A 57671-nucleotide genomic window follows, 5' to 3' on the forward strand; every position below is an offset into this window, starting at 1 on the left:
TTCGACGAGGAGATGCAGCTGATGGGCGACGTGTCCTACTACAACCTGCACAGGCCGTACCTGGTGTCCGGGTAGAACTCGGTGTGGGTCAGCGCATCAAAACGAGCCGGCCCGCAAATCTCCCACCCCGACCACGATCTTGTCGACGGCGGGTTTGGCTAGTCGTCGCTGTCGCGGTCGGCGTCGGATGTATCCCTTGTGGGCTGTGCGGCGGGTTCGTCACCGGATTCCCCGGTGGGGTTGCGGGGTTTGTCGTTGCCGGAGGAGACCTCGGGTTGGCCGTAGGCGAAGTCGGCCTCAGGCTGCTCGTTGCCGGAGGCGACCTCGTGTTGGTCGTCGTCGGCGGCCGTGTCGTCGGCCTCGTCGACATCCTCGAAGTCGTGGCTGCCGTGGACGCTATCGTCGTCCGAACCATCGTGCCGCGGGTCGGCCTGCCGCCGAGGCGAAGAGGTCGCCTCGCCAGGTCCGATCTCGTCGCCACTGGGCTCGTCGGTCACTGCCGCTTTAATGGTCTCGACGGGTGCGGGGTCCGAGCCAACCATATCGGCTGACAACGCTTCCAGGACTTCGTGGATCGCCCCGGGAACCTTGGACACCGTCGTCGCGATCTCGCCGGGCGACGGCATCAGTCGTGCCGGCCGGTACTGGCTCGGGTCGGACGGGATCGGGTTGCCGCCGTAGTAGGCGGATTCCACGACCAGCTTCAAGATCGGTTCGGAGACATCGGCGATCACCCCGCCGAACGGGACGACGTCGCGGATCAACCGCGCCAACGGAAGTTCCTCGACGGTGTAGGTGACGTAGGTGGTGTTGCCCCGTCTGGTCACATAGGCGACCACCCGATCGCCCTCGGGGACCTCGCAGCGTGCGTCGTCGCAGGGCAGGGCGGCGGCTCCGTTGGCGAGGACCGCGCAGGTGTTCGCGCCGCCGCAGGTCACCGTCGGATTGCCGTCGACGTCAACCGGCAGATCGATCTGGTCCTGGTCCCGGTACACGTACAGGTAGGCGACCAGCGCATTGACATGGGCGACGATGTTGAGCAGGTCGGCAGGGGCATTGGAGTTGTAGTTGTACTGGTAGGCGATGTCGACGACGTTTTTGGCAGCGGTGTCCGTCGGCGACGGGAACGGGTTCACCCCGATCAGCGCGAACAGCGGATATCGAGTGCCGAACCCGCCGTCGGGTCGCGAGACGTTGTTGTCGAGGATGAAAAGCGTCTTGGGTAGCGCCGGGTCGCTGTTCCTGTCCATTCGGCTCAGGACCAGGCTGCTGTTCGCGGCCCCCCAGCCGGATGACAGCACCGCGTTGTCCTCACCCGAATGTGCCTGCAGCGCGGCGTCGATGCCGGTGGTCCACGCCCAGAAGTTGACGCCCACCAGGTCAGGGCCCGGTTGACCGGTCGGGTTGTAGGGCGCCTGATTGAACTTGCCGCCGAAGAAGTTCTCGTTGCCCGAGCCGTCGGGATGGGTGGAGCTGCCGACGACGATCAGCGCCGTCAGGTCGACCAGCGAGCCGGTTATCGCCGCAGGCTGCGTCGCTGCGACGCCGCCCACGGTTGCCGCCAGGCCCAGAGCCGCCGCGCCCACGGCCGATCTGCGTGCCCGCTTATGGCGATGACGAGCTTTGCCCATGCCGACGATCTCCCCCTGGTAGGTGGGATTGCACAGTATCCGGCAGGGCCCATTTTGGCGAGTCTCAGGCGATGGGTGGGATGCGGATTCGCCGTTGGATGCAATGACGGGAGACCGGTTCAGCGATCTGCAGCGCCGTCGGCTAACATTTGCTGTGCTCGACGCCGTGGGCCGGATCGGCGGCCCACGGCGGCATGGCGCTGCGGCAGGAGATTTGGTTGCTGGTCTCCGTGTCTGCGCATCCCGCCCCGGATGTCAGGAGCGGTTGTGATGCTGGTCGGTCAGAGCCTCACCGAGTGGGTCGACCGGTTCGGCCACGGTCAGCTCGCCGGTCAGCTCGTGGACCTTCACGGTGTCGACATCGACGTGGTGGACGGCCACCAGGCCGACCAGCGTCGAAGATATCTCGCTGAATCCCTGCTCGCCGTCCGTCGTGGTCGCCGCTCTGTACTCGGCCGGCGAGGACACCTTCAGGAACTGCGGCGTGGTCGCCAGGTCGTATCGGAACGCCCGGATCATCGCCACGCACGCCGCGACCATCACCAGCGAGAACGGCGCCGCCGTCGCGATCGACGCGGTCTGCAGCGCGGTGAGCGAGCCGGCTCCGCCGACCACCAGCAGCACCGCGGCGGCCAGGCCCTCGAGCAGACACCAGTACACCCGGCTGGCCTTGGGCGGATCCAGCTCGCCACCCGCGGAGAGGATGTCGACCACCAGCGACCCGGAGTCAGACGACGTGACGAAGAAGAACACGATCACAAAGATGGCGATGACGCTTGTGATCACCCCGATCGGCAGCCCCCCGAGCAACCGGAACAGCGAGGTGCTCGCGTCCACGGCGCCCTCGACCAGCATGTCGCCCTGATCGCGCTGACGCAGGATGGCCGAGTCGCCGAAGATGGTGAACCACAGCGTGCCGATGACCGTCGGCGCCAAGAGCACACCGCCGACGAACTGCCTGATCGTGCGGCCACGGGAGATTCGCGCGATGAACATCCCGACGAACGGCGCCCAGCTGACCCACCAGCCCCAGTAGAAGATCGTCCAGCTGCCGAGCCACGCACCGTCGGTGAATGGGCCGGTGCGCAGCATCAACTGCGGCATGAAGGTGACGTAGTTGCCGAGGTTCTGAACCCAGGCCTGCAGAAGGAACAACGTCGGCCCGAGCAGCAGCACGAATGCGGTCAGGCCGGCGGCCAGCGCCATGTTGATGTTCGACAGCCACTTGATGCCGCGGTCGACCCCGAGGACCACCGACGCGGTGGCGATCATCGTGATCACCGTGATCATCCCGATGATCCACCAGTTGTTGACGGTGATCCAGCCCAGAAACTGCAACCCCGCCGCGATCTGGGTGATCCCGAACCCGAGAGAGGTGGCCACGCCGAAGAGCGTTCCGACGATCGCCACCACGTCGACGGTGTGCCCGATCCAGCCTTCGACACGTTGGCGGCCGATCAGCGGTTCGAGCAGCCAGCGCACCGACAACGGCCGACCGCGGCGATACGTCATGTACGCCATGCCCAAACCGACGACGACGTAGATCGCCCAGGCGTGCAGCCCCCAGTGGAAGAAGGTGATGGACAGGGCCTCGTTCGCGGCGTCGTCGGTGGAGCCCTCGATGCCCAGGCCCGGGGGCGGGTTGACGTAGTGGGTGAGGGGTTCGGCCACGCCGTAGAACACCAGGCCGATGCCCATCCCGGCGCTGAACAGCATCGCCAGCCAGGCCCAGAAGCCGAACTCGGGCTTCTCCAGGTCCCGGCCGAGCCGGATGGACCCGATGCGGGAGAACCCGCAGTACAGCGCGAAGACCACGAAACCGGTGATGACCAGCACGTACCACCAGCCGATGCCGCTGGTGATCACGCTGTTGAGGTTGCTGAAGGCATTCTTCGCGGTGGAGGAGAAGACCACCGAGAAGATGATCAGGGCGAAGATGACCAGCGAGGCAGGTATGAACACCGGCGCCTTCATGGCGCGCCATGCCGCTTTCAGCGGGCCCGGCCGGTCTTCGACACCGGGCTCTTTGTGGGTCGCCACGGTGGCCTCCCTGTCATGGCATCGCATCGCGCGTGCCAGTGGTCATTGGTCAAGTTCCGTGCAGGGTCGTATCGGCCGACCTTACTCGCTCTGTCGCTGGTCAGCGACGCGTACGACGATGACGGGATCGAATGCGCGTCAGCTGCTCATCGTGTCTTCGTCGCCAGCAACTGGAGTGCTGCGGCACGGCGATCTTCGATGATGCGACCGAAATCCTCTAGCAGCAAGGGGTTCTCATCCACGAGTCGCTCGATGTATGCACGGTTGACGTGGACGACGGTGAGTTCATCGACGGCCCGGGCACATCCCGTCACCGGCTGTCGGGTCAAGGTGTTCTGTCCGACGAACGACCCTTCCGTCACCATGCCTACCGGCAGATCGGCGCCGGTGCCGTCGGTCACGGTGAGCTGGACCTGGCCCGACACGATGAACGTCATTCGCTCGGGCACCTCGCCGGCGCGCAGGACGAGTTCACCGGCGCCGTACCGCTCCAGCCGGCAGTGCTCCATCAGCGCCGCCTGGCCGTCGGGGGTGAGCTGAAGTGTCGGTGCGATGACCTGTTGCACCGCATCGGCCAGTTCCTCGGGGAGCGGGAGGATGTCCTCCGCTTCGTCGAGGTGCAGGCCGTCGCGCCGCGAGGCGTACCAGATCCACCGCAGGAAGGTGGATCTGGCCACCGAGTAGTCGGCCGCGGTGCGGAGTCTGATGCTGGTCCGGTACTCCAGGCCGCCCAGCGGAATCGCATACGGTGTGGAATTCGGATCGCGTTGCGGCAGATCGGCGGCGACCCTGGACAACATCTCACAGACCTGATCTGGCCGGTCGTCGATGGTGAAGACGCTGGTCATTCTGAGCCTGTGCTTGCCCTGTGGGCGGCTCAGATTGGTGAACGAGGACTCTGCCAGGACGGAGTTGGGGGTGATCTGCAGTCCGTCGGCCGTCTCCAGGTGAACGGAGCGCCAGTTGACCTCGACGACCGCACCGCGCGCGGTCGGGGTCTCCAGCCAGTCGCCGATCTCGAACGGCTGCTCGAACAGCACCAGGAGGCCGGATATCACCTGCCCGACCGAATTCTGCAGCATCAGGCCGATGACGATCGACGTCACGCCCAGCGCGGTGAACAGGCCCTGGATGTCCGCGCCCCAGATGTTGGAGAAGACGAACGCCAGGCCGATGGCGATCAGTACCAATCGTGCGACGTCGACGAAGATCGCGGGGACGCGTCTGCGCCACGTGCCCTGGGGTGCGTTCTGGAACAGGGTGGCGTTGACTCCGGAGAGCAGCAGCACCAACACCACGAAGGCCAGCAGGGTTCCGATGAGCTTCGTCGGTGTGGCCTCTGCCGGGATCTCGCCGACCTGCACCATCAGCAACGCGATCGCGCCGATCGGCAGCACCCAGTTCCGCAGCAGCGTCACCGGACGGGCCAGGGAGCTTCCTTTGCGGCGGAGCGCCTGCTGCCATTCGGTGAGGATGATCAACCCCACCGGCAGACCGATCGCGATGCCGACCGCCCAGTAGAACCACGGCGATGCGAAGACGCTCATCGGCCGCGTCCCGCAAGTTGCCAAACGGGTTGTTCTTCGCCGTCGACCGTGATCGAACCAGCCGCGGTGAAAGCCCCGGTGTCGTTGAGGCTCTTGCGGACCCGATCGGTGACGAAGATGCCGGGCTGTCCGGACTGCGGGGTTTCGCCCTTCACCTGATGGGCGATGTTGACCGCAGATCCCCAGAGGTCGTAGACGACTGTGGAGCGGCCGACCAGCCCGCTGCTGACCGGTCCGGCGTCGATGCCGGCCCGCACGCTCAGGGAGTTGCCGGTTTCTCTGCTGAACCGGTCGACGATGCGCTCGCACTCGAGGGCGAAGTCGACGGTGCGGCGGGCATTGTCCAGCCGTGGGACGGTGAGGCCACAGCTGGCCAGGTAGCCGTTGCGCACGGTGTGCACCCGCTCCATACCGAAATCTTCGGCGGCGGCATCGATCTGGCGAACCAGCTCATTGATCAGGGACAGGGACTCCTCGGCCGGCAGCTCGGCCTGCAGGCGGTCGAGTCCGATGATGTCGGCGAAGATCACGGATACGTTCTGGCGCTGCTGGGTGATGGTCTGCTCACCCTGCTGGAACCTCTCGGCGACGTTCTCGGGCATCAGCGAGTTCAAGAGCTTCTCGTAGGCGCTGCGTTGCGCGTCGAGCAGTTGCTCTTTGATGGTCAGGCTGCGGCTCATCTCGTTGAAGGCCTCCGTCAGGTCGCCGACCTCGTCGCGGGTGTCGACCGGAATGACGACGTCGTAGTCGCCGGCACTGATGCGGCGTGCCCCGGCCTCCAGCCGCCGGATCGGCCGGACGAAGAACGGCGCGAGGAAGATCGACAACAAGCACGCGACCACCACGATGCCCGTCGTCGACACGACCATCGTCCTGGTGAACGACGCCTCACCTTCGAAGGCCTCCGCGGTGTCGATCTCGGCCACCAGCGACCAGTGCAGCCCCGCACCCTTCACCGATACCGGCGTGTAGGCCTGCAGTGCTTCCTGGCCGAGGTAGTCGGTGGTGATCATCGTCCCCGACTGCCCCTTCTGGGCAGCCCGGTTCGCCTCCTCGCCGGCGGGCTGCACGAGGGTTGTGCCGCCCAGACGGACGGCGGCCTCGGCCACGTCGGGTGGGGTGCCCGCCTCGGTCACAGCCGCCACGTATCGCTGCGGATCCTCCACGAACAGGCGGGAATCCGAGCGCATCAGCCCGTCAGGACCCACGAGAATGGTTTCGCCGGTCTCGCCCAGCCCCGCCTGTGCCCACTGCTCGTCGAAGGTCATCAGCCGATTGATCTTCGAGATCGGGAACTGCAGGGCGAGCACTCCGACCGTTCGCCCCCCGGGCGCGACGGGGGAGACCATCCAGGCGGTGGGACGGTTCCCGGCCGGTTGGTAGAGCTCGAAGTCGGTGAACGTGACGTTGTCGGCGGAGTTCGACGACAGGGCCTTCTCGTAGGCGCCGCGCAGATTGGACCCGCGGAACGGGCCGGTCAGGATGTTGGTGCCGAGGTCGACGTTCTTGTCGGCGCAGTACACGACGTTGCCGCGGGTGTCCAACAGCAGCGCGTCCTCGAACTCGAACCGGTTGACGATCTCGGCGAAGAACCCCTGATAGCGCACGTTGGCCGCCGACCATGCGCTGCCGTCGCCGGCGTCGGCCATGATGAGTGCGGAGTCCCCGTCCTTGTGCCGGCTGGTGTAGTTCGCCTGCAGGTACCGCTGGGCGTTCGACGTCGGCAGCAGGGCGTCGGCGTCCACCGGCATCCCGGAATTCTGCTCGGTCGCCGCGGAGAACCGTTCGTAGTAGTCGACGATCGACCGCGACTGGGCCGGGTCGATCGCCGAGTCGGCAAGCTCGTCGAACCCCGCGGTGAACTCGTCGACCGCACCGGCGAGGTTCGCGCCGTGGGTGTAGATGATCAGGGAGTTCTTCAGGTCGGTGAGCTGGCGTTCCAGTGCCTGGGACTGCGACTCGCGAATCTCGGTGAGCCGGTCGAACACTGACGACCGGATGGAAGTGCGGCCGGCCTGGAAGGCGACGACTCCGACGACCACTGCCGCCACGATGGTGTACAGCACCAGAACCACGATCAGCTTGGACTGGATGCTGACCAGCCCGCCCGGGCCGCGCCGTCGAAAACGGCTGAGGCGACTAGGCTTTTCCGGTTGCGGTGCGGGCGCTGGCTCCGATGGGTCCGGTTCGGACACGTCGGTCATCGGCACCCCTCCGCCGTCAGCGCTGCAGGGCAGGCAGCGCCGCCGCATGATAACACTGGCTGTGACGATTGGGGTTTGTGTGCCAGATGACCACTCCGCGCGATTTCGGGTCTCGGGACGTCGCCGTTGCGCCCCCGGCAGGGATCGAACCTGCGACCAACCGCTTAGAAGGCGGTTGCTCTATCCGCTGAGCTACGGGGGCAGTGCCGAGCAGTGTATCCCGCAGGCCGGACGTGACCGGTTCGTGAACGGCGACCAAAGCTGCTCCGCCGGCAGGGGTGACGACTAGCGTAGTCGCCATGAGTAACGTGCCGGAACTGGACGCGGCCGGGCTGCCGGAGGAACTCAACGCACTCGACCAGATCCTGCATCGTGGCGAAGCCAATCCTCGCACCCGCTCGGGCATCATGACGATCGAGATTCTCGACACCACCCCGGACTGGGACCGGTTCCGCACCTGCTTCGACCACGCCTCCCGCAAGGTGCTGCGGCTGCGCCAGAAGGTGGTCACCCCGACGCTGCCCACGGCGGCCCCGCGCTGGGTCGTCGACCCGGACTTCAACCTGGACTTCCATCTGCGCCGCGTTCGCGTGCCGGAGCCGGGCACCTTCCGCCAGGTGATGGACATCGCCGAGGTGGCGGCGCAGTCACCGCTCGACATCTCCCGCCCGCTGTGGACGGCAACCCTCATCGAGGGTATGGAGAACGGGCGGGCGGCGCTGATGGTGCATCTCAGCCACGCCGTGACCGACGGTGTCGGCAGCGTGGAGATGTTCGCCAACCTCTACGACCTCGAGCGCAACCCACCGGCGCAGCAGGCCCCGCCGCTGCCGATCCCGTCGGACCTGTCGCCCAACGACTTGATGCGCCGCGGGTTCAACCGTCTGCCCGGCACCGTGGTAGGTGGGGTGCGTGACGCGCTGTTCGGCGCCGCCCAGGCGGTCGGGCATGTGGTGCGCGACCCGGTGTCGAGGTTGGGCAGTGTCGTCGAATATGCGATGTCGGGCGCGCGGGTGATGGGCCCGGTGGCCGAACCGTCACCGCTGTTGCGTCGGCGCAGCCTGTCGTCGCGCAGCGAGGCGATCGACATCGAGTTCGGCGACCTGCACCGTGCGGCCAAGGCGGCGGGCGGCTCGATCAACGACGCCTACCTGGCCGGCGTGTGTGGGGCACTGCGGCTCTACCACCGGGCCAAGGGGGTGCCCATCGATGCACTGCCGATGGCGGTGCCGGTCAACCTGCGCTCGGAGGCGGATCCGGCCGGTGGCAACCGATTCGTCGGGGTGAACCTCGCCGCGCCCATCGGCCTGGCCGACCCGGAAGTCCGGATCAAGGACATCCGCTCCCAGATGACCCGCAAGCGTGACGAGCGTGCGCTGGACATGGTCGGTGCGATCGCGCCGATGGTCGGCCTGCTGCCCGACACCATGCTCGAGATCATCGCCGGTTCCATCGTCAATTCCGACGTGCAGGCCTCCAACGTGCCGGTGTATGCCGGCGATACGTTCATCGCCGGTGCAAAAGTGTTGCGGCAGTACGGAATCGGGCCTCTCCCTGGGGTGGCGATGATGGTTGTTCTGATCTCGCGCTCGGGGTTCTGCACGATCACCGCCCGCTACGACCGGGCCTCGATCACCGACCCGGACCTGTTCGCGCAGTGCCTGGCGGCCGGGTTCGACGAGGTTTTGGCCCTGGGCGGGGACGGCCGCGTGCAGCCCGCGACGTTCGTCGCGCAGTCCCAGTCGCTCCCACTGAACGGAAGTGTCTCGCGATGACGCCGTCGAATGGTCAGATGCGGCTGCCCGGCTCGGTCGCCGAGGTAGAGGCCAGCCCGCCGGGTGCCGAGGTCGGCGCGTTCTTCGATCTGGACGGCACGCTGGTCGCCGGGTTCACCGGCGTGGTGATGACGCAGGACCGGCTGCGGCGTGGGCAGATGTCGGTGGGCGAGTTCATCGGCATGGTGCAGGCCGGCTTGAACCATCAGCTGGGGCGCTCTGAGTTCGAGGACCTGATCGGCAAGGGCGCGCGGATGTTGCGGGGCAACTCCCTCGCCGACATCGACGAGCTGGCCGAGCGGCTGTTCGTGCAGAAGATCGTCGGCCGGATCTATCCGGAGATGCGCGAGATCGTGCGCGCGCACATGGCGCGCGGCCACACCGTGGTCCTGAGCTCGTCAGCGCTGACGGTGCAGGTCGATCCGGTTGCCCGATTCCTGGGAATCGAGAACGTGCTCAGCAACAAGTTCGAGACGGACGAGGACGGGCTGATCACCGGCGAGGTCCAGCGACCGATCATCTGGGGGCCGGGCAAGGCCAGGGCGGTGCAGGAGTTCGCCGCCGCCAATGCGGTTGACCTGGCGAAGAGCTACTTCTATGCCGACGGCGACGAGGACGTCGCGCTGATGTATCTCGTCGGCAATCCACGCCCGACCAACCCGGCGGGCAAGATGGCGACGGTGGCCGCCAAGCGGGGCTGGCCGGTGCTGCGGTTCAGCAGCCGCAGCGGCTCCAATCCGGTGTCTCAGCTGCGCACCGTGGCCGGGGTGGCATCGATGGTGCCGATTGCTGCCGGAGCCCTGGGCATCGGTCTGGTCACCCGCAACAAGCGCACCGGCGTCAATTTCTTCACGTCGATGTACGGCAGGACCCTGCTCAACACCATCGGCATCAACCTGAACGTGCTCGGCCGCGAGAATCTGACTGTGCAGCGCCCGGCGGTGTTCATCTTCAACCACCGCAACCAGGCCGACCCGTTGATCGCCGGCCGCCTGGTCAGCGACAACTTCACGTCGGTGGGCAAGAAGGAACTCGAGAGCGACCCCATCGTCGGCACGATGGGCAAGATCATGGACGCCGCCTTCATCGACCGCGACGACCCGGCCAAGGCGGTCGAGGGCCTGAAGAAGGTCGAGGAACTCGCCCGCAAGGGTCTGTCGATCCTGATCGCGCCCGAGGGCACCAGGCTGGACACCACCGAGGTCGGCCCGTTCAAGAAGGGCCCGTTCCGGATGGCGATGTCGGTGGGCATCCCGATCGTGCCGATCGTGATCCGCAACGCGGAGGTGATCGCCGCCCGCGACTCCAGCACCTTCAACCCCGGAACCGTCGATGTGGTTGTCTATCCGCCGATTCCGGTCGACGACTGGACGCACGACAACCTGCCCGAGCGGATCGCCGAGGTGCGCCGGCTCTATCTGGACACGTTGGCGGACTGGCCGCACGACGAGCTGCCCGTCCCGGATCTGTACCGTCGCGCCGTCAAGAGGGCACCGGCGAAGAAGGCCGCCAAGAAGGCGCCCGCCAAGAAGGCCGCGGCCAAGACCCCGCCGGTCAAGCGGACCGGCTCGAAGGGGCGGCCGTGAAGGTCCGCGCCGACGACATCACCGCCTACACCGCAGTCGGCGATGCCCTGGTGCTGGCCTCGGTGTCCTCCGAGGCGGAGGAGGAGTTGCTCACGGGCTGGTTGCAGCATCAGCGCCGGGAACACCCCGACTCGGCCATCGAGGTGCTCAAGCTGCCGGCCGACGACGACCCCCCGCCGGGCACACTGGCCCGACTGGTCGAGTTGCTGGACGCCGACGAGGACCGGTCCGTGGTGCCGGTGCGGGTGTTCTGGGTGCCGGGCGGTCTGCCGACCCGGTCCAAGGTGGCCGCGCTGGTCTCGGGCCGAGATGCCTACTGCCCGCCCAAGCTGCTGCAGCGCCGCATCCTCAAGCGTGACCCGTCGCGGGCCCGTGTGGTGGCCGGCGAGCCCGCGAAGGTCTCCGAGCTGCACCAGCAGTGGAGCGAGCACACCGTCGCCGAGAACCCCAGGGAATTCGCGCGATTCGTCATCCGGCGGGCCATCCTGGCGATCGAGCGGGTCGAGTTGCGGTTGCTCGGCCCCGAGTACAAGTCGCCGCGGCTGATCAAGCCGGAGGTGCTGGCCTCCGCCAGGTTCCGCGAAGGACTGGAGAAGATCCCCGGCGCCACCGTCGAGAAGGCGGGCGAGATGCTCGACGAACTCGGCACCGGATGGAGTCGGTTCTCCGTCGACCTGATCCCGGCGCTGGGCCGGGCGATCTTCAGCCGCGGTTTCGATCCCAACATCGACTACGACCGCGCCGAGGTCGAGGCGATGCGGCACGGACTGGAGGCACATCCGGCGGTGCTGCTGTTCTCGCACCGGTCCTACCTGGACGGCGTCATCGTGCCGGTCGCCATGCAGGAGAACCGGCTTCCGCCGGTGCACACGTTCGCGGGCATCAACCTGTCGTTCGGTGCGATGGGGCCCCTGATGCGCCGCTCCGGCGTCATCTTCATCCGGCGCAAGCTCGACGACCCGCTGTACAAGTTCGTCCTTCGCCAGTTCGTCGGATACATCGTCGAGAAGCGCTTCAATCTGAGCTGGTCGATCGAGGGTACCCGGTCGCGCACCGGAAAAATGTTGCCGCCCAAGCTCGGTCTGCTGGCCTATGTCGCCGACGCCTACCTGGACGGGCGTAGCGACGACATCCTGCTGCAGCCGGTGTCGATCAGTTTCGACCAGCTACACGAGACCGCCGAGTACGCGGCCTACGCGCGTGGCGGTGAGAAGACGCCCGAGGGGTTGTCGTGGCTGTACAACTACATCAAGGCGCAGGGCGAACGCAACTACGGGAAGATCTACGTGCGCTTCCCCGAGGCCGTCTCGATGCGTCAGTACCTGGGGGACCCGCACGGCCCGATGGCCACCGATCCCGACGCGAAACGTCTTGCGCTGCAGAAGATGGCCTTCGAGGTGGCCTGGCGCATCCTGCAGATCACCCCGGTCAACGCGACCGCGCTGGTGTCGGCGCTGCTGCTGAGCACCCGGGGGATCGCGCTGACCCTCGACCAACTGCACCACACGCTGCAGGACACGCTTGACTACCTGGAGCGCAAGCAGACCCCGATGACCAACAGCGCGCTGCGGTTGCGCGCCCCCGACGGCGTGCGTGCCGCGGTGGACGCGCTGTCCAACGGGCACCCGGTGACCCGCATCGACGGCGGCCGTGAACCGGTTTGGTACATCGCGCCGCAGGACGAGCTGGAGGCGGCGTTCTACCGCAACACGATGATCGACGCGTTCCTGGAGACCTCGCTGGTGGAGCTGGCTCTGGCCCATGCCGCCAACGCGGACGGGGACCGCCTCGACGTGTTCTGGGCGCAGGTGATGCGGTTGCGTGACCTGTTGAAGTTCGAGTTCTACTTCGCCGACTCGGCTGCCTTCCGCGAGCACGTCGCCGAGGAGATGTCCTGGCTTCCCCGCACGCGAGGAGGACGGGAGGATTCAGACTGGGAGCAAGACGTCGAGGCCGGTGGCGAACGGATCGACAGGGTGCTGCGCGAAAAGCGGCCGGCGATCGCCGGTCCGCTGCTGCGGCCGTTCTTCGAGGCGTACTGGATCGTCGCCGACGTCCTGATCGATGCGCCCGCCGACATCTCCGAAAAGGACCTGACCGCAAGGGCGTTGGCCGTGGGGCAGCAGTACGTCGCCCAGACCGTGGTGCGCAGCACCGAGTCGGTGTCGGCCCTGTTGTTCGCCACGGCCCGTCAGGTCGCAGCCGACCAGCATCTGCTCGAGGCGGCCGCCGACCTGACCGAACGGCGCATGGCGTTCCGCGACGAACTGCGCACGATCCTGACGGACATGGTCAAGGTGGAAGGTTTCGCCAGGGAGCACTTCATCGCCCGCGAGCGTGCCCACCGTGGGCTGCGGAATCCGGCCGTCTGACCGCTGCACCTGGGTCAGGCCATAGGCTTCTGACATGTCATCCGCCGGCCCCGCGGCGGCCACGCCGGCCCGCAGGGCGCCGGTGTGGCCGTTGCTCTACGGCATCGGTCTGCTCGCCGGCGCCACCGCCGCCGGCCTGGCCTCGCTGTCGTTGGCGGATGCGCTGACCGCCACCGGCCTACCGGATCCGGGACCGGTCACCACCCACGGTCTGCCCTTCGTGCGCGCGGCGGGAGAGATCGCCGCCGTCATCGCTGTCGGGTCGTTCATGTTCGCCGCATTCCTGGTACCGCCCCAGCGCAATCGGGTGCTCGACGCGGGCGGATACCGCGCCCTGCGGGTCGGGACCTTCGCGTCGGGCGTCTGGGCAGTGTGCGCGCTGCTGATGGTGGCGCTCACCGTCTCCGATGTCAGTGGCCAACCCCTGTCCACCCGGCTGCGGCCGTCGGACATCTGGTCGGTGGCCAGCCTGGTCGAGGTGGCGGGGGCGTGGCGCTGGACCGCGTTGTTCGCGGCCGTCGTCGCACTGGTCAGTATTCCGGTGCTGCGCTGGTCGTGGACCCCGATGCTGTTCGCCGGGTCGCTGGTGACGCTGCTGCCGTTGGCTCTGACCGGCCATTCGTCGGCGGGCGGGGCGCACGACATCGCGACGAACAGCCTGCTGGTGCACCTCGTCGCGGGCGCGCTGTGGGCGGGCGGGTTGCTGGCCCTGCTGGTGCACGCGCTGCGCGGCGGCGAGTACGCCGATCTGGCGGCGCGCCGGTTCTCGGCGGTTGCGCTGTGGTGTTTCGTCGCGATGGCGTACAGCGGGGTGCTCAACGCGCTGGTCCGGGTCGCCCCCGGCGATCTCGTCGGCAGCGACTACGGCCGGCTGGTGCTGGCCAAGGCCGCCGCGCTGGGCGTGTTGGGGGTGCTCGGCTGGCGGCAGCGCCGCGGTGGAGTGGCCGTTCTGCGTGCCGACCCGGGCGCGCGCGGCGCATTGATCCGGCTTGCGCTGGTCGAGGCGATCGTGTTCGGGCTGACGTTCGGGGTGGCCGTCGCACTGGGCCGCACGCCCCCTCCGCCGCCACGCCAGGCCAACCCGTCCATCCCGATGGTGGAGATCGGCTACGACCTGGCCGGCCCACCCACGCCGGCGCGGGTGCTGTTCGACTGGCGCTTCGACGTGCTGTTCGGCACCGCTGCGATCGTGTGCGCGATCGTGTACCTGGCCGGGGTGCGCCGGTTGCGGCGGCGCGGGGACGCCTGGCCGGCGGGGCGGGTGGCGGCCTGGCTGCTGGGCTGCCTGGCACTGCTGCTGGCGACGTCGTCGGGGATCGGCCGGTACATGCCCGCGATGTTCAGCATGCACATGGCGGCCCACATGTTGTTGTCGATGCTGGTGCCGATCCTGCTGGTGCTCGGCGCGCCGGTCACCCTGGCGTTACGGGCGTTGCCGGCCGCGGGGCGCGACCAGCCGCCGGGGCCACGGGAATGGCTGCTCGCCGCGCTGCACTCGCGGGTGTCTCGGATCCTGACCAATCCGTTCGTCGCGACGGCGCTGTTCGTCGTGGGGTTCTACGGCCTGTACTTCGGCGGGATCTTCGACGCGGTGGTGGGCAGTCACGCCGGGCACCTGGCCATGAACCTGCACTTTCTGCTCAGCGGTTACCTCTTCTACTGGGTGGTGATCGGGGTGGATCCGACACCGCGGCCGTTGCCGCCGATCGGCAAGCTCGGCATGGTGTTCGCCTCGCTGCCGCTGCACGCCTTCTTCGGGGTGGTGCTGATGGGCACCACGACGGTGCTGGGTGGTGCCTTCTACCGCTCGCTGCACCTGGACTGGCACACCGATCTACTCGGTGACCAGCGCCTCGGTGGTGGCATCGCGTGGGCGGCAGGAGAGGTGCCGCTGGTGGTGGTCCTGATCGCGCTGTTCGTGCAATGGCGCCGCAGCGACGAACGCACCGCCAGGCGCCTCGACCGTGCTGCGGACCGGGACGACGACGCCGATCTGGCCGCCTACAACGCGATGTTGGCCGAGCTGGCCCGGCGGGACCGGGCCGGGGACTGACCGGGGTGGCGGTCGAGGTCAGGGCCGACCCGCACCGCGCACCGCACCGGCCGCGATCGCGGCCGGCCAACCGCCGTGCGCGCTGATGTCCACGCCGGTCGCCGCGGCGGCATCGCAGCCGAACCCGGTGCGCCAACTTCCGTCGGCGATCTCGACCTTGCCCAACTGCATCGGCGGCGGCAACGCGGCCAGGAACCGGCCCAGCGCCGCGGCCGACATCAGCCAGCTCTGCCCGTAGAGCGCCGTGCCGGGCGCGTTGTCGGGAACACGGTTGATCGCCGGCTTGGGCGGGTCCGTCGGCAGCACCGTCATCCGGTAGCGGGCCGTCGTCGTGACTTCGCCGGCCCATCGTGCGCCGAGCTCGGTCAGCTGGTACGCCAGCGCACCGCCGCGCAGATGCGCACCGAACACGACCAGTTCGACGGCGTCGGCGGCGCTCACCGGCCACACCCGGTCGATCGCCGGTGCGCCGGACAGCGTCGCCGCGATGTCGAGGGCGACGGCATCGTCGAATGCGCGGGCCAGCACCGACACCGGCGAGGACCCGACATCGACCGTGACGGCGCATCCGTGGGCGGGCGCGCGACACCCGGGGAAGACGACGACATCCACGCCGTCGGGTAGCGGCGCGGTGCCGGCATCGGCGCGGGGCAACGCGACGACCAGAGCGCCCGCCGCCGCCAGAGTCGAGGTCACCGCCGACGGCACCGACGGGTCGGCGGCGACGACGGGCTGAGCCGGGGCCGCCAGGCGCAGGTCCGCCGGCCAGGCCGCCGGTCGGTGTGCCGCAAGTATCGCCAGCACCCGGTTGCCCAGATCCAGATCGGTGGCGGCGACGGTGACCGGGGCGCCCAGCACGGCCGCGGTGGGCGTCACGCCGGCCGCGGCCGACGCCCCCGCGGCCGTTCCGGTCATCACCCACGCATCGGCGTCGTCGCCACTCAACCGGGCCCCTGCGGCGCGCAACGCGTCGGCCCCGGGTGCACCGGCCTGCACCGCGACCCGGACCCCGGCGAGCGGACCGGGGTGATCCGGCTCAGCCGCGCCGTCGGCGTCAGGGGTGCGGCCGATCCCAGCGGTCATGCGGATCAACCTAGGCCCACGCCATCCCCAATGCGCGATTCATCCACAACGGGGCCGGATCGGCAGGTCGCATCGACCGTCGCTGTCGGTGGCCGGGCGGTCAATGGCGGTGTGAACGACGGGCGCATGCCGTGCCCGTCCCCGGCAGATCGAGAGGAAGAAAGACCATGTTCGAGACACCCATCACCGTCGTGGGCACCATCATCACCAACCCCGACCGCCGCTGGGTCGGTGACCAGGAGCTGATCAAGTTCCGGGTGGCCAGCAACTCGCGCAGGCGCACCCCCGACGGCTGGGAGCCCGGGAATTCGCTGTATGCGACGGTGAACTGCTGGGGCCGGCTGATCACCGGTGTGGGCGCCGGGCTCGGGAAGGGTGACGCGGTGATCGTCGTGGGCTACCTCTACACCAGCGAGTACGAGGACCGCGACGGCAACCGGCGGTCGTCGCTGGAGATACGGGCCACCTCGGTCGGGCCGGACCTGGCCAGGTGCATCGTGCGAATCGAGAGCCGCAGGCATCCCGAACCGGCGCCGGCCGCCGTGGCGTCGGGGTCCCCGGCCGGCGACGAGATCGACGACGAAGGGGGCGAGGACGAGGGCGACGACACCGCGCCCGAGGTGGGTGAACTGCCGCTCACCGGCTAGCTGCGGTCGGCGGCCCGGCGGCCGCGCCTAGGATGGGGCCCGACTCAATCGCACAGGTCCGAGATGATCCCGCCGAACGGGCCGGGATCGAGAAAGGCAACAGCGGAGGCATGGCCGAATTCATCTACACGATGCGGAAGGTCCGCAAGGCGCACGGCGACAAGGTGATCCTTGACGACGTCACGCTGAACTTCCTTCCGGGCGCGAAGATCGGCGTCGTCGGTCCCAACGGGGCCGGTAAGTCGAGCGTCTTGCGGATCATGGCCGGACTGGACCAGCCCAACAACGGCGACGCGTTCCTCCAGCCCGGTGCGACCGTGGGGATCCTGCAGCAAGAGCCCCCGCTCGACGAGACCAAGACGGTGCGCGAGAACGTCGAAGACGGGGTGGCGATCAAGGCCAAGCTCAACCGCTACAACGAGGTCGCCGAGTTGATGGCGACCGACTACTCCGACGAACTGATGGAGGAGATGGGCAAGCTCCAGGAGGAGCTCGACGCCGCCGACGCCTGGGACATCGACTCGCAGCTGGAACAGGCGATGGACGCGTTGCGCTGCCCGCCGCCGGACGAGCCCGTCACCCATCTCTCCGGTGGTGAGCGGCGCCGCGTGGCGCTGTGCAAACTGCTGCTGTCCAAACCCGACCTGCTGCTGCTCGACGAGCCGACCAACCACCTCGACGCCGAGAGTGTGTTGTGGCTCGAGCAGCACCTGGCCGCGTACAGGGGCGCCATCCTGGCGGTCACTCACGACCGCTACTTCCTCGACAACGTCGCCGAGTGGATTCTGGAGCTCGACCGCGGCCGCGCCTACCCGTATGAGGGCAACTACTCGACCTATCTGGAGAAGAAGGCCGAGCGCATCGCGGTGCAGGGCCGCAAGGACGCCAAGCTGCAGAAGCGGCTCAGGGACGAGCTGGAGTGGGTGCGCTCGGGTGCCAAGGCCCGGCAGGCCAAGAGCAGGGCCCGTCTGCAGCGCTACGAGGAGATGGCCGCCGAGGCGGAGAAGACCCGCAAGCTCGACTTCGAGGAGATCCAGATCCCGACCGGGCCCCGGCTGGGCAGCGTGGTCGTCGAGGTCGACCACCTGGACAAGGGCTTCGAGGGCAGGCCACTGATCAAGGATCTGTCGTTCACCCTGCCGCGCAACGGCATCGTCGGGGTGATCGGCCCCAACGGCGTCGGAAAGACCACGCTGTTCAAGACGATCGTGGGACTCGAGCAGCCGGACAGTGGCACGGTCAAGGTCGGGGAGACCGTCAAGCTCAGCTACGTCGACCAGAGCCGGGCGGGGATCGACCCTAAGAAGACCGTGTGGGAGGTGGTCTCCGACGGGCTGGACTACATCGAGGTCGGGCAGAACGAGATCCCATCGCGGGCGTACGTTTCGGCGTTCGGTTTCAAGGGTCCGGATCAGCAGAAGCCGGCCGGTGTGCTGTCCGGCGGTGAGCGCAACAGGCTCAACCTGGCGCTGACCCTCAAGGAGGGCGGCAACCTGATCCTGCTCGACGAACCGACCAACGACCTCGACGTCGAGACGCTCGGATCGCTGGAGAACGCGCTCGAGAAGTTTCCCGGGTGCGCGGTGGTGATCAGCCACGACCGGTGGTTCCTGGACCGTACCTGTACCCACATCCTGGCCTGGGAGGGTGACAGCGACAACGAGGCCAAGTGGTTCTGGTTCGAGGGCAACTTCGCAGCGTATGAGGAGAACAAGGTGGAGCGGCTGGGAGCCGAGGCGGCCCGTCCGCACCGGGTGACCCACCGCAAGCTCACGCGGGACTAGTCTCGTCGTGCGGACCACGTAACCGCCACCGCAGGGCGCCCGGTTACAGCCAACGACGGCCGGTGCGCACGGGTGAGTCAGGAGCGGCGTATGTCGTTGAATCAAGGTGCGATCGGCGGGCGAAAGGACAGCGGAGCGACCCCAGAGGTCGTCGACCAGCTCGTGCCCGCCTTCCTCGAAACCTTCCGGGGACCCCACGGCGGAGCCCCCGGCGCAGAAGCGGCGGTGACCGGTCCGGTGAGCCGCCCGGGCTCGGACGTGCTGACCGACGACGTGGCGCTGGTCGAGGCGCAGTACCGGTTGGGGAGCCAGCGGTCACCGGGCACCACCCAGGTGGCGGTCTACGGCGCCGACGATCCCGCAGGCTTCGGGCCGGCCCTGCAGATCGTGACCGACAACGCGACATTGCTGATGGATTCGGTCACCGTGCTGCTACACCGGCTCGGCGTGGCCTACACCGCCATCATGAACCCGGTGTTCCGGGTGCGGCGCGGGCCTGGTGGTGAGCTGCTCGACATCGCCCCGGCCGCCGAAGCCGGCTTCACCGACGGCGTCGACGAAACCTGGGTGCACGTGCAGTTGTCCACGTCGGCGGACCGGCGTGCCATCGCAAAAGCCGAGGAACTGCTGCCGCGGGTGCTCGCCGACGCGCGCCAGGTGGCGATAGATTCGGCCGCCATGGCCGCCACGTTGCGCACCCTGGCCGCCGAACTCGACAGCGACACCGGGCGGCTCTTCCCCAGCCCCGACCGCAAGGACGTCGCGGCACTGCTGCGCTGGCTGGCCGACGGGCACTACGTGCTGCTGGGTTATCAGCGCTGCACGGTGCGCGCCGGCGACGCGACGATCGACGCGTCCAGCCGGCTCGGTGTGCTGCGCCTGCGTGAGGACGTGCTGCCGCAGCTGACCAACAAGGACGAGATCCTGGCGCTCGCGCAGGCGACCGTCCCGAGTTTCCTGCGCTACGGCGCCTACCCGCAGATCGTGGTGGTCCGGGAACACACCGGCGAGAGCGACGCGGCGGTCGAGCACCGCTTCCTCGGACTGTTCACCGTCGCGGCGATGAACGCCAACGTGCTCGACATCCCGTTGATCTCCCGCCGCGTCAACGACGCGCTGGCGATGGCGCATCGCGACCCCAGCAACCCCGGGCAGCTGCTGCTCGACATCATCCAGACCATTCCGCGTTCGGAGTTGTTCGCGCTCAGCGCCAGGACGCTGCTGGACATGGCGATGGCGGTCGTCGACCTCGGCGCGCGCCGACGCACGCTGCTGTTCATGCGGGCCGACCCGCTGGCCCATTTCGTGTCGTGCCTGGTGTATCTGCCGCGCGATCGGTACACCACCGCGGTACGGCTGCAGATGCAGGACATCCTGGTCCGTGAGCTCGGCGGCGCGAGCATCGACTACGCTGCGCGCGTCAGTGAATCCCCCTGGGCGGTAGTGCACTTCACCGTCCAGCTGCCCGAGGGGGCACGTGCCGGCCAGCTCGACGTATCGGAGCTCAACCAGTCGCGTATCCAGGATCTGCTCACCGAGGCCGCCCGGACCTGGGGTGACCGGTTGCTCGGCGCGGTTCAGACGGGATCGATCGATCAGGTCACCGCCGAGCACTACGCGGCCGCGTTTCCCGAGGAGTACAAACAGGCGATCACGCCGCTGCACGCGCTGACCGACATCGCGATCATCGAGCAGCTCGACGACGACTCGGTCAAGCTGGTGCTCTCCGACAGCGACGAGGCGGGGGTGTCCCACCTCGTCTGGTATCTCGGTGGACAATCGGCCTCGCTGAGCCAGCTCCTTCCGATGCTGCAGTCCATGGGTGTCGTGGTGCTCGAGGAGCGACCGTTCACGGTGACCCGGCCCGACGGGCTGCCGGTGTGGATCTACCAGTTCAAGGTGTCGCCGCACCGCGGCATCCCCGAGGCGCCCGCCGGACCGGAGCGCGACGCCAGCGCCCAGCGCTTCGCCGACGCCGTCACAGCGATCTGGCACGGCCACTCCGAGATCGACCGCTTCAACGAACTGGTGTTGCGCGCCGACCTGACGTGGCAGCAGGTGGCCGTGTTGCGCGCCTACGCCAGGTACCTCAAGCAGGCGGGTTTCCCCTACAGCCAGACCCACATCGCGTCGGTGCTGAACACCCATGCCGGTACCGCCCGGTCGCTGGTCGACCTGTTCGAGGCGCTGTTCTGCCCGGCCGATCACGTCGATGCGACGTCTCACCGCAGGGACGCCCACGCGGCCGCCGCGGCGGTGTCGGCCGACATCGACGCCCTGGTCAGCCTCGACACCGACCGGGTGCTGCGCGCGATCGCCTCGATGATCGAGGCGACCCTGCGCACCAACTACTTCGTCACGCAGGCCGATTCGGCGCGTGCGCGCAACGTCTTCTCTTTCAAGCTCAACCCCGAGCTGATCAACGAGCTGCCGCTGCCGCGACCCAAGTTCGAGATCTTCGTGTACTCCCCGCGGCTGGAGGGTGTGCACCTTCGGTTCGGCTTCGTGGCCCGCGGTGGCCTGCGATGGTCGGACCGGCTGGAGGACTTCCGAACCGAGATCCTCGGCCTGGTCAAGGCCCAGGCGGTCAAGAACGCGGTGATCGTACCGGTCGGCGCCAAGGGCGGATTCGTGGTCAAGCAGCCGCCCGCGCCGACCGGGGACGCCGCGGCCGACCGCGATGCGACCCGTGAGGAGGGGGTCGCCTGCTACCGACTGTTCATCGCCGGCCTGCTCGACGTCACCGACAACGTCGACAAGGCCTCCAGCGCGGTGCTGGCACCGCGCGATGTGGTGCGTCGGGACGGCGATGACGCCTACCTGGTGGTCGCCGCCGACAAGGGCACGGCGACGTTCTCCGACATCGCCAACGATGTCGCCGACTCCTACGGCTTCTGGCTCGGCGACGCCTTCGCCTCCGGCGGGTCGGTCGGCTACGACCACAAGGCGATGGGTATCACCGCCAAGGGCGCCTGGGAGTCGGTGAAGCGCCACTTCCGCGAGATGGGTGTGGACACCCAGTCCGAGGACTTCACCGTCGTCGGGATCGGCGACATGAGCGGCGACGTGTTCGGCAACGGGATGCTGCTCTCCCGGCATATCCGGCTGCTGGCGGCCTTCGACCACCGGCACATCTTCATCGACCCCGACCCCGACACCGCCGCCTCGTGGCGGGAACGCCAGCGGCTGTTCGACCTGCCGCGGTCCAGCTGGGAGGACTACGACGCCACGCTGATCAGCCGGGGTGGCGGCGTCTACAGCCGCGAGCAGAAGTCCATCCCGATCAGCCCCGAGGCGCGCGCCGCGCTCGGCATCGACGATGCGGTGTCCGAGCTGACGCCACCGGCGTTGATGAAGTCGATCCTCAAGGCGCCCGCCGACCTGCTGTTCAACGGTGGCATCGGCACCTATGTCAAGGCCGAGAGCGAGGCCGACGCCGACGTCGGGGACCGCGCCAACGATGCGATCCGGGTCAACGGAAATCAGGTGCGGGCGAAGGTGATCGGCGAGGGCGGCAACCTCGGTGTGACCTCACTGGGGCGCGTCGAGTTCGATCTGATCGGCGGCCGGGTCAACACCGACGCGCTGGACAACTCCGCCGGCGTGGACTGCTCGGACCACGAGGTCAACATCAAGATCCTGATCGATTCGCTGGTCACCGCGGGTAAGGTCGGCGCCGACGACCGCACCGACCTGCTGCTGTCGATGACCGACGAGGTCGGTCGGCTGGTGTTGGCCGACAACGAGAGCCAGAACGACCTGATGGGCACCAGCCGGGCCAATGCGGCCAGCGTGCTGTGGGTGCACGCCAGAATGATCACGGATCTGGTCAGGGACCGTGGCTTGAACCGGGAGTTGGAGGCGCTGCCGTCGGAGAAGGAGATTCTGCGCCGGGCCGAAGCCGGTATCGGTCTCACCTCGCCGGAGCTGGCGACCCTGATGGCCCACGTGAAACTGGCCCTCAAAGACGACCTGCTGCGCGGCGACCTGCCCGACCAGGAGGTGTTCGCGGCCCGGCTGCCGTCCTACTTCCCGGCCGTGCTGCGCGAGCAGTTCGGGCCCGACGTCAGATCGCACCAGCTTCGCCGGGAGATCGTGACCACCATGCTGGTCAACGACGTCGTCGACACGGCGGGGATCTCCTACGCCTACCGGGTCACCGAGGACGTCGGTGTCACCGCTGTCGACGCGGTGCGCAGCTATGCCGCCGCCGACGCGATCTTCGGTCTCGGACAGACGTGGCGCGGCATCCGGGCCGCCGGAGTTGCCGGGGTGTCGGTCGCCGTCACCGACCGGATGACGCTGGATCTGCGCCGGCTCATCGACCGCGCGGCACGCTGGCTGCTCAACTACCGACCGCAGCCGTTGGCCGTGGGTGCCGAGATCAATCGCTTCGCCGACAAGGTCGCGGCCCTCACCCCGCGGATGCCCGAATGGCTGCGCGGCGACGACAAGGCGATCGTCGCCGTCGAGGCGGGGGAGTTCGGCAGCCAGGGGGTGCCCGATGACCTGGCGTACCTGGTGGCAACCGGGCTCTACCAGTTCAGCCTGCTCGACGTGATCGACATCGCCGACATCGTGGACCGCGATCCGGCCGAGGTCGCCGACACCTATTTCGCGCTGATGGACGACCTGGGTACCGACGGTCTGCTCACCGCGGTGTCCCGGCTGTCTCGAGACGATCGGTGGCATTCGTTGGCGCGGCTGGCGATTCGCGACGACATCTATGGTTCGCTACGGGCCTTGTGTTTCGACGTGCTGGCGGTTGGCGAGCCCGACGAGACCGCCGAGGAGAAGATCGCCGAATGGGAGATGACCAACAGCTCCCGGGTCGGCCGCGCCCGGCGCACACTCGGCGAGCTCTACGAAAGCGGTGAGCACGACATCGCGACGCTGTCGGTGGCGGCTCGCCAGATCCGGAGCATGACCAGGACGAGTGGAACGGGATCAACCGGGTGACGGATCAGCACGGGTTCACCGCGCCGGTGCATGTGCGGTGGTCGGACATCGACATGTACCAGCACATCAACCACGCGACGATGGTGACCATCCTCGAGGAGGCCCGGATCCCGTTCCTGCGTGAGCCGTTCGGCGACGACATCACCACGATCGGGCTGCTGATCGCCGAGGTGAACATCCTCTACAAGAGCCAGTTGCGGCTGGTCGACTCTCCGCTGCAGGTCACCATGTGGTCCAAACGGGTACGGGCCGTGGACTTCACGGTGGGCTACGAGGTCCGCTCGGTCGGGGCCGCGCTCGGCTCGAAGCCTGCGGTGATCGCCGATACCCAACTTGCCGCTGTGCACATCGAAGAGCAACGCCTGCAGCGACTTTCGGGCAAGCAGCGAGAGTATCTGCAGCGCTGGATGCGATGAGCGGCGCCGAACGGGGGGTGTGGCTGGACCCGGAGTTCCTGGCCGCTCACCGCAGCGACCTGTCCACGTTCGCCGAACGTGCCCACCGCATGGACGACATGGCGGTGGTGCGGCTACGGGAGCGCGCCGACGGGATGACCGTGGCCTGGGTGGCAACGGGTTTCGATGTGCTGGCCAGCCGGGTGGTGGGCGGCCGGGTGCGGCCCGGCGACCTGTGTGCCGCCGCCGACGGCTTGCTGTCCGGGCTGGCGACGATGGGCCGCGACGGCTACGTCGACCCCGGATTCTCGATGGACTCGGCCTGGCGTGGGGCGCTGCCACCCGACACCGGGTTCACCCACCTCGACGATGTGCCGGCCCGGGTGATGCTCGACCTGGCTCGGCGCGGCACCGTGCTGGCCAAGGAGCACGCCGGTGCGCACGGCCCCCCGGCGTCGCTGCTGGATCAGGAGGTGATCGGGGTCTCCGCCGGCGGGGACAGTGTCGGCATCCCCATGCGCTGTGTGTTCGCTTTGACCGCAATGGGATTCCTGTCCCAGGCGCAGGACCCGGATCGGTTCGACCCGGAGTCCGTCAGTGCCGACGAGGTGGTCCGGGTGCGGGCGATGCCGGCGTGGCTGCGTATCGATGCGCGGTTCGGTTCGGTCTACCGCAGGCGTGGGGACCCCGCGCTGGTGCTGCGCTGAGCGCGCTCAGAACGGTGAGTTGACCATCGACTGGGCCGCCATCTCGAGGTAGGCGATCAGCTCCCGGCGGTGGGCGTCGTCGAGCGTCTGTGGGTCGACCTCGGCGACCGCGGTGTGCATGCACCGCAGCCACGCGTCGCGTTCGAGGAACCCGATCCGGAACGGTGCGTGACGCATCCGCAGCCGAGGGTGGCCGCGCTGATCGGAGTAGGTGCGCGGCCCGCCCCAGTACTGTTCGAGGAACATCCGCAGCCGTTCCTCGGCGCCCTCGAGGTCGTCGTCGGGATAGAGCGGCCGCAGGATCTCGTCCTCGCGGACCTGCTCGTAGAACCGAGACACGATCCGGCGGAACGTCGCGTGGCCACCCACCGCCTCGTAGAACGACTGCGGGGTGTCGGCGGGCTCGGTCTGCGCTTCCATCGTCACCCATTGTGGGCCATCGGCCGGGCAGGTCCCACCGGTGGTGGCTCAGGACTTGCGTTTGACCAGCTTGGCCAGGTCGTCGCGGTCGGCCACCCCGAGCTTGAAACAGGCGCGGTACACGTGGCCCTCCACGGTGCGTACCGACAGCACGAGCTGCTCGGCGATCTCGCGGTTGCTCAGTCCGGCCGCCACCAACTCGGCGATCTCGCGCTCGCGCGGGGTCAGGGGCAGCGGGCGGGCCGCGGCCTTGATCGCCGGTGTGATGGCGCCGCCGCAGGCCTCGGCCAGGCGCAACGCGGTGGCCCCCGAGTCGTTGGTCCCGCGCCGGTCGCCGGCCGCGTCGTGCACGGCGGCCGCCGCCGCGGCGGCGTCGGCGGCCGACAGCAACAGCCCGGCGGACTCGAACTCGGCACTCAGCCCGTCGAGGGCGGCGGCATCGGCGGCGGCGACCGCCGCCCCGTGCCGAGCCAGCAGACCGACCACGCTGCCGTGGACCAGGCCGGTGAGTTCGGCCAGCCGCCCGGCGGTGGTCCGGTCGCCGAACCTGGTGGCGTGGTGCAGCGCCTCGGCCTCGATCGCATACTGCCCGGACCGGCATGCGACGTCGGCCGCCGCCCGGGCCAGCTCGGCGGCGCGGCGCTCCATCCCCTTGGCGGCGGCGTTCCAGGACTGGGAGATCAGCCGCTGCGGCTCGTGCAGCGCCATCGACGGTCCGGAGTGTTCGGCGGCGTCGGCGAGCACCCGGTCGGCCTCGCCGGTCCGGCCCAGCGCGGCGTAGGCGCGGGCCAGCAGCAGCCGGCCGGGCAGCTGCCACGGCAGCGAGGTCTCCGCCGCCAGCGCCGCCAGCGCCTGCTCGATGGACGACACCACCTCGGGGAAGTTGCCGCGGGCGGTCGCGACCACCCCGGCCATGATCTTGGCGATGGCCCAGGCCAGGAACTGCCCGACCGATGAGAAGTGCGCGTAGTCGAGGGCCCGCCGGTCGGCCAGATCGAGCTGGCCGGTCTGGGTCAACGCGAGCACGTCGCAGTAGCGGATCATCACCCGGATCATGCCGTCGGTGGTCTTCTGCTCCGCCCGGCATCGGGCGGCGATGGGTTCGAACTCGTCGCCCCGACCCGCGACCGGCATGGCCAGGCCCGCGGCGAAGGCCGCGAACTCGACGGCCTGCTTGGGTGCCTCCGGTTCGGCGAGAACCGTCAGTGCGGCCGAGATGCCCTCCTCGATCCGGTTCTCGTGTACGGCGATCGCCGCTGCGGTCGCGTCCACGATGAGCCGCAGCGCCGGATGCTGGACCTCGCTGCGCACCAGGTCGAGCACCTCGTGCGCGCGTTTGACGTCGCCCATCGACCAGAACAGCGTCGACACCCGCGGCACGCCCCACTGCACCAGCTGCAGCTCGTCCAGGTCGCCGGGGGAGAACCGGGCCAGGATGGCGTCGGCGGCCGCGGGCTTGCCCTGCCACAACAGCGCACGCGACAGCAGCGCCGCCGACTGCAGCGTGCCGGTCCGGTCGAAGGCCGCCCGCGCCAGGCGTTCCCCGAGCGGGAGATTCGACAGGAAGATCGCGTCGGTGGCCGCGGCGATCAGCAGCCTGTTGTCGAGGCTCTGGTCGCTGTCGATCGACAGCTGCGCCATCCGGATCCGGCTGCTGGCCGAGTCCAGCTCGCGACGGTTGAGGATCTGCACCAGCTGGCCTTTGAGGCGGCGCTCGGCGGCCCGCCCGACCTTGCCCCGCACCACGTCGCCGACCAGCGGATGGCTGAACCTCGCGTTGAGGAACGCGCCGTCCTGCTGGAACCGGATCAGGCCGCGCGACTCGGCCTCGTCGACCACCTCGTCGCCGGCGAGTTCGGTCAGCGCGTCGATGTCGAGCGGTTCGGACAGCGCCAGCAGCTTGAGTGCGTTGAGCACGTCCGGGCCGGCCTGCTCCAGGCGGGTCTCCAGCAGCGCGGCGAGCCCGGACGGCACCGCGGTCGGCCCGCGCAGCTGCCATACGTCGTCGACCCGGCGCAGGGTGCCCGCGTCGATCGAGCCCTCCACCAGGTGCCGCAGGAAAAGCGGGTTGCCACCCGAGGATTCCCACATCAGATCCGCCGAGAGCCCCTCGAGCCGACCACCGATCACCGATTCGACGAGTTTGATGCTCTGCGCCTTGGTGAACGGTTGCAGCTCGATGCGGCGCAGGTAACCGTCCTTCCACAGCGACGTCACCGCGTCGGGTACCGGCTCTCCGGTGCGCACCGTCGCCAGAATGCGGCCGGCCTGGTCGACGGCGATCTGGTGCAGCAGGGTGGCCGACAGTTCGTCGAGTAGGTGGGCATCGTCGACCCCGACAATGCTGTTGCCTTCCGACACAAGGGATTCCCGAGCAGATGCGAGGAGCGAGGTGGCGTCGCGGGAGGTGCTGTGGCCCATCAGGTGGGCGAAGACACCGAGCGGGATGCTGCGTGACGACTCGGTCGAGGCCACCCAGCGCACCTGCGAACGCAGGGATTCGGTGACGGAGCGGGCCAGCGTGGTCTTGCCGACGCCCGCCGCACCCACCAGCACCACCCCGAACGAGTCGGCACCCGTCAGCGCCGATCGCACTGCGCCGAATTCGGCGGGGCGATCCAGCAGGTGCCACCCGGGGGCCATAGCCGAGGAGTGTAGTTCGCCGAACCGGTCAATTCGACCCAGATACCGTGCGTGAGCAGCGGACACGGTCATCGGATCTCACCCCGGCATGCTCGTCAGGTCGGTCGGCTCGAAGCGTTCGACGCAGTTGAGTTTGTGCCGGAAGTCGCTGGAAGCCTCGTAGACCCTTAGCTTGAGCCGGTTGATCGAACCGAGCGGAATGTGCTCCTCGATCGCCCGCCACGAGTTGATGGTGAGGACGTCGTCGCCGAAATCCCTTAGCGCATCGCTGTATGCGGTTTGCTGCGGGTAGACGATCGTCGCCACCGGCCGGTAGGGGGACAGGTCCTCCGGCCACTCCTTCGTGGCATCTTCGATCGGCATGTCCGTTGTGTTGGTGCACAATTGGACGGACACCGTGTACTCGGCGGAGTTGCTGGCGAAGAACCCCGTCACGGCGTCGGTGAGCGCTTGGCTGCCGTGTGGGTCGATCGTCGTATTCGCCAGCGCCCGCACCGAATCGGATTTCGGTGTCACGCTCAGCTTTGCCACGAACTGTCCGTACCGGATCGGTGCGGCGGTGTAGAACGGCTGGCCCAGCACGTGCCGGTTGGGGTCGGCGAACACCCGCAGCTTGGGCGGCAACGTCCCGCCCACCGACTCGACCGCCCGGCGCACCGCCCGCAGCAGCCGGTTCAGCGTCATCATTCCCCAGTCCGGGGTGTGGGAGAGGGCCTTGGCGGTCCGCATCCCGCCGTGGGCGTAGTCCTCCGCGTCTTTGAACAGGAACGCGGGCTCGGTGACGAAGACGAAATCCTGGTTCTCCGGGAAGCGCTCCTTGTCGACCCGCTCGCCCTCGACCCCGAGGACCTTGAGCCCGAGACCGCGCACGCCCCTGACCTGATCGGACCGGATGGCGCCGGACGTGCTGGAGATCCGTGCGATCACCTCATAGGTCCGGCCCGGTTCGGCGAACATGCCCTGCCTGAGGGCGGGATCCAGGTCCGGCAGCACGGTCAGCTCGCCGTAGAGGATGCCGTGGCTCTTGGCGTGCGCGTCGCGGATGGCGTGCGGCTTGTCGTGTCGCCAGAGCTTCGGATCGTTCACGCTGCGGGTGTACTGGTGCAGGTTGTTCTTCTCGAGGTCCTGCACCATCTTCTCGATGAGTGCATCCTCGCCTTCGGGTGCCTCGGCGAGATGTGGTCGGTATTCCAGGTAGCCGCTGGTGACGATTCCCCCGTGAGTCATGTGACAAGTGTGAAGCGTCGCCGCTCGGCCGGTACAGGTAGTCGACTACCTGTTTTTCACGCGTGTCGAGTCCGGTCGGCATACCGGTCGGTCTGCTGTCCGCGGTCCGCCGGTGACCGGTGGCGACCAGACCCGGTCACGAGATGTTCATTGGACTGACCAGCGAACACGACCAGAATTGCCGTGCGATCGGGGGGGATTCATGGTGAACTGTCGGTCGGAGGACGTATGGCGCAGCGCAAGAACGGTCGCGGCCACCGGCACCACCGGACCGCGACGGGCTCAACCGGCCCGACCACGAGTACCGCCGCGCGTGCATTGCACAGCGTCCAGGGCGTCGAGACACTGCCCGTCACCGGCCCGGAACCCTCCATCTGGGGCCGCCGCCGGGTGCTGCTGCTCAACTCGACCTACGAGCCCCTCACCGCGCTGCCGATGCGGCGCGCGGTGATCATGCTGATGTGCGGCAAGGCGGACGTCGTGCACGACGACCCGATGGGTCCGGTGATCCACTCGGCGAGCCGGGCGATCGTGGTGCCCTCGGTGATCCGGCTGCGGACCTACGTCCGGGTGCCCTACCGGGCCAGGATCCCGATGACCCGCGCGGCGCTGATGCATCGCGACCGGTTCCGCTGCGCATACTGCGGGTCCAAGGCCGACACCGTCGACCACGTCGTCCCGCGCAGCCGCGGCGGGGACCACTCGTGGGAGAACTGCGTGGCGGCCTGCTCGCCGTGCAACCACCGCAAGGCCGACCACCTGCTCACTGAGCTGGGCTGGGCGCTGCACACCACACCGCTTCCGCCGAAGGGCCAGCACTGGCGGCTGCTGTCGAGTGTGAAGGAACTCGATCCGGCCTGGGTCAGATATCTGGGTGAGGGCGCGGCCTGAGCGCTGTGTGGTTTAGGGTTCTCGCGTGAGCACTACTGCGATGTTGCACGCGAGCTTCGTGCTGATTCCGCTGGCTCTGGCGGCGATCCTGTCTCTGTTCATCTTCACCAAGAAGGGGCCGCATCCGGCGACGTACGACATGTCGGAGGAGTGGACGCACGATCCGATCCTGTGGGCGGCCGACGAGCCGGCCGATCACGGTCACGGCGGACACGGTTCACACCTGACTGTGGGAGGTGGCGCAAGTGGCAAGTGGTGAGGTTTCGACCATTGCATCCGGCGACCTGGCCGAGCTGCCCTACGGGGCTGCGGTCACGTCCAGCGGACGGATCTCCAAGGTCGCCCCGCCGGGCGTGCTGTCGGTGCACTACCCGTTCCCGACCATGGACCTGGTGGTGCTCGACAACGCGCTGAAGTACGGGTCGCGCGAGGCCGGTGCGCGCTTCGCGGTGTTCATCGGTGATCTCGGTGCCGACACCGCTGCGGGTGCCCGTGAAATCCTGGCCAAGGTGCCCACCCCGGACAATGCCGTGCTGCTGGCGGTGTCCCCGAACCAGAAGGCCATCGAGGTGGTCTACGGGTCGGAGGTCAAGGGCCGCGGAATCGAGGAAGCCGCCCCGTTGGGGGTGTCGGCGGCGGCCGCCTCCTTCAAGGAGGGCAACCTGATCGACGGGCTGATCAGCGCTGTGCGGGTGCTCTCGGCGGGCGTGTCACCGGCCTGATTCCGCGCCGCGATGTCCGCAGGCCCGCGCCGACGAACCTGGATGTGGGTGGGCGGTGCCGCCGTGCTGGTCGCGGTGGTGGTCGTCGCCGCGCTGTGGGTCCGGTCCCATTCCGGGCCGAGCGCCCGGGAGACCGACTGCGTGATCGTCGACGACGCGGCTCGCCAGTGGAACACGACGTCGCAGATCGTCATCGGATTGTTGATCAACGGCGCCGGGCAGCCCGATGCGTACCGCACGGTGGCCGAGCGGCAGGCCGAGGCGGCGGGCAAATTGCGTGACGCGGCCGGCTCCGTGACGGACCCGGTGATCAGGGAGCACCTCGGCGAGTGGGCCGACCAGGCTGATCGCTACGCCGAACTGCACAGGGCGGCGGCCGACCGCGGGCCCGGAAGCCCGGCGCCGCCGGGCGCCGATGTGGAGGTGCAGCAGGTCGGCGCGTCGATCAGCGCCAGCACCGCCGCGCTCGGCGAATTGTGCCCCGACGCACCCACGGGTCCGTGAGGTACTACCCGCCGGCGGCGAGCTCGGCTCGGATCCGCACGTAGCGCTCGAGGAAGCGGCGTTCGTCGAGCCGCTTGCGCCGCAGCCAGCCGGTCACCTCGTCGTTGCACTTGCTGGCGTTGCATGCCGCGCAGGCGGGCACGACGTTGTCGAGCGTGTACCGCCCGCCCCGGGAGATCGCCATCACGCAGTCGCGCTGCAGGACGCCGTCGGCCGAGCCGCAGTAGGCGCAGCCGTTCCACGCCGCCTTGATCGCCGCCCACTGCCGGTCGGTGAGGTCGTTGACGACGCTGTCGACCCGGCGCTTGCGCCGACGCGCGGCCCGGGCCCGGCGGGTGTTCCTGGCCGGCATGGCCGGTGAGTATAGGCACGCTCACCGGCGACGAGCGTGCGCGACCGTGCGACCGGACGCGGCGTGTCGCGTGCAGACCCGCGCGCTCGGCGAAGCTAGCCGGCGTCGAAGGCGCGGGCCCGCAGGGACCGCTCCACGCCGGCGCGGCCCTCCAGCACCAGCCTGCGCAGGGCCGGGGGCACCTCGGGGTCGGACAGGAACCGGTCGGCGGCGTCCAGCGCCGCCTGGCTGATGTCCCAGGACGGGTAGAGCCCGATGACCACGGTCTGGGCCACCTCGCTCGAGCGCCGCGCCCAAACCCCGGGGATCGCGTGGAAATACCGGTCCCGGAACGGCGCGAGCAGCTCGCCCTGCCCGGGCTGGACGAACCCGCCGATGATGGCGCGGGCGGTGATGTTGGCCAGGGTGTCGTCCTCGACGACCTGCTCCCACGCCCCGTCCTTGACCGCGGCCTGCGGGCGTGCCGCCGCCGCTGCCGCGGCGTGCCGCCGCCCGGCCGCCGTGCGATCGGCCGCGGCCTCGGTGTCGATCATCGGCGTCTCGGCGCCGTCGGCGTCGATCACACCGGCGCGGGCCAGCGCGGTGACGACCCGCCAGCGCAGGTCGGTATCGATCACCAGGCCGGCCATGTTCACCGCCGCGGGCTCGTTGTCCAGCAGCGTCGACAGCACCGCGATGTGGTTGGGGGAGAGCACCGACGTGCACAGCGCGTTGACGAACGCCAGCTGGTGATCCGATCCCGGGGCCGCGTCTCGGGCCAGGTCGAGCAGTGCATCGCCGAACGCCGGCCAGCCGTTCTCGGCCGCCCACCCGGGATCGGCGTAGGACCCCAGGGCGGTTTGCGCCTGCAGCAGCAGCCGTTGGGCCACACCGACTTCCGATTCGGCATGCAGGCCGCTCATCACCAGCGCCACGAAGTCACGGGCCCGCAGCTCGGCGTCGCGGGTCATCTCCCAGGCCGCCGACCAGGCCAGCGTGCGGGGCAGCGGGTCGGCGATGTCGCCGATCCGGGTCAGCAGGGTCTGCAACGACTCGGGATCCAGCCGCAGCGAGCAATAGGTCAGGTCGTCGTCGTTGACCATGATCAACTTACCGCGTGAAATACCTTGCAGTGCAGGAACATCGGTGACCGGGCCGTCGACGTCGAGCTCCTCGCGGTGCACCCGGACCAACTTGCCCGTCGCATCGTCGTCGTAGATGCCGACGGCCAGCCGGTGCACCCGGGTCTCGCCGGCACCCGGCTTGGCGCCGCCCTGGTCGATGACGAAACGGGTGAACCTCCCGTCGGCGTCGACATCGAAATCGGCCCGCATGGTGTTCAGCCCGGTGGTCTTGAGCCACTGCCTGCCCCAGCCCGACAGGTCGCGACCCGACGACTTCTCCAACGCGCCCAGCAGATCGCCGAAGGTGGCGTTGCCGAAGGCGTGGTCCCGGAAGTAGTCCCGCAGCCCGGCCAGGAACGCGTCCAGACCGACATAGGCGACCAGCTGCTTGAGCACGCTGGCACCCTTGGCGTAGGTGATGCCGTCGAAGTTCACCTCCACCGCGTGCAGGTCCGGGATGTCGGCGGCCACCGGGTGGGTGGACGGCAGCTGATCCTGCCGGTAGGCCCAGGACTTCTCGACGTTGGCGAACGTCGTCCAGGCCTGGGTGTACTCGGTCGCCTCGGCCTGGCACAGCACCGAGGCGAACGTCGCGAAGGACTCGTTGAGCCACAGGTCGTCCCACCACTGCATGGTGACCAGGTCGCCGAACCACATGTGCGCCATCTCGTGCAGCACCGTCTCGGCGCGCCGCTCATAGGAGTAGCGGGTGACCTTCGACCGGAAGACGTAGTCCTCGAGGAAGGTCACCGCGCCGGCGTTCTCCATCGCGCCCGCGTTGAACTCCGGGACGAACAGCTGGTCGTACTTGCCGAATGCATACGGCGCGCCGAAGTTGGCGTGATAAAAGCCGAAACCCTGCTTGGTCTCGGTGAACAGGCGCTCGGCGTCCATGAACTCGGCCAGCGACTTGCGGCAGAAGATGCCCAGCGGGATGTCGCTGTGGTCGTCGGAGTACGTGTCGTCCCAGCGGGCGTAGGGCCCGGCGATGAGTGCCACCAGGTAGGTGCTCATCCGTGGGGTGGCCGCGAAGATGTGCTTCTTGGCGGGCCCGTCGTCTTCGGCGCTGATCGTGGCGCCGTTGGAGATCACCTCCCAGTGCGCGGGGGCGGTGACGGTGACGTCGAACGCGGCCTTGAGGTCCGGCTGGTCGAAGCAGGCGAACATCCGCTTGGCGTCGGCGGTTTCGAACTGCGAATACAGGTAGACCTCGTCGTCGACGGGGTCGACGAAGCGGTGCAGGCCCTCGCCGGTGTTCGAGTAGCGGCAATCCGCGTCGACGACGACCACGTTGTGGGCGGCGAGGCCGATCAGCGGGATCCCGGTCGACTCGTCATAGCCGGACACGTCGATCGGGACACCGTTGAGCGTCGCGCTGCGGACGGTGTCGGCGGCCAGATCGATGAAGGTGTCGGCTCCGGCGAGGGCGTCGAACTCGACGGTGGTCACCGAACGGAACGTCGGCTCGCCGGGCTTGCCCGCGCCGTCGGTCAGATCCAGCGCGATGCGATAGCTGTCCACCGTGACGAGCGCCGCGCGCTCGGCTGCCTGGTCACGGGTCAGGTTAGGAAGGGCCACGCCCGTCAACATTAGCCTCAACCCGGGAAGAGCCGACGGCCGCGGGCAGTTGTGCCGAATGGACGTCTGCCGTCCCCGGACCACGAAGAGAGGACTGATATGACCGACCTGCCCGGCGACCTGCCCGCGAAATCGCGCGCCGATTTCTGGTTCGACCCGCTGTGCCCGTGGTGCTGGATCACCTCCAGGTGGATCCTCGAGGTCGAGAAGGTGCGCGACATCGAGGCCAACTTCCACGTGATGAGCCTGGCGGTGCTCAACGAGGGCCGGGATCTGCCCGGGGAGTACCTCGAGATGATGACGAAGGCCTGGGGTCCGGTGCGTGTGGCAATCGCCGCCGAGCAGGCCAAGGGTCCCGAGATCCTCGCTCCGCTGTACACCGCGATGGGTACCCGGATCCACAATCAGGGGAACACGGACTTCGATCAGGTGATCAGGGAGTCGCTCGACGAGGTCGGGCTGCCCGCCGAACTCGCCGAGGCGGCCACCTCCACGTTCTACGACCAGGCGCTGCGGGACAGCCACCACGCCGGCATGGATGCGGTCGGAAAGGACGTCGGGACCCCGACGATCCACGTCAACGGCGTGGCCTTCTTCGGCCCGGTGCTGTCCCGGATCCCCCGTGGCGAGCAGGCCGGCGAGCTGTGGGACGCGTCGGTCACGCTCGCGTCCTATCCGCATTTCTGGGAGCTCAAGCGCACCCGCACCGAGCCCCTGAGCTTCGACTGACCGGGGCGCCCCGATCGGCCCTCCGACCGGGCGGGCGCGGGTAGGCTCGCGGCCGGGAGGTGCGGACGTGCGACTGAGGCGGGTTTTGCCGGTGGTGGGCGCCGTGCTGGCGCTGGGCGGTGCGCTGGCCCCGACCGCTGCGGCCCAGCCCGGGGACAACCCCTGCACCGTGGCCGTCAGCTTCCTGTGCCCGTTCATCCCGACCGCGCCCGATCTCGACGGCGACGTGGACCTGACCACGCAGCTGCCCACGGATCCGAACGCGTTGCCGCCGGAGTCCCGCCCGCCGGTGGATCCGTGCGTCAACGGGTGCATCTGACCCGGCCGGCGGTTTCCGCACTGTTGACTGGGGTTGCGGGCGACCCCAGCCCGGCGCGACCATGATCCGCTGACCCTGGCCGAACCCACCGCCGAAGGGACCTACCTCGTGCTGCGCCGCTCCGAGATCGCCGCCGACACGGTATGACCGCACCGCTGGAGATGCTCGAGGTCGCCGTCGAGGAGGCCCGAAAAGGGTTGGCCGAGGGCGGCATCCCGATCGGCGCCGCGCTGTTCTCCGCGGACGGCACGCTGCTGGGCCGCGGCCACAACCGGCGGGTGCAACTCGACGACCCGTCGATCCACGCCGAGACCGACGCGTTCCGCAACGCCGGTCGTCAGCGTGGCTACCGGTCGACGATCATGGTCACCACGCTCTCGCCCTGCTGGTACTGCAGCGGGCTGGTCCGTCAGTTCAAAATCGGTTCGGTGGTGATCGGGGAGAGCCGGACGTTCACCGGCGGCCACGACTGGCTCGCCGAGAACGGAACCGCGGTGACCCTTCTCGACGATCAGCGGTGCGTGACGATGATGCGCGAGTTCATCGCGGCCAATCCCGATCTGTGGGCAGAGGACATCGGCGAGTGAGGTGATGAGTGCGATGGCAACCGCTGATCTTTCGTGGTGGTCACCCCGCTGGCCCCGCCGATCGGCCGGGTCGGCGGCCCGGAGCGGGTGACGTCGGCGGACTTCATCAAGGAACGACTCGACGCGATGACTGTGAGCTGACCGTCGTCGCCGGTGAGCGCGCGCAGAATGCCGCGCGGCGCGGCGTGGCGGCGTGCCGACGCGCGCGTTCGCGGAACCGGGGGAGAAGTAGGGTGGGCGCCATGCGCGTCTACCTCGGGTCCGACCACGCCGGATACGAACTCAAGCAGGTCATCATCGAGCACCTGATCGCCGGCGGGCACGAGCCCGTCGATTGCGGTGCGTTCAGCTACGACGCCGAGGACGACTACCCGGCGTTCTGCATCGCCGCGGCGGAGAGGACCGTCGCCGACCCGGGCAGCCTGGGCATCGTGCTCGGCGGGTCCGGCAACGGCGAACAGATCGCGGCCAACAAGGTCCCCGGCGCGCGCTGCGCGCTGGCGTGGAGCACCGAAACCGCATCACTGGCCCGTGAACACAACAACGCCCAGCTCATCGGCATCGGCGGCCGGATGCACAGCACCGAGGAGGCGCTGGCGATCGTCGACGCATTCCTGGGCACGGCGTGGTCGGAGGCGCCGCGTCACCAGCGGCGCATCGACATCCTCGCCGAGTACGAGAAGACGCACGTCGCTCCGCCCGTTCCCGGCGCCTGATCGGTGCCCGAGGGTCACACACTGCACCGGCTGGCGCGCCGGCACCAACGCCGGTTCGGGCGTGCGCCGGTGCTGGTGTCCAGCCCGCAGGGGCGCTTCGCCGACGGCGCCGCCGCGGTCGACGGCCGGGTGTTCCGCAAGGCCAGCGCCTGGGGTAAGCACCTGTTCCACCACTACGACGGCGGGCACGTCGTGCACGTGCACCTCGGCCTGTACGGCACGTTCACCGAGTGGCCCGTTCCCGACGACGGGGCCGCGCCCGCGCCGGTCGGGCAGGTGCGGATGCGGATGTTGGGTACCGGGGTCGGCACCGACCTGCGTGGCCCGACGGTCTGCGAGGTCATCGCCGAGCCAGAGATCGCCGAGGTGGTCGCCCGGCTCGGACCCGACCCGCTGCGCGCCGACGCCGACCCGGCACTGGCGTGGCGGCGGATCGGCAAGTCGCGCAGGTCTATCGGCGCGCTGCTGATGGACCAGGCGGTGATGGCCGGGGTGGGCAACGTCTACCGCAGCGAGCTGTTGTTCCGGCACCGCATCGACCCGTTCCGGCCTGGCACCGCGATCACCGTCGACGAGTTCGACGCGATGTGGCGCGACCTCGTCGCGCTGATGAACGTCGGGGTGCGTCGGGGCAAGATCGTCGTGGTGGAGCCCGAGCACGATCGCGGTGCGCCGTCGTACCGGCCGGGCAGGCCGCGCACCTACGTCTACCGGCGGGCCGGCGAGCCGTGCCGGGTGTGCAGAACACCTGTCCGGACCACCGAGCTCGAAGGCCGAAACCTGTTCTGGTGCCCGGCCTGTCAGGGCGGCCGGCTGTAGCTCCCGACCGTTGCGTTGAAACTGCACTCAGGGTGGGAAAGTGCGAGTGGCGACCTCCCTGACTGCAGCCTCAACGCGAGGGGCTAGAAGTCGAGGGGCTAGAAGTCGAGGGGCTAGAAGTCGAAGCCGCCGAAGTCGCCGCCGCCGAAGTCGCCGCCACCCCAGTCGCCGCCGCCCCACTCGCCGCCGGAGTCCCAGCCGCCGCCGTCCTGACCCGCGGCCAGGCCGTCGGAGAACCCGTCGCCGTACCCGTTCTCGAACGCCTGCGCGTCGTACCCGACGCCGGCCATCCCGGAGAACATCGTGCTGAACAGCAGGGCCGAACCGACACCCCAGGCGCCGGCCACCAGTGCGGGCTTCCACCACGGCTCGGAGTACCAGCCGGCCGGGACGGGCCTACCCGCCACCCGGCCGCCCGGGTAGTAGTTCGGGGTGCGCTGCGACGGCGTCGGTGATGCTTCGATCTCGCGGCCTTCGAACTCGATGCGGCGATCCTCGGTGACGGTGCCCGCGGTGCGCTGGCCCGACAGCGATTCCAGCTCCGGTCCCGGGTCCATGCCCATCGCCAAACGCGCGGCACGCACGTAGTACAGACCTTCCATCGCGCTTTCCTTGGCCAGCTCGGCCTGGCGCGGTGAGCCGGCCTGGTCGATCTGCGAGGACGCTGCGGTGTAGCGCTCGGAGGCGTCCGCCAGCGCCTGCTTGGCGGCGTCATCGGTGCCGGTCAGCGCGAACACCTGCCCGCCGAGTCGCTCGATCACGCGGCGTGCGTCGGCCTTGGCATCCTCGAGCGAGGCCGCTGTGCGTCGCCCCACCGCCTTGGACGACCCGTACACGGCGACGCCGATTACCGCGACGACCAGCAGGAGCAGAATCAGCAACACGGCTTCCATGGCTTTCAGCGTACCGACAGGAACCACACACCCTGCCGGTCAAACCGGTGCGGCTCCCGCGCCGCTCAGGCCACGTGCGGCTTGATCTCCTCGATCACCCACTGGGCGTGGTCGAGGTAGGCGCCGACATCGGTCACCGGCGGAATCGGAACCGACGTCATCGTCACGCCGAGTTCTGCGAACCGGCCCAGGTGGTCGATGATCTCGGCCGCGCTCATCCCGGGCTGCTGGGTGGGGTCGTCGACGACGACATGCCCCTCGCCGATCAGCGAGGTGCCCAGGGCGTAACAGACCTCGAACGCGCGCCCGTCGAAGGTCGGCTGCGACTTGATGTAGTCGATCTTCGCCGGGATCTCGTCAGGCTGGGTCAGGAACGGAATCCACCCCGAGGCGAACCGCGCGGCGCGCCGCAGGGCGGGGTTCGCGTCGCCGCCGATCCATATCGGCGGGTGCGGCTTCTGGACCGGCTTGGGCCCGAAGGCGAGGTTGTCGAACGCGACGTAGCGCCCCTCGAACCGTGGCGACTCGTTGGTCCACAGCTCGATGATGGCCGCCAGGTACTCGTCGGCCATCCGGCCACGCTCCTGGAATGGGACGCCCAGCGCCTCGAATTCCTCTGCGTCCCAGCCGACCCCGAAGGTGACCATGATGCGCCCACCGCTCATCCAGTCGGCGGTTGCCAGGGCCTTGGCTGTGACGATCGGATGCTGCAGCGGGAGCAGCGTCACACACGAGTTGACCGCGATGGTCGTGGTGGCACCGGCGATGAAGGCCTGCGCGACCGTCGAGTGGAAGTAGTGTGCGCCGGAGAGCTCGACGTGGGTGTGCGGGACGACGAAATGCTCCGGTACTGCCAGCATGTCGTAGCCGAGCTCCTCTGCCCGGCGGGCCACGACCGCCTGGTCCGCTCCGCTGACCGACAGTTCCCATGGCTGAGTGAGAGCCTTCAGCTCCATCGTGTGCGGCATGTTCAACACGAATCTCACGGACCGACCTCCCTGGTGGTGGCGAGCTTTCCGACCTGCTCGGCGGACAGATGTCCGGCCCGGTACATCCATTGCAGCGTGTCGCGGAACGTGTCGGCGCGGTCCCGGAACACGACTCCCAACTCCGCGGTGGTGCGGGCGGTGTCTGCGCCCGGCCAACGGGTGGTGACCTCCATCGCGTCCCTGGTCAGCGGGAAGTCGAAGTCGTGGAAGCGCTTCACCACGTCGCCGATCGTGCCGGCGGCGCGCAGCACCGGACCGGGCACGGGAATCCGCCGTAACCGGAGACCGGTCAGCTCGCAGCACATGTCGTGGAACTCGGGCCACGTCAGCATCTCGGTCGCCGCGGAATACCGGTGTGGCCCGGCGGGCAACTCGAGGAGCGTGGCGTGCAGGGTGGCCAGGTCGCGCACGTCGACACATTGCAGGCCGCTGGACGTCAGCAACCAGCCGCCGCGCATGTACGCGATCAGCCCATTGTTGAGTGCACTAGGGCCGGGGTCGTCGGGGCCGACGATGCCGGCCGGATAGCTGATCCGGATCGGTACGCCCTGCTCCTGGAGGCGACGCACATACCGCTCCGCCGTCGCTTTGGACCGGCTGTAGGCGGTGGCCCCGGGCGCGATGGGCAGCAGCGGGGACAGCGGCGGCCCGCCCGGTGTGAAGAACACCGCGAGGCTGGAGACGTGCACGATGCTGTCCAGCCCGCGCCGGGCGGCGGTGCCGACGACTACCTCGACACCGCGTTGGTTGGTCTCTTCGACGACGCCGGCCGCCGCGCGACGCAGGTCGACCAGTGCCGCGGTGTGCACGACCCCGTCGCACCCGGCCAGCGCCGCATCGACCGCATCGGCATCGGTCATGTCGCCGACGACGATGTCGGTGGGCGAAAAGTTGTGTGCCGAGAAGACCCGATCCACCTTCGCCGGGTCGCGCACCATCAGCCGCACATCGTGACCGCGGGCAGCCAGCGCTACCGCGGTGTGCGAACCGGTGAACCCGGTTCCCCCGGTCACCAGCACCTTCATGTGATGAGCATGGACCCGATCCGGGCGCTGTCCCTAGGTATTCGACTACTTTTTGGGTCACAGCATTCTCGGGCACTGCACACACCTACAGTCACATGCGGCGTCAAGTTCTGGCACCGACTGAATGTCGAGGAGGAGTCCACGTGAGCGACAAGCCGAACATCCTGATCATCTGGGGCGACGACATCGGGCAGAGCAATCTGAGCTGCTACAGCAACGGGGTGATGGGATACCGGACCCCCAATATCGACCGCATCGCCGGCGAAGGGGCACTGTTCACCGACTACTACGGCGAACAGAGCTGCACCGCTGGCCGGGCCGCGTTCATCACCGGCCAGAACCCGTACCGCACCGGCCTGACCAAGGTCGGCATGCCGGGCGCCGAACTCGGTCTGAAGGCCGAGGATCCCACCATCGCGACGGCGCTCAAGGCGCAGGGCTACGCGACCGGGCAGTTCGGCAAGAACCACCTGGGCGATCGTGACGAGCACCTGCCCACCATGCACGGGTTCGACGAGTTCTTCGGCAATCTCTATCACCTCAACGCCGAGGAGGAGCCCGAGCAGCCGGACTACCCGAAAGACCCGGAATTCCACAAGAAGTTCGGACCGCGCGGCGTGCTGCACACCTGGGCCAACGGTGACGGGATGCAGCGTATCGAGGACACCGGACCGCTCACCAAGAAGCGAATGGAGACCTGCGACGACGAGTTCCGTGATGCGGCAGTCGATTTCATCAAGCGCCAAGTCGATGCAGACACGCCGTTCTTCGTCTGGTTCAACACGACACACATGCATTTCCGCACGCACACCAAGCCGGAGAGCCTGGGCCGGTCGGGGCAGTGGCAGTCGCCCTATCACGACACCATGCTCGACCACGACGACACGGTCGGCAGCATGCTGGACCTGCTCGACGAGCTCGGCATCGCGGACAACACCATCGTCATGTACTCCACCGACAACGGACCGCACATGAACAGCTGGCCCGACGCGGGCATGACGCCGTTCCGCAACGAGAAGAACTCCAACTGGGAGGGCGCCTACCGGGTTCCGGCCGTGGTGCGCTGGCCGGGGCACATTCCGGCCGGAACGGTGTTGACCGGAATCGTCAGCCACAACGATTGGTTCGTCACGCTGCTGGCCGCGGTGGGGGATCCCGACATCGCCGACAGGCTCCGTCAGGGAACCGAGTTGGGCGGCACCCTGTACAAGGTGCACCTCGACGGTCACAACCAGCTGCCCTACCTCACCGGCGAAGTCGATGACAGCCCGCGCAAGCACTTCTTCTACTGCAATGACGACGGAGACCTCACCGCGCTTCGGTACGACAACTGGAAGATCGTCTTCCTCGAACAGCGTTGCAGCGGGACCCTGCAGATCTGGGCCGAGCCGTTCGTCGAGCTGCGGGTTCCCAAACTGTTCAACCTGCGGACCGACCCCTATGAGAGGGCCGATCAGACGTCGAATACCTACTACGACTGGGTGCTCGACCACGTCTACCTGTTCGTTCCGGCGCAGGCCTACGTCGGGGAGATGCTGAAGTCACTGGTCGAGTTCCCACAACGTCAGAAGTCGGCCAGCTTCAACATCGCGCAGGTGATGGACAAGTTGAACGACGCCGCCACGCACGGCGCCAGCTGAGCCCCGGTACGCCTGACGGCACGTCCCGCCGGGCTCGTCGTCCTCCTGCGACAGGACCCTCACCCGCTCGATCCGGTGCGGGTGAGGGTCCTGCCGCAGACTCATACGCGAACGCCGATTCCGCTCGGGAGGACGATGAGCACCGACACCGAAGTACGCACCGCCGTGGTCTTCGTGCACGGTCTGCTCGAACGCAGGCCCATGGACACCTTTGACGCCTTCGCCAAGACGGTGCTGACCCCGCGCGACGGGCGCTGGGAGCACTAGCCGTTGCCGCTGGAGCTCACCGACTCGTATGAGGCGCGGCGCTACGTCTCGCCGTCGGCGGGAGCCGACCTGTTCGAGTACGACTGGTCGTATCTGATGACGAGCACCCGGTATGCGGGGTTCGTGCCGGCGTTGGCGAGGGTGTTTCTGCGGCTGCCGCGCCACGTGCCCGACCAGTTGTTCGGCATCTGGCGCCTGGCCTGGACGGTGCTCCTCGTCCCGCTGGCACTGCTGGTCGGATTGTTGATGTTCGGGGGCTATTTCCTGCATTCCGGCGTGGCCGGGTGGATCGTCGGGCTGGTCACCAGCGTGGTGGTGCTGAGCATCGGACTCGCGGTACTCCGCACCGCACCGCGGGTGCTGACCCGCAGCTTTCTGACGACCGGCTTTGTCAACGTCGCCCGCTACTTCGACCCCGCGCCGGACTCCCACGCGGTCCGGCACGCGATCCGCGGGGGCCTTGTCGATCTGCTGTACTCGCTGCACCAGGGCCGTTATGCACGCATCGTCGTGATGGGACACGGCATCGGTGGCTGTATCGCCTACGACGCGCTGACGACACTGTGGGCGGAGACGCACGAACTCCACGCCGGATCGGATGAGACCGCCTCCACCGGCCTGCCCTCGTTGGGCCGTCTCGAAGAGGCCGCCGACGGTCTGGCGGCCGGCCCGGCAACCGACGGCGCGGTCGAGGAGTTCCAGGCCATGCAGTTGGCCCTGTGGCAGGACCTCCGTACGGTGGGCAACCCCTGGCTGGTAACCGATTTCGTCACCCTCGGGACACCGATGGTGTTCGCTGACCTGTTGCTGGCGCGGCCGCCCATGCTCAGCGGCCTCAGCCGCGCCGACGGCCGGCGGCGTGAGTTGTTCGACAGGCTGACCCGACGGGGTGTGGTGGTCCGTTGCCCACCCCGGTCCGAGGCGCTGCCCGTCGACGTCGCCGGGTACGGCCCCGCGAGCTACCGCTCGGGCACCGGGGGAACACCGACGGTGCTGGGCGCGCAGTCCCCGTTCGCCGTGACCCGCTGGACCAACCTGTGGTTTCCGGTGCGCCGCGGCAGCATTCGGGGTGACTGGTTCGGCGGCGGGCTCGGCGCGTTGTTCGGGCCGGGCATCCGCGACATCGCGGTCAGCGGCAACATGCCCGCACGTCTGCGCCCGGGGGCGGCCCAGACCCAATATTTCAAGCACCCCGATCGCGACGGCGAGGGCGACGTGGCTTTCCACCTTCGCGGGGTGCTTGCGCTCGCGGATCGCGCGATGCTCGCCGCATCGCTGGCCGCGCCTACGCCCGATCCCGCAACCATCGGCAGGGTCGTGCACCGGTCATGGCAGCGCAGCATGTGACCGACGCTGTCAGACCCCTGGGGCGCAGCTGCTCCAACGGCCAATCGCACCAGCCGAGAGGGGAGACTGCACGCAGCCGACGGGGCCAGGCCGGTACCTGATGGGGGAGATCAGAACCCGAACCGGGGAAGGCCGATCCCTGGCAAACCAATCGGTGGTGGCGGGGGCAGTTGGGGTAGGCCGATGGGTGGTGGCGGAGGGAGTTGGGGTAGGCCGATGGGTGGTGGCGGAGGGAGTTGGGGTAGGCCGATGGGTGGTGGCGGAGGGAGTTGGGGTAGGCCGATGGGTGGTGGCGGAGGGAGTTGGGGTAGGCCGATGGGTGGTGGCGGAGGGAGTTGGGGTAGGCCGATGGGTGGTGGCGGAGGGAGTTGGGGTAGGCCGATGGGTGGTGGCGGAGGGAGTTGGGGTAGGCCGATGGGTGGTGGCGGAGGGAGTTGGGGTAGGCCGATGGGTGGTGGCGGAGGGAGTTGGGGTAGGCCGATGGGTGGTGGCGGAGGGAGTTGGGGTAGGCCGATGGGTGGTGGCGGAGGGAGTTGGGGTAGGCCGATGGGTGGTGGCGGAGGGAGTTGGGGTAGGCCGATGGGTGGTGGCGGAGGGAGTTGGGGTAGGCCGATGGGTGGTGGCGGAGGGAGTTGGGGTAGGCCGATGGGTGGTGGCGGAGGGAGTTGGGGTAGGCCGATGGGTGGTGGCGGAGGGAGTTGGGGTAGGCCGATGGGTGGTGGCGGAGGGAGTTGGGGTAGGCCGATGGGTGGTGGCGGAGGGAGTTGGGGTAGGCCGATGGGTGGTGGCGGAGGGAGTTGGGGTAGGCCGATGGGTGGTGGCGGAGGGAGTTGGGGTAGGCCGATGGGTGGTGGCGGAGGGAGTTGGGGTAGGCCGATGGGTGGTGGCGGAGGGAGTTGGGGTAGGCCGATGGGTGGTGGCGGAGGGAGTTGGGGTAGGCCGATGGGTGGTGGCGGAGGGAGTTGGGGTAGGCCGATGGGTGGTGGCGGAGGGAGTTGGGGTAGGCCGATGGGTGGTGGCGGAGGGAGTTGGGGTAGGCCGATGGGTGGTAACTGCGGTGCGCTCAGAGCGGGCACGGCGGACGCGCCCCAGGCCGGCGCCACACCAAGTGCTGGCAGTGTGCTGGACGACAACGGGCTCCCAGTGTTCTGCGCCAACAGAAAGATCAAACTGGATCCTGCGCCCGACGCAGCGGCGGGCAACGTCCCCGCAGCACTGTTGGCGATCGGGTTGGCGATACTGGTGGCCACCTGGCCCGCCGTGTTCTGCACTGCAGCGGCAGTGGCCTCGTCCACTCGCCGTCCCACGTTGTCGTTGAACGCTTGTGTCACGCTGTCAAGGAAGGTCTGCAGGTCAGAAGCAGGCTTCGCTTCTTCGTCGCGTTGTCGATCGACGGCGGGTGCGATGGCGTCGTCTTCGCTCGGAGCCGCCAGCGCTTGACCGCCCCCAGCCAACAGCATGCCGACGCACAACGATGTGGTGGCGGCCGCCCGCACGGCGGAATATCGAAGGCCCATCGTCGACTCCCATGTTTGACGTCCGTCCATAGTACGGTCCACCAGCAAATCCGGGTCGCCGCATCGTTTGACGACGCGGGATTGAAGCCCGGCGGAGCGGTCTGCTTCAGACGGCGGCCCGGGCGCTGCTCGTGCGGCACGCGCCACTCGGAACGAAGGTCGACATCACCGTGGACGGGGTGCGCCAGGCCCGTCGGAAGACGCACTTTGGCTCGCGGCACGCTCGACGATGCCGGACAACTTCATGTCATCGATTGCTCGCTCGAACACTGCGCGCAGGCTCTGCTTGGTGTTCGGCGATCCGACGATCCAGGCGCCGACGGTGACGAAAATCTGGTCGTGCACCCGGCCGGAGGCCAGGTAGACGTATCCGCCCATCCGGTCGAGGATCCCGGTGGTGATCTGCGGCTCCAGCAGCCGGAAGGATATGTGATCGGCGTCGGTGCCGTCCGGCCGGTTCACCGCCGGGTGGAGATCACCGAGGTTCGAGCACCCGGTCGGATGGCCCACGCTGCCGACCATCATCTCCAGTCGGCGGACCAACCGCCGCGGCGTGAACGGCACCAACGGCAAGGGCGCCATCAGCTTCTTCGAGGTTTCGTCCAGGGCCGACAAAGCGCTCTTCATCTCCGCACGGATAGCGGACAGATTGCTTGGCGCCATGTCCGGATCGACGTTCACCATCACCGCGGTCAAGGCGTTGGCGCGGGTATCACCTTCGGTGCGTTCGCTCACCGGCCAGGAGAGGTTCACCCGACCGCCTTTGTCGGTCCGCCCGACGAGCTGTGACAGCCGGGCGGCCAGTCCGGCGAACAGCGAATTACTGGTCCCGCCGAGAGCGTCCGCACGCCGATCCCACTCGTCGATGTCGAAGTACGCCGCGATCGTCGGAGCCACCACCGGATGATCGTCGGCGGTGGTCGGCTTCGCGCCGGTCGTCCTTATCGACATGGCCACGTCGCCACTTTCGGCGCGGGCGATGCGAATACTGGCAGTCGCCGCCCGAGCGGCATCCGGCAGGGCACGCATCGTCGCGCGTGCGTCCTCGGATAGCGCCCGCCGCCGGCTGCGCGAACCGGCCGGCGGATAGCCGAGATCCCATGTTTCGTCCAATACCGCGTCACGAATGGCCAGGCTCATCCCCAGTGCATCGGCAACCGAATGCGAGGCAACCATCGTCACGGCGGCACCACCCTCGATCAGCGGCTGCACCCCGATATGCCAGGCGGGACCCCACTGCGGGTCGATAGGCACGCACACCCGCTCGTCGGCCCAGTCCCACACCTGCTCCCGACTCCGCTCGGCGGCCGCAATGGCCACATCGGCGGGACCGGGCGAGGTGACCCAGCGATGCCTGCCGAACGGAAGGGGTGAGGTTTCGATCCGCCTGCCCAGCAGACCCCGCCCGAGATTGCGCTGGAACCGCCGTAGCCCGTCGATGTCCACGGGGCGGTCATAGATCCAGGTGAACTGCATCAACGGTCCCCGGCCGAGCGCCCGCAGCCCCAGGAAGGACCCCTGGTCGATATAGGCCAGCGTGTTGTCCACGGGCGCCATGCTAATGGGCGACGTGCCGCCCTTGACGTTGTTGAGTCGGCCGGTGCAGCCGTCGACAAGACGCGACGGTCAGAGCGCGTCTGGCACAGTCACTCCGGCTGGGCGGGGAAGCGCGGAGACGACACGCGACCCGCACACCTGCGCGCGGAGACGACGCGATGGAGGCCGCCACCAGCCGGGGCGCCCGGCCCAAGGCCTTCCCGGCTCAGGGGGGCGATTTCGCACCTCGGAACCGACCTTGATCGTCGGCGCCGGGCGCCGGTCCGACCGATGCGATCTTCGCGGTGGTGCCGCTCTACCCCCGGTGGCCGTGTGCGGCGGTAGTCCAGAGCCGCCTGAAGCAGCGGCCTGGCAGGACATGGCGCGAAGAGTCAGGGGCGTTTGTCGGGTCGCCCTTGCCGGGCTCGGCGGCTTGTCGGCCATGGGAGCGGCCCACTGGGCTTCGGCTCTCGACGCACATTGCGGGTCAGCTGTGAGTGCCCCTGATCAGTTGCGGCAGGGCACGGGTTGAAGGTCATCTCCAGATTCTGGCCTGGTCGCTCGCAGGGGGCCGGGCCAGCGGCTGACCGGCGCCTGGGAGATCCCCGGTGATCATGCTGCAGAAGCGGTACATCGGCAGGTCGAAGACGCGATTGCCCATCGTTTCCCCGACGAAGTGTCCGAGCCGTTCCGCAACGATGAACAAGATCATGAGCGCGAAACCGCGGAAATCGCGCCGACCTCATCGTCTGTGCTTTCCAGCCTGTTGAAGAAGACCGTGATTCCGACGAACCGCGCCAGCAGCCGCGCCAGCAGCTGGGTGAGCATGCCGACGTGGATGGGGATCGGTTGACTGCGTATCCGCTCCAGCCCGCTTGGAGCCGATACCAGGGCTGATGCCCGGCGTACGGGACCATTCGAGCCGTCGAACGTCTGGTCGCAGGTGGTGCGGGTGTTGGCTTAACTGTGTTCGATGAGAAGTTCTTCGAGTGCTGTAAGAAACGCCTGTCAGCATCGCGAACGTGGACTCCTCACCTCGTTCGGGATTCCGTCGGGCCGCCGCGGCATCGTGGGCGCTGACCGGCCTCGGGATCATGGGTATCGCCGGCGCATCCGTCGTCTGCTATGTCGACACCCTCAAACCGGTGTCGGCCAGCACACCGCCAGATGGCGTTCGCCTTGCGACCGAAGAAGGGGCCGAAGACGCAGGACTGAATCCGGCCCCGAACATCGGGCCGGTACCCGAAGACGATGCAGTCGATCCGCCCGAGACTTGGTTGACGACGGCGCCCCCGGCGCCACCGGAGTACGTCCCGCAGACGACTGTCGAGCAGGCGCCGGAGTACACCCAGACGCCGGAGTACACCCAGGCGCCGGAGTACACCCCTCAGACAACCGTTGACCAGGCACCGGTCATCATTGAGGCGGCGCCGCCCACGGTGAAAAAACCCACGTCGACGACCCACCGGCGGCAGTCCACGACCACGCGGCTGGCTCCGAGCTACTCACCTCCCGTCGTCAGGTCCCGCGGCTCATGAACGTTTCCACCGCAGACCCCGCAAACCTCGACACGCCGGCCCCCGCGACCACCGAGTGGCAGCGGTGGACTACCAGCATGACGGTCGCCGTCACCGATCCGGACCGCCTCGCTGCCGCACGCTTCGAAGTCGATGCCGGACTCGACGCCGTCGAGCGCGCCGCGTCGCGGTTCCGGCCGGACTCCGAAATCAACGCGCTCGCAACGTCGGCCGGCCGGCCGACCCTGGTGAGTGAAGTGCTGGCGGAGATCCTGGATGCGGCGCTGGCGGCGGCTCGGCTGACCGATGGCGACGTCGACCCGACCATCGGCGCCGCGATAGTCGCGCTCGGCTACGACCGGGACTTCGGCGAACTGGACCGGGCCGATCCATTGGCCGCGTCGATGACGATGCCGGCGACGTGGTCGATGGTGGGGCTGCACGGCCGAACCGTCACCGTGCCACCGGGAGTTGTGCTCGACCTCGGCGCGACGGCGAAGGCCGTCGCCGCCGACCGGTGCGCCCGGCGCGTGCACCGGGCCACCGGCAGCGGGGTGCTGGTCAGCCTCGGCGGTGACATCGCCACCGCCGGACCGGCACCCGAGGGTGGCTGGCCGGTTGTGGTCCACGACCACGACGACGACCCCGCCAGTTCGGTGGCACTGCCCCCCGGGGCCGCGCTGGCCACATCGAGTACCGTTCGCCGCCGATGGGGGCACGGGCCGACCCTGGTGCACCACATCCTCGACCCGCGGACGCGCCGACCGGCCGATCCCGTGTGGCGCACGGTCAGCGTGGCCGCGCAGACATGTCTTACCGCCAACACGATCAGCACCGCCGCCGTCGTGCGGGGCTGGCGCGCGCTGGATTGGATCGACTCGCTGGGTATCGCCGCCCGGCTGGTGGATCGAGACCGCACCGTCCACACCGTCGGCGGATGGCCGGCCCCCGAACCGGGGGGCCGGAGATGACCGACGAAGCCTTGTGGGCCCTGGGCCGCGGCACCGGTATCACGGCGCTGGCCTTCATGACGGTCGCCGTGGCATTGGGCATCGCCACCCGCTCGGGACGCCCCCTGCTGACCCTGCCGCGGTTCGCCGTTGCCGATGTCCACCGCTTCGCCGCGCTGGGTGCGACGCTCCTCGTGGTGCTGCACATGACGCTGCTGTTCTTAGATCCGTACGCGCAGCTCCGGATCGTCGATTTCGTTGTGCCGTTCCTTGGTGCCTACCGGCCGCTGTGGCTCGGCCTCGGCACGCTCGCCGTCGATCTCCTCGCGGTGATCATCGTTACCAGCCTGCTGCGCAACCGAATTGGTAGGCGGGGCTTCCGCGTAGTGCACTGGTCGACGTACGCGTTGTGGCCGGCCGCTCTGGCGCACGCGCTCGGGAGCGGATCGGACACCGGCTATCGATGGTTTCTGTTGTTCGCCGGGAGTTGTGCATTGATCGTCGCCGCATCAGTCGGGTGGCGGTTGCGGGCCGACTACGTCGAGTACGCAGTCGAGAGAAGATCGGCGCAATCGCGATGACAACAGCGCAACGCACTCCGGAACCGCAGGCGCTGCCCCGCCTGTTGGCCGCGCAGGGGCCCGGGCTTGCCGAACACCAAAGGCGCTTCGGTGGCGCCATGCCCCGGTTCGGCAGGCGGGACCTGATTGGGCTCGTCGAGAAGGCCGGTCTGACCGGGCGCGGCGGCGGCGGTTTTCCCACCGCCCGCAAGATCGCCGCGGTCACCGGCCACAAGCCGGTGGTGGTGGCCAACGGCGCCGAGGGCGAACCGCTGAGCAGTAAGGACGCCGTGCTGCTCACCCGGGCGCCGCATCTGGTGCTCGACGGACTGGGTGCGGTCGCGCATGCCCTCGGCGCCGACAAGGTCTACCTGTATCTGCCCTCCCACGCCGTTGCGGCGGTGCGGCACGCGCTCGCCGAACGACGGACGGCGAGACTCGACCGGCACGCGGTGACGATCGTCGACGCACCGGACACATTCGTCGCGGGGGAGGAGTCGGCCGTTGTCCGGCGGATCGAGGGCGGACCCGCGCTGCCGCGCGATCGCCGGGTCATCACGGCCGTGGCCGGGGTGCGCGGACGGCCCACCCTGGTCAACAACGTCGAAACCCTGGCCCACATCGGGTTGATCGCCCGGTTCGGCCCGGGCTGGTTCCGCTCCGTGGGCGATCCGGCCGAACCCGGCACCATGCTGGTCACGCTGTCCGGCGCGGTGACCAGCCGCCGGGTCGTCGAAGTACCCACCGGCGAGCCCCTGACCAGCGTGATCTCCCGGGGCGGCGGCACCGACCCGCACACCGTGCGCGCGGTGCTGCTCGGCGGCTATCACGGCGGCTGGCTCCCGGCGCGGGCATTGGACGGGGCGCACCTGTCGCGGACATCCCTGGCGCCGCTCGGGGCGAGCCCCGGAGCCGGCATCGTCCACGTGCTGGGGCGCACAGAATGCGGACTGGCGCACACCGCGAACATCGTCGGCTATCTGGAGTCCCAGGGCGCCCGCCAGTGCGGTCCGTGCCGCAACGGCCTGCCCCGGCTGGCCCGGCTGTGCCATGACCTCGCCTACGGCCGGGCCGACGACAGCCTCATTGCGGAGCTGCGCCGTACGGTCGGCCTGGTCGACGGCCGCGGCTCGTGCCGGCACCCTGACGGAACCGCACGTTTGGTCCGCAGCGCACTCGACGCGTTCGCCGCCGATATCGAACACCATCGCCTGCGGCGTTGCGACGCCACACTGGAAACGGGGTCCGATCCCCACGACCGCCCACGTGACCGACGAACGAATTGGGTACCGATATGACGACCGTCGCCAAGAACGCCCGACTGCACATCGACTGGACACGCTGCGACGGCCGCGGGCTGTGCGCCGAACTCCTCCCGAAGCTGCTCGGCCGCGATGATTGGGGTTACCCGGTCGTCCGCGACGGCGCACGCGAACCGCTGATACCGCGCGAGGCGCGGACCTACGCGCGGGCCGCCGTCAACCGGTGCCCGCGACAAGCGCTGTCATTGGCGGCCTCGCCACCGAAAGCCAAGCGGGCGCGTTGACACCCATACAGCCCGACCACCGATCTCAGCGTTGAGGACCTTTGGTCATGGCTGACGGCGGATCGGCGTGGCACCCTCACAGTGTGTCCACGCCGATCGCCGAGGCCGCACTGCTGGTGGTGGAGGACGACCGCGCGCTCAGCTCGATGCTCGCCGAACTGTTCACCGGGCAGGGCTACCGTGTCGACACGGCCTACGACGGTCAGCAGGGGCTGCACCGCGGGCTCACCGGGGCCTACGACGCATTGATCGTCGACCGTGGGCTGCCGGTGATGGACGGCATCGATCTCGTCGCGCTGCTGCGCGCGCGTGGAGTCACCACACCGGCGCTGGTGCTGACCGCGCGCGGGTCCCTGGACGACCGGGTGGCAGGCCTCGACGCGGGTGCGCACGACTACCTGGTCAAGCCGTTCGAGGTACCGGAGCTGATGGCCCGGGTGCGGGCATTGCTGCGGCGCACGACCGGCGCGGACAGCGTCGTGAGCGCCGGGGGGTTGCGGCTGGACCGGGTGAGCAGACGGGTATCCGGCCACACCCCGGCCGGCGCCGAGGTGGAGCTGTCCGAACGTGAGGCGGCGCTGCTGGCCACCTTGATGGGTGCGCCCAGGCGGGTGTTCAGTCGCGGTCAGCTGCTCGATTCGGTGTTCGACGGCGCAGAGACTCCCGGCGCAGTCGACTCCTATGTCCACTACCTGCGGCGCAAGCTCGGCAAGCAAGTGGTACGCACCGTGCACCGGACCGGCTACCGATTCGGCCTCGAGTGAGAATCTGGCCCCGGATCGTCGCCGGGCGCGCCGCGCCGCCCGCGCCGGCCAGCGACCTGACCGTCGTGCGGCGCGCAGGGCGTATTGCTGCATTCCAGGCGTCACTGGCCCTGGCGGCGGTGCTCCTGGTCGTGGGCGCGATGGTGTTCGCCGTGGACGTGCGGGTGCAGAACCGCCAGATCAGCACCCAGCTGGAGCAGGTCGCCGCGACGGCCGACGACGTTTACGACCCGCCGCCCGGCATGGAGCTGGTCCTGCGGGACGACGACGGCAGGGTGTCGACCAGCGCTGGCGGCGCACCGGGAGTCGGGTTGCTCTCGGGTCCAACGGGTTTCGCCGATGCCGGGTCCGGTGATGCCACCTTCCGGGCGCTGGTGGTGGACCGGCCCGAACTCCGCGTGGTGGCGATGCTGGACATGGCGCCGTACCGGGCCGCTCGCAATCGGCTGCTGCTGTCGCTCGCGGCTGCCGAGCTGGCCGGGATTCTGGCGTCGATCGCCGTGGTCGGGCTCTACACCCGCCGATCCGTACGTCCCCTGATGCAGGCGCTTGCGTTGCAGCGCCGGTTCGTCGCCGATGCGTCACACGAGCTGCGGGCGCCGTTGACGGTCTTGCACACCAGAGCGCAGATGCTGGCGCAACGGGTGGGTAGCGGCGATCGCCGCGAACTGCAACACGATGCCGATGCGGTGGTGGCCGACACCCGAGCGCTCGGCGGGGTCGTCGAGGACCTCCTCGCCTCGGCCACCATGACGGCCGGAGGTACGCCACAGGAACGGGTCGATATCGCCGCGGTCGCGGAAGCGGTGCGGGACAGCATGGCGCCCTACGCCGAATCCCTGGGCATCACAATCTGTTTCGAGTCGACCGAATCCGATGACGGCGCGCCGTTGGAGGTCATGGGGTCGCACACCGCGCTGCGTCGCGCACTCACGTCACTGATCGACAACGCACTCGCCCACGAGGATGACGGCGGAACCGTCGACGTGAGGGTCCGCCGCGACGGGGCCGTGGTCCAAGTGAGCGTTGCCGATGACGGGGTGGGTATCGACAAGGCGGCCATGGCGACACTGTTCAACCGGTTCGCGCACGGCGGCCCGAACAGCGGCCGTAGGCCGCGCGAGCCACACGGTATCGGGCTCGCCCTGGTTCGGGAGATCGCCCAGGCCCACGGCGGGGACATCTTGGTGGCGTCACGACCCGGGCGCGGTGCGACTTTCACGCTGACGCTGCCCGCGGCCTGATCCGGGTCTTCACATGTGTGGGACGTCGACATCGCCGGCACAGCGATAGCGCCTACCTTGACCGTGCGCGGCTGGGAGCGGCCGCCGATGGTCGTCGGCCGAGAATCGATCTGCCCGATCTAAAGCTGCATCGCCACGCACGGCTGGTGCGTTGGCCGATCCGCTGCTGGCGTGAGGACACCGAACAGCCGGGGAACCCGGCGATCGCGTGACGGCACAGCATCCGGCAATGGTGGAACGTAGATGGTTGGAAGACTTCGCGATCGCTTGGCGGACAGCCGACCGACTCCGGCGCAGAGATGGTCCCGAGGGCGACTTGCGTTACGGCTCGGTCCATATCCCGGGCGTCGTCGTGGGCGTCGTCGTGGGCGTCGTCGTGGGCGGCGGCGTGGCGTGGGGCTTGGAGTGCGCGCGGCTGTTGCGCGGAGATCTGCGGGCAGACGATCTGAGCCCATCGAGTGGGTGGTCTTGCCCACCACGCGTCCGCGAATTGGGTAGATCTTCCGATGCCCCCGGCAGGGCCCCTTCTTAACGTGGAGGTGGAGGCCGAAAATGACTACCCAACACATCGAGACCCTGATCATCGGCGCCGGCCAGGCCGGGCTGTCGACCGCCTACCATCTGCGGCGGATGGACCGGCCGATGCTGATCGTGGACCGCAACGCCCGCATCGGCGACAACTGGCGAGGCCACTACGACTCGTTGAGGCTCTACACCCCGGCGAAGTACAGCGGGCTGCCGGGCCTGCCGTTCCCCGCGGATCCCTGGTACTTCCCGGGCAAGGACGACGTTGCCGACTACCTGGAGGAATACGCGCGAACATTCGATCTGCCGGTGCGCACGAACACGGCGGTGGATCGGTTGTCCACCGACGCGGCGGGACGCTTCGTCGCAAGCCTGGGTGCCGACACCCTCACCTGCGACAACGTCGTCGTGGCTACCGGAACGTTCGGGCGCAGCCCGAATGTGCCCGAGTTCGCCGACCAACTCGCACCCGGCATCCGTCAGCTGCATTCGAGCCAGTACCGAGGTCCACATCAGCTCGACGACGGCCCGGTGCTCGTCGTCGGCGCCTCACATTCCGGTACCGACATCGCGTACGAGCTCGCCGCAGATCGGACCACGATGCTCGTCGGACGGGACTGCGGCCAGATCCCGGTGCGGTGGGATTCGCCCGCGCTGCATCTGGTCCTGCCCGTGCTCAGGTTCGTGTGGCGTCATGTCCTGACCCGGCGCACGCCGATGGGGCGCAAGGAGATGGCCGCCGTGCGCGCCCACGGGGGGCCGATGATCCGGGTGAAGCGCAGCGATCTGGCCGACCGCGGGGTGCGCAGGCTCACCACGCGCATCGCCGGCGTCCGCAACGGCCTACCGGTGGCCGCCGACGGCAGCGTCCTCGATGTCCGTAACGTCATCTGGTGCACGGGTTTTCGTCAGAAGTTCGATTGGATTGATCTTCCGGTGCTCGACCAAGACGGCTGGCCGGAGGAATACCGTGGTGTGGTACGCAACCAGCCCGGTCTGTACTTCTGTGGGCTCAGCTTCCAGTTCTCGTTCGGGTCGATGCTGTTTTTCGGGGTGGGCCGCGACGCCGAGTACGTGGCCCGGCGCGTCGCCGAGCGCAGCGGCATTCGGCAAGTGGCGTGAGCTGGTCCGCTCGGGCGTAGGGTGGGTGTCGGGTGAGTCGTATTGAGCAGCGAACCAGGTGTTCCGGACGTCGTTTCGCATCTGCTCAGCGCTCGGGCGGCATTCGAACGCCGGGACTGGGCTGCGGCGCGCCGACGCCTTGCCGACCTCGACCCCGCGGACCTCGGCGATGACGATTGTGCGCAGCTGGCCGCGGTCGCCTGCCTGACCGGCCGGAGTAATGACTGCATCCAAACATTGCAGCGCGCATACCAGATCCGCGTCGACGACGGAGCCGAGATCGCGGCGGCCCGTTGTGCGTTCTGGCTGGCCAACGTGTTGCAGACCAGGGGTGAAACGGCGATCGCCGGCGGATGGCTGGCCCGAATGCGGAGAATTCTCGACGGCGTCCCCGGCGACGTCGTCGAGCGTGGCTACCTCGAACTCCTGACGATGATGCGGCACGTCGGCACCGGTGACTTCGCCGCTGCCGCCGAATGCGCCGGGCGGGTCACCGACTACGGGCAACGGTTCGACGACGCGAACCTGCTTGCGGTCGGGATGTCGGCACAGGGTCGGCTCACGATGTACCTCGGAGACGTCCGCGAGGGCGTAGCGCTGCTCGACGAAGCCATGGCCGGTGTCTCCGCCGGTGCGATCTCGCCGTTGTTCGCCGGTCAGGTCTACTGCCTGATGATCGAGGCGTGCCAGGAGATCTCGGATTTCGGTCGGGCGGCCCAATGGACGATGGCGCTCAGCGAATGGTGTGACGAGCAGCCCGGGCTGTTGATGTTCACCGGCCAGTGTGCGGTGCACCGCGGGCAGATCATGCGGATTCGGGGCCGCTACCGGGAGGCGCTGGGCGAGTTCGCGCGTGCCGTCGAACGCTATCGGCGAAGCTCTATGACAGCGCCTGTCGGGCTGGCGCTCGGTGAGCGCGGAGACGTGCTGCGCATGCTGGGGGAGTTCGAGGTGGCCGACGAGGCGTATCGACAGGCGCGGGAGAGCGGCCATGAACCACAACCCGGGCTGGCCCTGCTGTGGCTGGCCCAGGAGCGAACCACCGCCGCCGTCAACGCCATTCGGCGCCTGCTGACCGAACGCCGCGACGACGTCGGCAGGTCGCAACTGCTACCCGCCGCCATCCGGATCCTGCTCGCCGCGGGGGAGCGGGACGAAGCCGCACGCTTGAGCGTCGAACTGGGACAGATCGCCTCGCGTTTCGGCAGTGCCGCTCTGACGGCCGCTGCGGGCTACGCCACGGGAACCGTTGCCGCGGCGTGTGGCGATCTGGCCACGGCCCTGCCGGAGTTGCGATCGGCGAAACACCGGTGGGCCGCTCTCGACGTCCCCTATGAGGCGGCCCGTTGCGGCGTCGCATTGGGGATGGCGCTGCGGGCAGTGGGTGACCAGGACTCGGCGAGCGCCGAACTCTCGTCCGCCCAGCACATATTCGCCGAGTTGGGCACGGTGCCCGACGCACGCGAGGTGCAGGAGCTGGTGACGCGCGGCGCGGACGTTCCCGGCGGGCTCAGCGAACGTGAGGTCGAGGTGCTCGCCCTGGTCGCCCGAGGGCAGACGAATGCCGAGGTCGCCATGACACTGTCGCTCAGTGAGAAGACGGTGGCCCGGCATCTCTCCAACATCTTCAGCAAACTCGACGTTCCGTCGCGCACGGCCGCGGCCGCGTTCGCGTTCGACCACCACATCGTCTGACCGTGGTGGGTGTGGCTCGGGTGGCCTTGGGGATGCCGCCGAACCGGGTCCACGTAGCGCCCGTTCCGCGACAACGGAGTGGTCGGCTCGCCCGGTGTGCGCTGCCTCTCGGCCCTGGCAGATGCCGTCCGCGCCCCGCGGGGACGAGGGTGTGGGCCGCGTGGCGGTACCGACATGGCACAGAGTCACGGCCTGTCGAAAGGTTGCTCGGCCTACGAATCCGCCAATACCCGGAGTGTGCAGTGGAGCGGGCGACGGGAATCGAACCCGCGTAGCTAGTTTGGAAGACTAGGGCTCTACCATTGAGCTACGCCCGCATGTACTGCTCGAGCTGACAGTACCGGCAGACTGTACCGGCCCCGACCACCTCAAATCCAATCGGTCCACCCGGGACGGTGCATTGTGGTTCCGCCGAGGTCAGCACGTAGTATCGCCGGTGGTCTGGCGCTGCATGCCCGCGTGCGCGTCCACGACCGGGGTGTAGCGCAGCTTGGTAGCGCATCCGCTTTGGGAGCGGAAGGCCGCAGGTTCAAATCCTGTCACCCCGACCAGCACCACCAACCCCATCAGCGATAGAGGAGTACCAACGTGAAGAGCACCGTCGAGAAGTTGAGCCCGACGCGGGTTCGCATCAACGTGGAGGTGCCCTTCACAGAGCTCGAACCCGACATCGACCGGGCGTTCAAGCAGCTCGCCAAGCAGGTCCGGCTGCCCGGTTTCCGCCCGGGCAAGGCCCCCCGCAAGCTGCTGGAGGCCCGGGTGGGCCGCGGCGCGGTGCTCGAGCAGGTCGTCAACGACGCGCTGCCGGGCCGCTACAGCGAGGCCGTCACCTCGTCGTCGTTGCAGCCCCTCGGCCAGCCCGAGATCGAGGTCACCAAGCTCGCCGACAACGAGGAACTGGTCTTCACCGCCGAGGTGGACATCCGTCCCGAGATCGAGCTGCCGGACCTGACGGCGCTGGGCATCACCGTCGACCCGATCGCCGTTGCCGACGAGGATGTCGACACCGAACTCGAGGCGCTGCAGAAGCGGTTCGGCACCCTGACCGGTGCGGATCGGGCCGCCGAGACCGGAGACTTCGTCTCCATCGACCTGTCGGCCACCGTCGGCGGCCAGGACGTGCCCGAGGCCGCGACCGAGG

46 protein-coding genes, 3 tRNA genes and 1 pseudogene (1 of these 50 running past the window's edge) are annotated in these 57671 nt (G+C 68.6%); 34 read left to right on the forward strand and 16 right to left on the reverse strand.

The annotated features are described in order from the left end of the window. Positions 1 to 158 precede the first annotated feature (158 nt). The 5 genes from JDV09_RS04395 to JDV09_RS04415 all read right to left on the reverse strand — a co-directional run bounded on the left by JDV09_RS04395 (position 159) and on the right by JDV09_RS04415 (position 7624). Complete coding sequence (locus JDV09_RS04395) at positions 159 to 1586, reverse strand: PE-PPE domain-containing protein (RefSeq protein WP_308124003.1); 1428 nt, start codon at positions 1584 to 1586, stop codon at positions 159 to 161. Between the two features lie 300 nt (positions 1587 to 1886). Next, a complete protein-coding gene (locus tag JDV09_RS04400; protein WP_221368212.1) occupies positions 1887 to 3605 on the reverse strand; it encodes a BCCT family transporter in 1719 nt (572 codons plus the stop codon). 212 nt (positions 3606 to 3817) lie between these two features. After that, positions 3818 to 5218, reverse strand: a complete 1401-nt coding sequence (locus JDV09_RS04405) for a mechanosensitive ion channel domain-containing protein (RefSeq protein WP_221367905.1) — start codon at positions 5216 to 5218, stop codon at positions 3818 to 3820. After that, a complete protein-coding gene (locus JDV09_RS04410; protein ID WP_221367906.1) occupies positions 5215 to 7422 on the reverse strand; it encodes an adenylate/guanylate cyclase domain-containing protein in 2208 nt (735 codons plus the stop codon). Before JDV09_RS04410 ends, JDV09_RS04405 begins: the two co-directional genes overlap by 4 nt. A 129-nt stretch (positions 7423 to 7551) precedes the next feature. Then, positions 7552 to 7624 (reverse strand) — tRNA-Arg (locus JDV09_RS04415). 97 nt (positions 7625 to 7721) lie between these two features. Here JDV09_RS04415 and JDV09_RS04420 point away from each other — a divergent pair. Genes JDV09_RS04420 through JDV09_RS04435 form a run of 4 tightly spaced genes read left to right on the forward strand, consistent with a single transcriptional unit; the run spans position 7722 to position 15208 of the window. After that, on the forward strand, positions 7722 to 9197 hold the full coding sequence (locus JDV09_RS04420; protein WP_221367907.1) for a wax ester/triacylglycerol synthase family O-acyltransferase: 1476 nt from the start codon (positions 7722 to 7724) through the stop codon (positions 9195 to 9197). Next, positions 9194 to 10783: an HAD-IB family hydrolase/lysophospholipid acyltransferase family protein gene (locus JDV09_RS04425; RefSeq protein WP_221367908.1), complete on the forward strand. Its 1590-nt coding sequence runs from the start codon at positions 9194 to 9196 to the stop codon at positions 10781 to 10783. Before JDV09_RS04420 ends, JDV09_RS04425 begins: the two co-directional genes overlap by 4 nt. After that, a complete protein-coding gene (locus JDV09_RS04430) occupies positions 10780 to 13155 on the forward strand; it encodes a glycerol-3-phosphate 1-O-acyltransferase (protein WP_221367909.1) in 2376 nt (791 codons plus the stop codon). Before JDV09_RS04425 ends, JDV09_RS04430 begins: the two co-directional genes overlap by 4 nt. Positions 13156 to 13189: 34 nt before the next feature. Beyond that, positions 13190 to 15208 (forward strand): bifunctional copper resistance protein CopD/cytochrome c oxidase assembly protein, encoded by a 2019-nt coding sequence (locus JDV09_RS04435; RefSeq protein WP_221367910.1) that lies wholly within the window; start codon positions 13190 to 13192, stop codon positions 15206 to 15208. 18 nt (positions 15209 to 15226) lie between these two features. Here JDV09_RS04435 and JDV09_RS27390 read toward each other — a convergent pair whose 3' ends face one another. Continuing rightward, entirely contained in the window at positions 15227 to 16291 is a 1065-nt protein-coding gene (locus tag JDV09_RS27390) for an allophanate hydrolase-related protein (protein WP_221367911.1), read from the reverse strand. Between the two features lie 167 nt (positions 16292 to 16458). Here JDV09_RS27390 and JDV09_RS04445 point away from each other — a divergent pair, with 167 nt between their 5' ends. The 5 genes from JDV09_RS04445 to JDV09_RS04465 all read left to right on the forward strand — a co-directional run bounded on the left by JDV09_RS04445 (position 16459) and on the right by JDV09_RS04465 (position 24783). Next, the gene (locus JDV09_RS04445; RefSeq protein WP_221367912.1) at positions 16459 to 16938 is read left to right on the forward strand and encodes a single-stranded DNA-binding protein; all 480 of its coding nucleotides are present in this window, start codon (positions 16459 to 16461) and stop codon (positions 16936 to 16938) included. Positions 16939 to 17048: 110 nt separating this feature from the next. Beyond that, a complete protein-coding gene (ettA, locus tag JDV09_RS04450; RefSeq protein ID WP_221367913.1) occupies positions 17049 to 18722 on the forward strand; it encodes an energy-dependent translational throttle protein EttA in 1674 nt (557 codons plus the stop codon). A gap of 90 nt (positions 18723 to 18812) precedes the next feature. Beyond that, positions 18813 to 23681 carry an NAD-glutamate dehydrogenase gene (locus JDV09_RS04455; protein WP_221367914.1) on the forward strand — a complete coding sequence of 1623 codons (4869 nt, stop codon included), beginning with the start codon at positions 18813 to 18815 and terminating at the stop codon, positions 23679 to 23681. A 53-nt stretch (positions 23682 to 23734) separates the two neighbouring features. Beyond that, on the forward strand, positions 23735 to 24097 hold the full coding sequence (locus JDV09_RS04460) for an acyl-CoA thioesterase (RefSeq protein ID WP_372452850.1): 363 nt from the start codon (positions 23735 to 23737) through the stop codon (positions 24095 to 24097). Continuing rightward, positions 24094 to 24783, forward strand: a complete 690-nt coding sequence (locus JDV09_RS04465; RefSeq protein ID WP_372452839.1) for a DUF8185 domain-containing protein — start codon at positions 24094 to 24096, stop codon at positions 24781 to 24783. The genes JDV09_RS04460 and JDV09_RS04465 overlap by 4 nt, the downstream gene beginning before the upstream one ends. Before the next feature lie 6 nt (positions 24784 to 24789). Here JDV09_RS04465 and JDV09_RS04470 read toward each other — a convergent pair whose 3' ends face one another. From JDV09_RS04470 to JDV09_RS04480, 3 genes are all read right to left on the reverse strand, one after another. Then, on the reverse strand, positions 24790 to 25203 hold the full coding sequence (locus JDV09_RS04470) for a globin (RefSeq protein ID WP_221367916.1): 414 nt from the start codon (positions 25201 to 25203) through the stop codon (positions 24790 to 24792). A 48-nt stretch (positions 25204 to 25251) separates the two neighbouring features. Further along, a complete protein-coding gene (locus JDV09_RS04475) occupies positions 25252 to 27846 on the reverse strand; it encodes a helix-turn-helix transcriptional regulator (protein WP_221367917.1) in 2595 nt (864 codons plus the stop codon). Between the two features lie 78 nt (positions 27847 to 27924). Beyond that, the gene (locus JDV09_RS04480) at positions 27925 to 29073 is read right to left on the reverse strand and encodes a catalase family protein (protein ID WP_221367918.1); all 1149 of its coding nucleotides are present in this window, start codon (positions 29071 to 29073) and stop codon (positions 27925 to 27927) included. A 228-nt stretch (positions 29074 to 29301) separates the two neighbouring features. On the opposite strand from JDV09_RS04480, the gene JDV09_RS04485 reads away from it, so the two are divergent. The 4 genes from JDV09_RS04485 to JDV09_RS04500 are packed head-to-tail and all read left to right on the forward strand — an operon-like array spanning position 29302 to position 31190. Further along, positions 29302 to 29964, forward strand: a complete 663-nt coding sequence (locus JDV09_RS04485; protein WP_221367919.1) for an HNH endonuclease — start codon at positions 29302 to 29304, stop codon at positions 29962 to 29964. Between the two features lie 40 nt (positions 29965 to 30004). After that, a complete protein-coding gene (gene ctaJ, locus JDV09_RS04490; protein ID WP_221368214.1) occupies positions 30005 to 30223 on the forward strand; it encodes an aa3-type cytochrome oxidase subunit CtaJ in 219 nt (72 codons plus the stop codon). After that, a complete protein-coding gene (locus tag JDV09_RS04495; RefSeq protein WP_221367920.1) occupies positions 30210 to 30686 on the forward strand; it encodes a DUF5130 domain-containing protein in 477 nt (158 codons plus the stop codon). The genes ctaJ and JDV09_RS04495 overlap by 14 nt, the downstream gene beginning before the upstream one ends. Before the next feature lie 48 nt (positions 30687 to 30734). Next, entirely contained in the window at positions 30735 to 31190 is a 456-nt protein-coding gene (locus JDV09_RS04500; protein WP_221367921.1) for a hypothetical protein, read from the forward strand. Positions 31191 to 31194: 4 nt separating this feature from the next. On the opposite strand, the gene JDV09_RS04505 is transcribed toward JDV09_RS04500, so the two are convergent. Together JDV09_RS04505 and pepN are read right to left on the reverse strand one after the other, a co-directional pair. After that, positions 31195 to 31542 carry an HNH endonuclease gene (locus tag JDV09_RS04505; RefSeq protein ID WP_221367922.1) on the reverse strand — a complete coding sequence of 116 codons (348 nt, stop codon included), beginning with the start codon at positions 31540 to 31542 and terminating at the stop codon, positions 31195 to 31197. Between the two features lie 95 nt (positions 31543 to 31637). Further along, the gene (pepN, locus tag JDV09_RS04510) at positions 31638 to 34223 is read right to left on the reverse strand and encodes an aminopeptidase N (protein WP_221367923.1); all 2586 of its coding nucleotides are present in this window, start codon (positions 34221 to 34223) and stop codon (positions 31638 to 31640) included. A gap of 120 nt (positions 34224 to 34343) precedes the next feature. Here pepN and JDV09_RS04515 point away from each other — a divergent pair, with 120 nt between their 5' ends. From JDV09_RS04515 to JDV09_RS04540, 6 genes and pseudogenes are all read left to right on the forward strand, one after another. Continuing rightward, positions 34344 to 34952, forward strand: a complete 609-nt coding sequence (locus tag JDV09_RS04515) for a mycothiol-dependent nitroreductase Rv2466c family protein (RefSeq protein WP_304619420.1) — start codon at positions 34344 to 34346, stop codon at positions 34950 to 34952. A 67-nt stretch (positions 34953 to 35019) separates the two neighbouring features. Continuing rightward, positions 35020 to 35271 carry a fibronectin-binding protein gene (locus JDV09_RS04520; RefSeq protein ID WP_221367925.1) on the forward strand — a complete coding sequence of 84 codons (252 nt, stop codon included), beginning with the start codon at positions 35020 to 35022 and terminating at the stop codon, positions 35269 to 35271. 143 nt (positions 35272 to 35414) lie between these two features. Beyond that, positions 35415 to 35858, forward strand: coding sequence for a nucleoside deaminase (locus JDV09_RS04525; protein ID WP_221367926.1), 444 nt, complete (start codon positions 35415 to 35417; stop codon positions 35856 to 35858). Positions 35859 to 35894: 36 nt separating this feature from the next. After that, positions 35895 to 35999, forward strand: a pseudogene (locus JDV09_RS04530) (isopenicillin N synthase family dioxygenase); the annotation flags it as partial. A gap of 101 nt (positions 36000 to 36100) precedes the next feature. Next, on the forward strand, positions 36101 to 36574 hold the full coding sequence (locus tag JDV09_RS04535) for a ribose-5-phosphate isomerase (RefSeq protein ID WP_221367927.1): 474 nt from the start codon (positions 36101 to 36103) through the stop codon (positions 36572 to 36574). A 3-nt stretch (positions 36575 to 36577) separates the two neighbouring features. After that, positions 36578 to 37393, forward strand: a complete 816-nt coding sequence (locus JDV09_RS04540; protein ID WP_221367928.1) for an Fpg/Nei family DNA glycosylase — start codon at positions 36578 to 36580, stop codon at positions 37391 to 37393. Positions 37394 to 37506: 113 nt separating this feature from the next. Here JDV09_RS04540 and JDV09_RS04545 read toward each other — a convergent pair whose 3' ends face one another. The 3 genes from JDV09_RS04545 to JDV09_RS04555 all read right to left on the reverse strand — a co-directional run bounded on the left by JDV09_RS04545 (position 37507) and on the right by JDV09_RS04555 (position 40300). After that, on the reverse strand, positions 37507 to 38286 hold the full coding sequence (locus tag JDV09_RS04545) for a DUF1542 domain-containing protein (protein ID WP_221367929.1): 780 nt from the start codon (positions 38284 to 38286) through the stop codon (positions 37507 to 37509). Positions 38287 to 38351: 65 nt separating this feature from the next. After that, positions 38352 to 39272 (reverse strand): TIGR03619 family F420-dependent LLM class oxidoreductase, encoded by a 921-nt coding sequence (locus tag JDV09_RS04550; RefSeq protein WP_221367930.1) that lies wholly within the window; start codon positions 39270 to 39272, stop codon positions 38352 to 38354. Continuing rightward, entirely contained in the window at positions 39269 to 40300 is a 1032-nt protein-coding gene (locus tag JDV09_RS04555; RefSeq protein WP_221367931.1) for an NAD-dependent epimerase/dehydratase family protein, read from the reverse strand. The genes JDV09_RS04550 and JDV09_RS04555 overlap by 4 nt, the downstream gene beginning before the upstream one ends. Positions 40301 to 40395: 95 nt before the next feature. On the opposite strand from JDV09_RS04555, the gene JDV09_RS04560 reads away from it, so the two are divergent. The 3 genes from JDV09_RS04560 (at position 40396) to JDV09_RS04565 (ending at position 43554) form a co-directional block, all read left to right on the forward strand. Then, the gene (locus JDV09_RS04560) at positions 40396 to 41940 is read left to right on the forward strand and encodes an arylsulfatase (RefSeq protein WP_443678023.1); all 1545 of its coding nucleotides are present in this window, start codon (positions 40396 to 40398) and stop codon (positions 41938 to 41940) included. A gap of 135 nt (positions 41941 to 42075) precedes the next feature. Beyond that, the gene (locus tag JDV09_RS26530) at positions 42076 to 42207 is read left to right on the forward strand and encodes a hypothetical protein (protein ID WP_255604837.1); all 132 of its coding nucleotides are present in this window, start codon (positions 42076 to 42078) and stop codon (positions 42205 to 42207) included. Between the two features lie 3 nt (positions 42208 to 42210). Continuing rightward, positions 42211 to 43554: a hypothetical protein gene (locus JDV09_RS04565; protein WP_255604839.1), complete on the forward strand. Its 1344-nt coding sequence runs from the start codon at positions 42211 to 42213 to the stop codon at positions 43552 to 43554. Between the two features lie 1682 nt (positions 43555 to 45236). Here the strand turns inward: JDV09_RS04565 and JDV09_RS04570 are convergent. Beyond that, on the reverse strand, positions 45237 to 46628 hold the full coding sequence (locus JDV09_RS04570; RefSeq protein WP_221367933.1) for a hypothetical protein: 1392 nt from the start codon (positions 46626 to 46628) through the stop codon (positions 45237 to 45239). Between the two features lie 655 nt (positions 46629 to 47283). Between JDV09_RS04570 and JDV09_RS04575 the strand changes: the two genes are divergently transcribed. From JDV09_RS04575 to JDV09_RS04620, 10 genes are all read left to right on the forward strand, one after another. Further along, positions 47284 to 47460, forward strand: a complete 177-nt coding sequence (locus JDV09_RS04575; RefSeq protein WP_221367934.1) for a hypothetical protein — start codon at positions 47284 to 47286, stop codon at positions 47458 to 47460. A 169-nt stretch (positions 47461 to 47629) separates the two neighbouring features. Continuing rightward, on the forward strand, positions 47630 to 48145 hold the full coding sequence (locus JDV09_RS04580; protein ID WP_221367935.1) for a hypothetical protein: 516 nt from the start codon (positions 47630 to 47632) through the stop codon (positions 48143 to 48145). Between the two features lie 77 nt (positions 48146 to 48222). Beyond that, complete coding sequence (locus JDV09_RS04585; protein ID WP_255604840.1) at positions 48223 to 49095, forward strand: FAD:protein FMN transferase; 873 nt, start codon at positions 48223 to 48225, stop codon at positions 49093 to 49095. Further along, complete coding sequence (locus JDV09_RS04590; protein ID WP_221367937.1) at positions 49092 to 49655, forward strand: ferric reductase-like transmembrane domain-containing protein; 564 nt, start codon at positions 49092 to 49094, stop codon at positions 49653 to 49655. The genes JDV09_RS04585 and JDV09_RS04590 overlap by 4 nt, the downstream gene beginning before the upstream one ends. Continuing rightward, positions 49652 to 50932 carry an NADH-ubiquinone oxidoreductase-F iron-sulfur binding region domain-containing protein gene (locus tag JDV09_RS04595; protein WP_221367938.1) on the forward strand — a complete coding sequence of 427 codons (1281 nt, stop codon included), beginning with the start codon at positions 49652 to 49654 and terminating at the stop codon, positions 50930 to 50932. The genes JDV09_RS04590 and JDV09_RS04595 overlap by 4 nt, the downstream gene beginning before the upstream one ends. Next, on the forward strand, positions 50929 to 51180 hold the full coding sequence (locus JDV09_RS04600) for a ferredoxin (protein WP_221367939.1): 252 nt from the start codon (positions 50929 to 50931) through the stop codon (positions 51178 to 51180). Before JDV09_RS04595 ends, JDV09_RS04600 begins: the two co-directional genes overlap by 4 nt. Positions 51181 to 51263: 83 nt before the next feature. Then, complete coding sequence (locus JDV09_RS04605) at positions 51264 to 51944, forward strand: response regulator transcription factor (protein WP_308124004.1); 681 nt, start codon at positions 51264 to 51266, stop codon at positions 51942 to 51944. Continuing rightward, positions 51941 to 53188, forward strand: a complete 1248-nt coding sequence (locus tag JDV09_RS04610; protein WP_308124005.1) for a sensor histidine kinase — start codon at positions 51941 to 51943, stop codon at positions 53186 to 53188. Before JDV09_RS04605 ends, JDV09_RS04610 begins: the two co-directional genes overlap by 4 nt. A gap of 552 nt (positions 53189 to 53740) precedes the next feature. Continuing rightward, complete coding sequence (locus JDV09_RS04615) at positions 53741 to 54835, forward strand: flavin-containing monooxygenase (RefSeq protein WP_221367941.1); 1095 nt, start codon at positions 53741 to 53743, stop codon at positions 54833 to 54835. 42 nt (positions 54836 to 54877) lie between these two features. After that, positions 54878 to 56530, forward strand: a complete 1653-nt coding sequence (locus tag JDV09_RS04620; protein WP_221367942.1) for a helix-turn-helix transcriptional regulator — start codon at positions 54878 to 54880, stop codon at positions 56528 to 56530. Positions 56531 to 56773: 243 nt separating this feature from the next. On the opposite strand, the gene JDV09_RS04625 is transcribed toward JDV09_RS04620, so the two are convergent. After that, positions 56774 to 56847 (reverse strand) — tRNA-Gly (locus JDV09_RS04625). 157 nt (positions 56848 to 57004) lie between these two features. Between JDV09_RS04625 and JDV09_RS04630 the strand changes: the two genes are divergently transcribed. Then, positions 57005 to 57081, forward strand: a tRNA-Pro gene (locus JDV09_RS04630). Positions 57082 to 57118: 37 nt separating this feature from the next. Then, a protein-coding gene (gene tig / locus JDV09_RS04635) for a trigger factor (protein ID WP_221367943.1) crosses the window boundary here: on the forward strand, positions 57119 to 57671 show its start. 902 nt of this gene lie beyond the right edge of the window; the window shows 553 of its 1455 coding nt (coding positions 1-553); the start codon lies at positions 57119 to 57121; the stop codon falls past the right edge of the window.

It is taken from the genome of Mycolicibacterium xanthum (assembly GCF_019710635.1).
In the GTDB taxonomy this organism is placed as follows: Bacteria; Actinomycetota; Actinomycetes; order Mycobacteriales; family Mycobacteriaceae; genus Mycobacterium; species Mycobacterium xanthum.

Excerpts from the sequence above, each read along its gene's own strand:
- JDV09_RS04400 (WP_221368212.1), bottom strand. The coding sequence starts at position 3,605 with ATGAAGGCGCCGGTGTTCATACCTGCCTCGCTGGTCATCTTCGCCCTG.
- JDV09_RS04405 (WP_221367905.1), bottom strand. The coding sequence starts at position 5,218 with ATGAGCGTCTTCGCATCGCCGTGGTTCTACTGGGCGGTCGGCATCGCG.
- JDV09_RS04410 (WP_221367906.1), bottom strand. The coding sequence starts at position 7,422 with ATGACCGACGTGTCCGAACCGGACCCATCGGAGCCAGCGCCCGCACCG.
- JDV09_RS04420 (WP_221367907.1), top strand. The coding sequence starts at position 7,722 with ATGAGTAACGTGCCGGAACTGGACGCGGCCGGGCTGCCGGAGGAACTC.
- JDV09_RS04425 (WP_221367908.1), top strand. The coding sequence starts at position 9,194 with ATGACGCCGTCGAATGGTCAGATGCGGCTGCCCGGCTCGGTCGCCGAG.
- JDV09_RS04435 (WP_221367910.1), top strand. The coding sequence starts at position 13,190 with ATGTCATCCGCCGGCCCCGCGGCGGCCACGCCGGCCCGCAGGGCGCCG.
- JDV09_RS27390 (WP_221367911.1), bottom strand. The coding sequence starts at position 16,291 with ATGACCGCTGGGATCGGCCGCACCCCTGACGCCGACGGCGCGGCTGAG.
- JDV09_RS04445 (WP_221367912.1), top strand. The coding sequence starts at position 16,459 with ATGTTCGAGACACCCATCACCGTCGTGGGCACCATCATCACCAACCCC.
- ettA (WP_221367913.1), top strand. The coding sequence starts at position 17,049 with ATGGCCGAATTCATCTACACGATGCGGAAGGTCCGCAAGGCGCACGGC.
- JDV09_RS04455 (WP_221367914.1), top strand. The coding sequence starts at position 18,813 with ATGTCGTTGAATCAAGGTGCGATCGGCGGGCGAAAGGACAGCGGAGCG.
- JDV09_RS04460 (WP_372452850.1), top strand. The coding sequence starts at position 23,735 with ATGTACCAGCACATCAACCACGCGACGATGGTGACCATCCTCGAGGAG.
- JDV09_RS04465 (WP_372452839.1), top strand. The coding sequence starts at position 24,094 with ATGAGCGGCGCCGAACGGGGGGTGTGGCTGGACCCGGAGTTCCTGGCC.
- JDV09_RS04470 (WP_221367916.1), bottom strand. The coding sequence starts at position 25,203 with ATGGAAGCGCAGACCGAGCCCGCCGACACCCCGCAGTCGTTCTACGAG.
- JDV09_RS04475 (WP_221367917.1), bottom strand. The coding sequence starts at position 27,846 with ATGGCCCCCGGGTGGCACCTGCTGGATCGCCCCGCCGAATTCGGCGCA.
- JDV09_RS04480 (WP_221367918.1), bottom strand. The coding sequence starts at position 29,073 with ATGACTCACGGGGGAATCGTCACCAGCGGCTACCTGGAATACCGACCA.
- JDV09_RS04485 (WP_221367919.1), top strand. The coding sequence starts at position 29,302 with ATGGCGCAGCGCAAGAACGGTCGCGGCCACCGGCACCACCGGACCGCG.
- ctaJ (WP_221368214.1), top strand. The coding sequence starts at position 30,005 with ATGTTGCACGCGAGCTTCGTGCTGATTCCGCTGGCTCTGGCGGCGATC.
- JDV09_RS04505 (WP_221367922.1), bottom strand. The coding sequence starts at position 31,542 with ATGCCGGCCAGGAACACCCGCCGGGCCCGGGCCGCGCGTCGGCGCAAG.
- JDV09_RS04525 (WP_221367926.1), top strand. The coding sequence starts at position 35,415 with ATGACCGCACCGCTGGAGATGCTCGAGGTCGCCGTCGAGGAGGCCCGA.
- JDV09_RS04535 (WP_221367927.1), top strand. The coding sequence starts at position 36,101 with ATGCGCGTCTACCTCGGGTCCGACCACGCCGGATACGAACTCAAGCAG.
- JDV09_RS04545 (WP_221367929.1), bottom strand. The coding sequence starts at position 38,286 with ATGGAAGCCGTGTTGCTGATTCTGCTCCTGCTGGTCGTCGCGGTAATC.
- JDV09_RS04555 (WP_221367931.1), bottom strand. The coding sequence starts at position 40,300 with ATGAAGGTGCTGGTGACCGGGGGAACCGGGTTCACCGGTTCGCACACC.
- JDV09_RS04560 (WP_443678023.1), top strand. The coding sequence starts at position 40,396 with ATGCGGCGTCAAGTTCTGGCACCGACTGAATGTCGAGGAGGAGTCCAC.
- JDV09_RS26530 (WP_255604837.1), top strand. The coding sequence starts at position 42,076 with ATGAGCACCGACACCGAAGTACGCACCGCCGTGGTCTTCGTGCACGGT.
- JDV09_RS04570 (WP_221367933.1), bottom strand. The coding sequence starts at position 46,628 with ATGGCGCCCGTGGACAACACGCTGGCCTATATCGACCAGGGGTCCTTC.
- JDV09_RS04585 (WP_255604840.1), top strand. The coding sequence starts at position 48,223 with ATGACGGTCGCCGTCACCGATCCGGACCGCCTCGCTGCCGCACGCTTC.
- JDV09_RS04590 (WP_221367937.1), top strand. The coding sequence starts at position 49,092 with ATGACCGACGAAGCCTTGTGGGCCCTGGGCCGCGGCACCGGTATCACG.
- JDV09_RS04595 (WP_221367938.1), top strand. The coding sequence starts at position 49,652 with ATGACAACAGCGCAACGCACTCCGGAACCGCAGGCGCTGCCCCGCCTG.
- JDV09_RS04600 (WP_221367939.1), top strand. The coding sequence starts at position 50,929 with ATGACGACCGTCGCCAAGAACGCCCGACTGCACATCGACTGGACACGC.
- JDV09_RS04615 (WP_221367941.1), top strand. The coding sequence starts at position 53,741 with ATGACTACCCAACACATCGAGACCCTGATCATCGGCGCCGGCCAGGCC.